This window comes from Paraplanobispora takensis (assembly GCF_016863195.1).
Taxonomy (GTDB): domain Bacteria; phylum Actinomycetota; class Actinomycetes; order Streptosporangiales; family Streptosporangiaceae; genus Planobispora; species Planobispora takensis.
This window is the reverse complement of sequence record NZ_BOOK01000048.1, coordinates 1-53636: the sequence shown is the minus strand read 5'-3', so window position 1 is coordinate 53636 and position 53636 is coordinate 1. Positions and strand designations below refer to the sequence as shown.

Below are 53636 nucleotides of genomic sequence, written 5' to 3'. Positions count from 1 at the left end.
GTCAAGATGCTCCGCGAGGCGGGGGCGCGAGAGGTCCACGTCCGGATCTCCTCGCCGCCGGTGGCCTGGCCGTGCTTCTACGGCATCGACTTCGCCACCCGGGCGGAGCTGATCGCCGGTTCGCTCAGCGTGGAGGAGATCCGCGACTCGCTGGGCGCCGACTCGCTCGGATACATCTCGCAGGAAGGCCTCATCGAGGCCACCACGATCCCCGCCGACCGGCTCTGCCGGGCCTGCTTCGACGGTCAGTACCCCATCGCCGTCGACCGCGACAACGTGGGCAAGTACGTGCTGGAGGCCCAGGCATGACCAGCTACGCCGCCGCCGGCGTGGACATCGACGCGGGTGAGCGCGCCGTCGAGCTGATGAAGTCGAAGGTCGCCCGGTCGCGGCGGCCCGAGGTGGTCGACGACGCCAGCGGGTTCGCCGGCCTCTTCGACGCCTCGGCGCTGCTGAGCTACCGGCGCCCGCTGCTGACCACCTCCACCGACGGCGTCGGCACCAAGGTGATGCTGGCCCAGCGCCTGGGCAGGCACGACACGATCGGCATCGACCTGGTCGGCATGGTCGTGGACGACCTGGTGGTCTGCGGCGCCGAGCCGCTGTTCATGACCGACTACGTCGCCTGCGGCAAGGTCGTCCCCGAGCGGATCGCCGAGATCGTGGGCGGCGTCGCCGAGGGCTGCCGCCTGGCCGGGGCCGCGCTGATCGGCGGGGAGACGGCCGAGCACCCGGGCGCCATGGGCGCCGACGAGTACGACCTGGCGGGCGCCGCCACCGGCGTGGTCGAGGCCGACGAGATGCTCGGCCGGCACCGGGTCCGCGAGGGCGACGTGGTGCTCGCGCTGGCCTCCTCCGGCGTGCACTCCAACGGCTACTCGCTGGTCCGGCACATCATCAAGCTCGCCGACCTCCCGCTGGAGCGGGAGGTCGCCGAGTTCGGCCGGACGCTGGGCGAGGAACTGCTGGAGCCGACCAGGATCTACTCCCTGGACTGCCTGGCGCTGGCCCGCTCGGTCGAGGTCCACGCCTACGCGCACATCACCGGCGGCGGCCTGGAGGGCAACCTGGCACGCTCGCTGCCGCCCACGGTGGACGCGGTGCTGGACCGGTCGTCCTGGACCCCGCCGGCCGTCTTCGGTTTCCTGGCCGGGCACGGCAAGGTCGCCCAGGCCGACATGGACCGCACCTTCAACCTCGGGGTGGGCATGGCGGCCGTCGTCCCCGCGGACGCGGTCGATCCGGCCCTGGCCCTGCTCAAGGAGCGCGGCCTGCCGGCGTGGGTCCTGGGCGAGATCGTCGCCGGCTCCGGCCGGGCCCGCTACCGCTAGTCACCGCCGGTCCCGGGCGTTCACCGGTGGCGGGGCGTCCCCGCCGCCGGTCCCGTCACGGGGCCGGATCGGCCAGGGCCCGCGGGAAGCGGCTGCCGGAAAACGGCCGCCCCGGAAAAGCGACCGGGGAAAATCGGCCCGCGGAGACCGGAAAGAGCGCGGAAACGCGAAAGAGCGCTCCGGATCGGCGAAGCGCTGGGCGGGAATCGGTGCATATGGAGAGGACACCCGGTGGACCTGCCCCGGGTGCCCTGCTCACGACCAAACGGAAAGCCGCCTACCGACGGCCGGGCGGGTTGTCGTCCCGGTCGTCCTCGGAGTCGAAGTCATCGGCGTAATCGGCATAGCGATCCGCCAGATCATCGTAGGAGTCGTTGGCGTCGTCATTGTGGTTGGAGTCATCCCTGACTCCGAGCTCGTCACGAAGACGCTCAAGATCAGTGCCACCGCTGTTGTACTTCAGCTGGCGAGCAACCTTGACCTGCTTGGCCTTTGCTCGGCCGCGCCCCATTGGCTCGACCCCCTCGTGTGGGGCCGATCTGGCCCCTCGTCGCTAACGCACCACGCACTGACGCCGCCTGACTTGAGACGTCAGCTCTCGTTCGACTACAACCGTACCTGTTTTGCGCCCGGCTCGGTACGCCGTATGAACGCGAGGGGCTAGTGGCCCAGCCAAATGCCCCTAATTCGCCCGACTTCCGACATTCTGCGCTCGGCTAGCCTATCCGCTGCGACCGCCGGAGGAACGCCGTCCTCCGCCGCCGTGGCGAAAATCTTGAGCGTGGTGTCGTAGATCTTGGCGGCCTTTGCCTTCGCCCGGTCCATGTCGAACCCCTGGATCTCGTCGGCGACCTGGATCACGCCGCCGGAGTTGACCACGTAGTCGGGCGCGTACAGGATGCCGCGGTCGGCGAGCTGCTTCTCCACCCCGGGATGGGCCAGCTGGTTGTTGGCCCCGCCGCAGACGATCGCGGCCCGCAGCCGGGCGACCGTGTCGTCGTCCAGGGCCCCGCCGAGGGCGCACGGCGCGTAGACGTCGATGCCGGCCGAGGTGAGCTCCAGCTTGTCCGCCACGACGTCCACCTCGGGGTGGCGCCGGCGCACCTGCTCGACGGCCCGCTCGCTGACGTCGCAGACGACGACCTCGGCGCCGTCCGCGATGAGGTGCTCCACCAGCCGGTGGCCCACCTTGCCCACGCCCTCCACGCCGACCCGCCTGCCGCGCAGCGACGGCGTGCCGAAGACGTGCTCGGCCGCGGCCCGCATGCCCTGGAACACGCCGAAGGCGGTCAGGATGGAGGAGTCGCCGGCGCCGCCGTTGGCCGTGGTGCGCCCGGTCACGTAGGAGGTCTCGCGGGCGATGACGTCCATGTCCTCGCTGTAGGTGCCCACGTCGCACGCGGTGAGGTAGCGCCCGCTGAGAGACTGGATGAAGCGGCCGTAGGCCCGCAGCATCGCCTCGTTCTTGTCCTTGTCCGGGTCGCCGATGATGACGGCCTTGCCCCCGCCGAGGTCGAGACCGGCCAGGGCGTTCTTGTAGGCCATCGCCCGCGAGAGGTTCAGCACGTCCGCCAGCGCGGCCTGCTCGCTCTCGTAGGGATAGAACCTGGTGCCGCCGAGGCCCGGGCCGAGGGCGGTGTTGTAGATCGCGATGATCGCGTGGAGGCCGCTGCGCTCGTCGGAGCAGAAGATGACCTGCTCGTGCCTGGCCTGGCCGCTTACTGGGCCGTTCTCCTTGTGGGAGAGCCCGAAGACGTCCGTCACTGTGGTGACTCCTGGTCGTCCGGTCCGCCGCACCGTCGCGGCGGAGATCACTCTCAGGGTAACCACAACTCCTCCCGGGAGAGGAGAGAAAGTCCCGCCGACCTGCCGGGACGCGACACGCCGGGGACCGTCCGGCCCGTTGCCCGGCCGGGCGGCGGCCGACGGCGACGGCGACGGTACCGGACAGCGACGGGCTCTTCGTGGCACGATGCGAGCGTGCTGCCCTATGCCGCGTACCTCCGCGTCTACGAACCTCTGAGTGCCTTCAGCCCCTCGGAACGCGTCTCATGGGAGACCTATGCCGGAGCGCGCGACCGGCCGCGCCGGGCGAGCGCACTCCACGCAGAACACGGGGAGGCGGTGGCACGCCTCATCGGGAGACCGCCGATCCCGGCGCCCCCGCACGAGAGTCCCAACGCCTATCTCAGGCGCGTGGAGGACGTCCTGTACGTCTGCCCCTGGCAGAGCAGGCTCCGGTCCTGGATGGCGTTCTCACGCTTCCGGGGCGCGACCCCCCTGCGGCTGATGGAGCGGTTCGTGCCGATCACCATCGCCGAGCAGACCGCCGACGACTTCGACCGGTTCAAGCGGCGCAGCGGCTCGGCCGCGCTGCGCACCCACATCAGGACCTCGACCTGGCACGTTCCGACATCCTGGTTCGTCCCCTTCGACGACAACGAGCGCTGGCTGGTCCTGGACGGCGAGCCGCCGGCCGGGAGCCGGGCCGCCTCCCGCAACCTCATCTACGTCACCTCCATGGCCCACGCCCGGCGCCGCACCGCCCGGGCGCTGCAGATCATCCGCCGTCAGGTGGGAGAGGCCGGCGTCACCAGCGAGGTCGAGGACGTCGCCCGCTGGCTGGAGGAGTTCCACCCCCACTCCCTGGTCGAGCTCGACTACGGCGGCATCGTCCACCTCATGGACGACGAGAAGCTCCAGGCCGACCACTCCGTGGCGGAGCTGGCCGCGGCGCTGACAGGTCTGGAGACGGGCCAGGAAGAGCTAGCGTTCGCCATGTATCAGCGGGTGACTCTCCGCTGGAGGTCAATACAACTTCTCGAATCAGCAAACTGAGTCGCATATCACCCCTCTGACCTGCATAAGTGGGGCTGTCAACGTCCGGGGACGCATCTGCGAACTGAGTAGTTTGCCGTTTTCACTGCGATACCACGAAACGTGTCGCTAGAATCACCGAGCGTGACTACAGCGCGTACACAAGAGAGATGAGTCCCCCAAAGACTCGCCAATCGCCCTACGTAGCTGTATGGTCACATCGGGTGATGCCACATATGGTCCGAATAGCCGCACGCAAGGGGCCATAGAGGACATCCGTGACAAGCGTCAAATCGCAGGATCGCTGTCGCCGGTCCACACGGAGGAGAGGCCGCACAAATGTCAGCTCGTACACCTGAGGCCGAGCCGCTGCTCACCCCGGCGGAGGTCGCAACCATGTTCCGCGTCGACCCCAAGACCGTCACCCGGTGGGCGAAGGCCGGCAAGTTGACGTCCATCCGCACGCTGGGTGGGCACCGTCGCTACAGGGAGACCGAGGTCCGCGCCCTGCTCGCGGGGATTCCGCAGCAGCGCTCCGAATAGGACGGGCTCGTCGGAGACACGATCCGGGGGCACCACGCGCGCGCTCACAGAGCGTGTGGGCGCGTAGGTCGGCTTATGTGGAGAGCGGCGTCGCCCGCCCGGCGCCGCCCCACGTGAATCGCCGCATCCGCCGGGGCGCCGCATCCGTCGCGGCGCCCGCAGTCGCCGGAGCGTCCGGCGACGTCTCCGGAGAAGACCCGAAGAACGCCCCAGGGCAACGCCCCAGGGCAACTCAGAGCAACTGGTCGCGGACGAGTTCCTCGACGAGCCTTTCGACCTGCGGGTCGTGGTTCGCGGCCACCCCGAGCAGCGCCACCATGTGATCGACCAGCATGCGCTCCAGCACCGCCCGCTCGATGTCCCGGTGCTCCAGCCAGTCGAGACCGGCCGTCTCGACGGAGGCGATCCACGAGCGCAGCGTCATGCGCAGAGCGGGACCGGGCTCCTCGACCCGCATCTGCTTGGTGATCAGATTGAACAGACGGTGCCGGACACTGTCGACGATCTCCCCGATCTCACCGCTGCGGTTGGCCGGGCCGCCCTTGAGCAGCGCGGCGAACCCCGCCGCGTGCTCCTCGACGAAATCGAAATAACGCTCCAGCCCGGAGGCCAGCTCGTCCAGCGGGCGGCCGTTGCCCTGGGGGCGCAGCCGGGTCTCCAGCTGGGTCGCGGCGCTCCTGAGCGCCGCGACGTAGAGCTCCTGCTTGCCGCCGAAGTAGTGATAGACCAGGGCCCGCGAGGCCCCCGCCGCCGAGGCGACGTCGTCGATGGAGACGTCTTCGGCGTCGTGCTTGCTGAACAGCTCCAGAGCCGCCGCCATGAGCTCCTCACGGCGCCGGTCCACGCTGAGCCTGCGCCGTGCCGGGCGTGCGCCGCCCGCCACCGGCTTGTCCTGCTTGGCCGCTCCGGATGTCGAACTCACATCCGCAGACTATCCGAGCCGGTGCCCGGCAGCCGCATGGTCAAGATCGAAGGTAGATCGCGCCAAAGCCGTACCCGATCCGGAACTCGATCGTTTTGAGTGAGAGGGCATCCAGACACCCGCACAGGTGCCCACCCACCATTCCGGGGGAGAGGCCATGTCAGGACCGCCGGTCAACACCGCCGTCACCAGAGCCCGCGCGCTCGCCGTCACCGTCCCGCCAGACGGTTCCGGACCGCGCCCGCGGCCCACCATCCGCAACGTCGCCGAACGGGCCGGCGTCTCCAAATCGCTGGTCTCGCTGGTACTGCGCGGATCACCGCACGTCAGCGAGCACCGCAGGCAGGCCGTGCTGCAGGCAGCCAGGGACCTCGGCTACCGGCCCAACGCGGTCGCGCGCAGCCTCGTCGAGGGCCGCACCCACCTGGTCGGCGCGCTCGTCGCCAACCTGCACAACCCCTTCTACGCCGAGTTCCTGGACGGCCTGCAGGAGAGCCTGCACGGCGAGGGGCTCCGGCTGCTCATCGGCAACAGCCAGTGGGACCCCGCATTCGAGGACGAGGCCGTCGAGGCCTTCCTGGAGCTGCGGGTGGACGGGCTCGTCCTGCTCGGCATCCCGCCCACCAGTGAGACGCTCATCGAGGCCACCGCGTACACCCCCACCGTCGTGGTCGGCGAGCGCGACATCGACCTGGGCGGCGTGGACATCGTCGTGGACGACGACGAGCTCGGCTCCCGCCTGGCCGTCGACCACCTCGTGGAGCTCGGCCACCGCAGGATCGCCCACATCGAGGGCTCCTGCTCCTCCTCCGGCCGGTTCCGCTGCGAGGGCTACCTGGTGGCGATGCGCAGGCACGCGCTGGCGCCGTACATCACGGTCGAGCAGGCCGAGGCCACCGAGGAGGGCGGCGCGCGGGCCGCGCGGAGCCTGCTGTCCCGCGACCCCCGGCCCACGGCCGTCTTCGCCGTCAACGACCGCGTGGCCACGGGCGTGCTGGCCGCCGCGGCCGAGCTCGGACTGCGGGTGCCCGAGGACCTGTCGGTGGTGGGCTACGACAACTCCCAGCTGTCGGGCGTCCCGCCGATCTCGCTGACCACGGTGGACCAGCCGCGCAGGGCGATGGGCCGCTCGGCCGCGGCGCTGCTCAGCGACCGGATCGGCGATCCCGGCAAGGCCTCGCGGATGCGCCAGGTCACCCCGCAGCTGATCGTACGGCGCAGCACCGGCCCCATCGGATCGTAAACGGCCCGCCTGGAGCGTTACAGCGCCTCCAGGCGGGCACCAAGGCTGGGCAAACCCCCGTGGGTGACACGCGCGTCTGGTGTTCACTCAGGTCCTGATAAGGGGGTAATCATGCGTGATCCAGAACTGGTGTCATGCGCTCAGCGCGCCGCCTCCGAGCTGGAGCGGGCGTGGGCGCAGTGGCGCGCCGCCCGGGGCAGGCACGGGGATGCCGGAGCCGACTCCGTGGCCAGCTACGTGGCCCATTCCATCGACCATCCATGGGGACGCCCGCGCGTGGTCCTCGGCGTGGACGCCGAGGACGCGCGGGAGCTGGCCGCGTTCCTGCAGAGACAGGAAATCGAGGAACACGTCTGGTGACACCGGGCCGCGGTCACGGCGTCGGGCCACGTACATTGGTGGGCTGACGGTTCCTACGGGGGGATGAACGTGACTGGCAGAGCGCTCACGGCGGCCCTTGCCCTCTGTGCTCTGGGCGTCACCGCCTGCGGCGGCGCCCAGGACGACACCGGCACGGGCTCCGTACAGGCCACCGGGCCCGCGGCGAGCCCGGCGCAGACCACGCCCTCCGGAGGATCTCCGGAGGAGACGGCCTCGCCGGGCTCTCCGGACGACACGCCGGTCCCGGAACCCACCGGCACGGCCGAGGACACCGCCGCCCCGCAACCCACTCCCTCCGCCCTGCCGACCAGGGAGCGGACCGCCTCACCTCAGCCGCTGGCCGGCAAGGTGGTGGTCATCGACCCGGGGCACAACGAGAACAACTTCCGGCACACCGCCGAGATCAACAGGCTGGTCGACGTCGAGACCCGGCGCAAGGCCTGCGACACCACGGGCACGGCCACCGCGAGCGGCTACTCCGAGGCCGCGTTCACCTGGGACGTGTCCAAGCGGATGACCGCGCTCCTGCGGGCCAGGGGGGCGAAGGTCGTGCTGACCCGCACCACCCGGACGCCGTACGGCCCGTGCATCACCGAGCGGTCGGCGATCGGCAACGACGCCGGGGCGGACGCGGCGATCTCGGTGCACGCCGACGGCTCGGCCACGGGCAACCGCGGCTTCCACGTGATCATGCCGAAGAGGATCAGGAGCCAGACGGCCCGGATGGTGGCCGAGTCCGAGAAGCTCGGCCTCGCCGTGCGCAAGGCCTTCCGCGAGGGCACCGGCCGGCCGTACTCCACCTACATCGGCCGCCAGGCCCTCGACTACCGCGACGACCTGGGCGGGCTCAACCTCTCCACGGTCCCGAAGGTCTTCATCGAGACCGGCAACATGAAGAACCCCGCCGAGGCGCGGCTCTTCCGGTCCGCCGAGTTCCGGCAGAAGGTCGCGCTCGCGCTGGTCGACGGCCTGCAGGACTATCTGCGCTAGACCCGCGGCGATCTCCGATCGGATATCCACAGCCTGTGGATATCCGGCCGTACCCATGCCGCTATGCACAACATGTGAGCTCCCCGCGTGGCGTTCCCCGGGCTCTTTGGGATGATCGGGCCATGACCGACCTGCTCCCCCGTCCCCTGTCCGCCGAGCCCGGTTCCGGATCCCTCGACCTCTCCCCCGGCACCCCGATCTCCGGTCCCGCCCAGCTGGTGGACGCGGTACGGCGGGCGCTGGCCGCGTTGGACCTGCGGCCCGCCGGGTCCGAGTCAGGACCCGAGTCAGGACCGGGGCCGGAAACGATCGTGGTCGGACACGACGCGTCCCTGGGCCCGGAGGCCTACCGGCTGGAGGTCTCCGCCGGGGGCGTGCGGATCGAGGCCGCCGGCCCGTCCGGCGCGTTCTACGCCGGGCAGACGCTGCGCCAGCTCCTGCCCGGCTCGGCTTTCCGCAACGTCCCGGCCGGCGGGAGCGTGCCGTTCGTCCGGGTGGAGGACGCGCCGCGGTTCCCCTGGCGGGGCGTGCACCTGGACGTCGCCCGGCACTTCCTGCCCAAGCGGGAGGTGCTGCGGATGATCGACCTCATGGCCGTGCACAAGCTCAACCGGCTCCACCTGCACCTGGTGGACGACCAGGGGTGGCGCTTCGAGAGCCGGACCCGCCCCCGGCTGCACGAGGTGGCCTCGCACCGGCCGCAGACGATCACCACCTACTATCACGAGGAACCGGCCTTCGACGGCGTCCCCCACGGCGGCTACTACACGCTCGACGACCTCACCGAGATCGCCGCCTACGCCCGGGCGCGCGCCGTGACGATCGTGCCGGAGATCGACGTGCCCGGGCACGCCTCGGCCATCCTCGCCGCCTACCCGGAGCTGGACGCGCGGGCGACCGGGGGGCGGCGGCCGGAGCCGTTCCCCGTCCTGGAGCGCTGGGGCATCTCCCCGGCGATCCTCTCCCCCCTCCCGCCGACGGTCGACTTCCTGGCCGAGGTGATCGGCGAGCTGCTGGAGGCCCTCGGTGAGACGCCTTACGTGCACATCGGCGGGGACGAATGCGTGCTCGACGACTGGGCCGCCTCGTCGGAGATCGTCGCCTTCCAGGAGGAGCTGGGGCTGTCGAGCCTGCCCGAGATGCACGCCTGGTTCCTGCGGCGCCTCGCCGACGTGCTGGCCGAGCGGGGCAGCCGGGCGGTCGTGTGGGACGAGGCGTTCGTCAGCGGCATGCTGCGCCCCGACACGATCGTGATGCCGTGGCGCGGGCTCGGCGTCGCCGAGCGCGCCGCCCGGGCGGGACACGACGTGGTGCAGACGCCGATCTTCCCCCTCTACTTCGACTACGCGGAGGCGTCCTCGCCCGACGAGCCCATCGGCATCGGCGACGCGATCACGGTGACCGACGTGGCGGAGTTCGAGCCGGTGCCCGGGACCTGGGGCGCGCAGGAGGCGCAGCACGTGCTGGGCGCCCAGTTCCAGCTGTGGAGCGAGCGCCTGCCCGACGGCCGGGCCGTCGACTACCGGGCCTGGCCCCGGGGCTGCGCGCTGGCGGAGGTCGCCTGGGCGGGATCGGCCGACGCCTCGTTCGGCGCCCGGCTGGAACGGCACCTGCGGCGGCTGGACGCGCTCGGCGTCGAGTACCGCCCGCTGTCCGGGCCGCACCCCTGGCAGCGCGGCGGGACCGGATGGCGCCGCCACCGCGCGGGGGTCGTCAAGGTCGTCGAGAGCATGAAGCACGTGGAGGAGCTGACCCACGCCGCCGACTCCACCCGTCCCAGCATCTGACGTCCCGGCCTCCCGCCTCCTCACCGCCACGTACGGCCCGCGCCCCGGCTCCGGGCGCGGCTCCGGGCGCGGCTCCGGGCGCGGCTCCGGGCGCGGAGTGCCGCGGGTGCGGGGTCTGCGGCGTGAGGTGCCGCGGAGTGCAGGATCCGCGGGTGCGGGGCGCGGTGGAAAACGGCTGGTCGAGCGGGTGAGGGGCTGAGTACGCTCCCGAGGCATGAACAGCGCTCACCCCTCCGAAGCCGTCCGGCCTCCGGCCGCCGCCCCGCTCCCGGACGGCGGCACGGGTTCACGGCCGAAGGCGCCCTCGGTCTCGTGCGTGTTCGTCTGCCACGACGGGCGGGGCAGGATCCTGCTGGCCCGGCGCGGCGCCGGGGCCAGGGACGAGCCGGGGGTCTGGGACTGCGGCGCCGGGGCGCTGGAGTACGGCGAGTCCTTCGAGACGGCCGTCGCCCGCGAAGTGCGGGAGGAGTACTGCGCCGAGGCGCTGGAGATCGAGACGATCGGCGTGCGCAACGTCCTGCGCGGCGACCCGGTCACCTCGCACTGGGTCGCCGTGATCTTCGCGGTCAGGGTCGATCCCGGCGAGGTCGCGATCGGCGAGCCGCACAAGTTCGACGAGCTCGGCTGGTTCGCCCCGGACGCCCCGCCCGCCCCGTTGCACTCGCAGTTCTCCGAGACCTTCGCCCTGTTCCGCGCCTCCCGCCCGGGATCCGCGTCCCTCCTCCCTGAGTGACGATCCGGGCCTCGGCACGGCCCGTCCGGGCGGGGGCCGAAGGCGCCGCCCACCGTACGACGCCGTCTACCCCGTGACGCCGTTCTCCGTACGGCGCCGCCCACCCCCTGGCGTGGCTCGCCGTACGGCGTGGCGGCGCGGGGCATCGCGCCCGAGGAGCGTGGGGCGACGGGGCGCGCCCCGGTCGGCGGGTGGCGACAACCGGAGCGCAGCCGTACCTCCGGCGAACCGCCCGGTCGCAGGCCCGGCCCTACGTCCGGCGGCCCATTCGGCAGCGGGCGCGCCCGGCGCGCGGGAGTCCCGGGTCAGCCGGCGACTTCGTAGCCCGCTTCGGCGATGGCGGCGCGGATGGCCGCGTCGTCGGGGGAGTCACCGCTCACCTCGACGCGGCCCGACTGCAGGTCGACCTCGACCCCGGTGACACCGGGGACCTCGCCGACCTCCTCCTTGACCGAGCTCACGCAGTGGCCGCAGGTCATGCCGGTCACGGTATACGTGGTCACACTCATGGCACCTCCAGTGTCCGCACCTTACCCACCCAGGGTATAACTCAACTCGCGGTGCGGCCGATGATCTCGCGCAGATCGGTGACGCCGTGGCGGCGCATGCGGCGGGCGAGCTGCCGGTGGATGCGGTTGGCCCACAGGGGGCCGTGATAGATCAGGCCGGTATAGCCCTGGACCAGGGTGGCCCCGGCCAGCAGGCGCTCCCAGACGTCGTCGACGTCCTCGACCCCGCCGACGGAGACGAGCACGAGCCGGTCGCCGACCCGCGACCGCAGCCTGCGCAGCACCTCCAGCGAGCGCGCCTTCACCGGGCGCCCGGACAGGCCGCCGGTCTCGGTGCTGGCCACGCCCTCGCGGCTGATCGTGGTGTTGGTCGCGATGATGCCGTCGAGACCGAGTTCGAGGGCCAGGTCGGCGACCGCGTCCACGTCCTCGTCGGCCAGGTCCGGAGCGATCTTGACCAGCAGCGGGGTGCGCTTGGGGGTGCCGTCGGCGACCTCCTTGACCGCCTTGAGCAGCGGGCGCAGCAGCTCCACCGCCTGGAGGTTCCGCAGGCCGGGGGTGTTGGGCGAGCTGACGTTGACGACCAGGTAGTCGGCCGACGGCGCCAGCTCCCTGGCGCTGGCCACGTAGTCGCTGACGGCCTCGGACTCGGGCACGACCTTGGTCTTGCCGATGTTCACCCCGACGATCGCCGGGACGCCCCTGACCCGGCTCAGGGCCCTGGCCGCGGCTCCGGCGCCGGCGTTGTTGAAGCCCATCCGGTTGATGATCGCCCGCTCGCCGGCCAGCCTGAACAGCCGGGGCCTGGCGTTGCCCGGCTGGGCGTGGGCGGTGATCGTGCCCACCTCGACGTGGCCGAAGCCGAGCGCGGACATGGCCTCCACGCATCCGGCGTCCTTGTCGAAGCCCGCCGCCAGCCCGAACGGGCCGGGGAAGTGCACGCCGAACGCCTGCACGCGCAGCGCCGGGTCGCGCGGGGCGAGGCGGCGGTGGACCAGCTTCTTCACCACCGGCGTCACCGACAGCAGACGGAGCCCGCGGACCGTCAGGTGGTGCACGTCCTCGGGGTCGAAGCGGCTGAGAACCTGGGTGAAAACGAATCGATACATCACCGGTCAGGTTAGTCCCCCGGGGCCGGGGATCCCGCGCCGACCACCTTTTCGATCGACAGATACCGGTCGAACTCCACCAGCCGCAGCATCCGCATCACCAACCGTGAGGGACGCACGACGGTGAGCGTGCCGTTCATCGCCCGCAGGTGCCCGTCGGCCCACAACAGCGTCCTGGCGCCCGCGCAGTCCAGGAACTCCACCTGGGACAGGTCGAGCTCGACCGCGGCCGGACCGGCTCCGAGCAGGACGCGCCGCAGTTCACCCGCGGCGACGGAGTCGAGGTCACCCCGGACCGCGATCTCCGTGGTGCCGCGGCCGGTCTCCCGCGAGGTGATGACGATCACCTCAACTCGCCCGCTCCCTCACCGAGCACCTCCGCCGCCAGGTCGGCGACCTTCCGGCGGCTGTCCCTGGCCTGCTTGCGCAGACCGGTGAACGCCTGGGCGGCGGTCAGGTCGTGCTTGCCCATCAGATAGCCGATGGCCCGTTCGATGACCACGCGGTAGTCGAGGGCGTACTGGAGCTGGTCGGCCAGGGCGCTCTTCTCCTCGGCCGCTATCGCGGCGGTGAGGATCTGCTCGATGACGTTGGCATAGGCGTAGAGAGCCTGGATGTCTGACTCGTCCCACTCGTACGGGGCCGACTGGTAGACGTTGAGCGTGCCCACCGGCTCGCCGCCGAGCCGTACGGGCACGCCGGCGACCGCCCGGACGTCGGGGTGGAGCCGGTCGGCCAGCTCCGGCCAGCGGGGGTCGTTGCGCACGTCGCACGTCGTCACGGCGGCGTCGCTTTCGAAGGTGGATATGCACGGTCCTCGGCCCACACGGAGCTGGGCGCCCTCAAGGCTGCGCCCCGCGTCGTCGGTGGCCACCAGATAACGCAACTCCTTGTGGTCCCCCGCGAACATCAATCCCGCTCCGGAGTACCCGAACAAGGTGTCCACCACTTCGACGGCCCGCTCAAGCTGGTGGACGATGCCCGTCGCCGGGACGGTCATCTGAAGCCCTCTGAGGCTCGCGACCAGTGCTTCCTGGTCAATGTGCGTCATACGTGGGTGCCTTTCACAGCGTCGGCCCGATTACTGACTCAGATCTACGACTGCCCTGAGAAGGTTGACTTATGGGCGAGCGCTTCGAGGACCATCACCATGAGCTCCGCGAGCCGCCTCCCGGCACGCACCTTCGCGGGCTGCCATTCGTGACTGACGCGGTCGTAGAAGTCGAGGGAACCGATCACCCTGTCGTCCGCGTGCAGCGGTACGGACAGAACGGCGCGCACGCCGGTCGCCTTCTCGGCCACGCCGGGGAAACCCGAGGGCCGGGCGGCACGCAGATCGTCGATCACGATGTCCGTGTCGCGGCTGAGGCTCTCGAACGCGGGCCCCGCACCGGCCTGCTCCTGGGCCAGCTCCAGCCACCGGCCGTCGGCGTCGGACCCGCCGACCGCTCGCGGCCGATCGTGGTCGTCGATGAGCATGAGCGCGGCGCCGTCGGCGCCGAGGGCGTCGGCGAGAGCGTTCAACGTGCGGTCCACCACATGGGTGAATTCGACACCGTGGGTCATACGGGCTTCCTCCATGGCGAGGCAGCTCCGCGGACACAGGGCGGAATGGCTGGAGTAGAGCGTAGTGCGGCCCGGTGACTCCGCCAAGCGATTCTCCGGCAGGGAGGCCGGCGCATGGTGATTCTCTCGAGAGAGATACCCGACTAATGCCGCGTACGGCCGTCAACACCACGTTAAGCAAACGGCAAACGAAGATCGGCAAGCTGCCCGCATGAACATCCCTTCACGTTCCGCCGTCGTCCGCCGCCGCCGCGCGCTGGCGCGCACCGTGCTCCACGACCTCGCCGAGACCGGGCACACCACCGTCCCGCCGTGGTGGGAGGCCGAGATCGAGCGGGAGTTCGGGGGGCTGGGCGGCTTCCTGGCGGAGTTGAGCCGCCAGTGGTGGACCGCCTACGCCGCCCATCTGGACGCGTTGATCGAGCTCGGCGCGGGCGACCCCTGCCAGGCGTGGGCCGACGTGACCGAGCGGCTGCCGCAGCTGCGGGCCGTACTGGACGCCCACGCCGGCGAGCCCGCGCTCGCCGAGGCGGAGCGGCGCCACGGCGACGTGCTGCGCTGGATCCTCCGCCGCGAACCGCGCCAGGCCGCCTGACCCGCCGCACCGGACCACCCGGCCCGCCGCACCCGGCCGTCCGCCGGACGGGACCCCTGCCTGGGTGATTTGTCACCTGCAGGGCGCATGAAACCGTGGTGTCGGGTAGCCATCAGTGATGGTCAGGTTGCTCGAACGTCAGGATCCAGATCACCGCCTGGGAGTACGGCTCACGCTGGCCACGCTGGCCGTCACGCTGTTCTCCGTGCCGTTCATGCTGCTGGCGGTTCTCGTGCTCGCGGCCTTCCCGCCGCTGTACACCTTCGATGAGGACATGGCCCAGCTGTTCCACAGGCACGCCGTCTCCATCGACGGCTATCCGGACTTCCTCAACGTGGCGACCGAGGTGTTCGGGCCGTGGACGTGGCGCGTCCTGGCGGTGCTGGCGGCCGTCTGGCTGTGGAGGCGGGGATGGCGGCGCCTGGCCGTCTGGTCGGTCGTCACGATCACCGTCAGCGGCCTGCTGAACCTGGCGGTCAAGGAGCTCGTCGACCGCGCGCGTCCCGCCCTGCCGGAACCGCTGCTGTCGGCGCCGGGCGCGTCGTTCCCCTCGGGCCACGCCATGGCGGCCGCGACGGGGACGAGCATGCTGGTGCTCCTGCTGCTGCCCCTCCTGAAGGGCCGGACCCCTCGCATGATCGCCTGGATCACCGCCGCGGTCATCACGGTGTTCGTCGCCTACAGCCGGGTGGCGCTCGGCGTGCACTGGGTCAGCGACGTGGTCGCGGGGGTGGCCCTCGGGCTGGCCACCGTGGCCGCCACGGCCACCGGGTACGAGACCTGGCGCCGCGACGAGGGCCGCAGGCCGGCGGTGCCGTACGAGGAGGGCGTGGAGCCCGAGGTCTCGTAGGGCGCGCCGCAATACTTCGCGATGGATGTTCCTTGGGGCACTTTTAGGGTAGCTCGCGCTCCATGTCGAGAATGTCGGTCGATTTCAAAGGCGCCGCTCGTCTGATCCTGTTGCCGTTGACCATCATGGCCTTTCTGACGATCGGTGTCGGACTCCTGATCACCAAGGTGCTGGAGACGACCACCATCGGCGCGAGCGACCAAGGCGTCAACGAGGAACTGGCCGGCAGCCGCACGACCTTCTGGACCGACATCACCGACGTGATGTCGGGCCTGTCGGACACGCCGGTCATCGTCATCGCCACGGCCGTGCTCGTGGTCGTCTTCCGGCTGGTGTTCAAGCGCTGGAACGAGTCGATCTTCCTTGTGGTCGCCGTCTGGTCCCAGTCGATCATCTTCCTGCTCTCGACCGTCCTGGCCGAGCGCAAGCGGCCGTCCGTGCCGCATCTGGACCCCGCGCCCCCCACCTCCAGCTTCCCCTCCGGGCACACCAGTGCGGCGGTGGCCTTCTACTGCGGCGTCGCCCTGGTGCTGACCGTCCACACCCACCGCTACAAGATCCTGAACGTGCTGTGGTGGGTGCTCGGACTGGGGATCCCCCTGAGCATCGCCTACTCCCGGATGTATCGCGGCATGCACCATCTGAGCGACGTGGGCTGGGGCTTCCTGCTCGGCGTGGTGTGCGTCGCGGTGGCCGCCAACGCCCTGCTGCGGCACCCCGTGATCCGGGAGCGGAGGCTCAGAACGGTTCCGACGGCTCAGCCATCCTGACCCCCGCCGCGGCCAGCTCCTCCTCAACCTTCCGGGAGATGTCCGCGGCGGGCTCGCCGTCGTCGTAGGTCGCGTGGCCGCCGCGTACGAGCGTGACGGCGTGGCCGTGCTCCAGCGCTGCCAGGCAGGTCGACCGCACGCACCACTCGCTCTGCATCCCGGCCACCACGACGGAGGCCGTCGGCGGGAGCAACCAGGCCAGATCGGTGTCGTGGAAGGCGTCCGGAGTGCTCTTGTCGATCACACGCTCCCCGGGCAGCGCCTCGTGGACCAGCTCCCAGCCCGGCGTCCCGGGAACGTCGGGATCGCCCTCCCCGCCGTTGTTGCGCACGAAGATCACCGGAGCCCCGGCCGCGCGGGCGCGCTCCAGCAACGTCGTGATCGTGGCCGAGACGGCCTGCGCCGCGGGCACCGGCGCGGGCGGCCGGAGCATGTTGCGCTGGACGTCGATGAGAAGCAGCACCTGGTTCATATGGGAACTCTAGTTCTAAACGGAGTGCCGATCACCCCGTTGCCCGAATCAACATGATTTTTCCGCTTCCCTGCATCCGTTCCGGCCCTCCCCCGCGTCCGCGCCGGTCTCCCGGTTCACGAGACCGGCAGCAGATCGTGCGCGAGGTGCCCGGCGGCCCATTCCTCCCAGCCGGCCGTACTCCACCCGCATTCGCGGGTCACCACGAGGAAGAGCTCCGGCGAGAGCAGCGCGACCGCGGCGTCGACGGCGCGCTCGACGGTCAGGCCCGGCCGCAGGGCGCGCAGGCCCGCCAGGACGGAGACGAACGCCCCGTGCGCGGTACGGCGCCGCTCGCCGCTCCGGGCCCACTGGGCGGCCATGCCGGAGTCGGCGGCCGCCGCGTCGCGCACCACCGCGAGGATGGGCGCCACACGGACCAGGACGATCCCGGCCTCGTGGACCCAGCGCCGCACGACCGCGACCGGATCCCCGCCCTTCTCCAGCTCCGCGAACCAGGGCCGGTCGGCGAGCGGGACGGGCTCCTCGTCGCCGGCCGAGGCGACGTCGACGACGTGCCTGAGGAGCCGGCTCTTGCTCCCGTAGTGGAAGTAGACCGTCTGGACGGACACGCCCGCGGCGGAGGCGATCTCCTGGAAGGTCGTCCCCGCGTAGCCGCAGGCGACGAACAGCTCGTGTGCGGCCCGGACGATGCGGAGCCGGGTCTCCGCCGAGCGCCGGGGGCCGCTGACCTCTCCCACATTTTTAGAGTAACACTCTAGAGCGTCCCTCCAATCTGCTCGCGGCAGCCGGCAAGCAGATCACAAGGGTTCGCAAGCCGATCACAAATCCGCCTCCGTAGCTTCCTCTCGAAGATCATCCTTCACGGACGAGAGGAAGCGTCATGGAACTTCGGAAAGCCGGGAAGATCGCGTTGTTCTCGACGGTGGTGCTGCTGGCGGGCGGGACGGGAGCCGTCGCCCAGGCCGAGGCCCCCCGCACGTGGAGCACCCAGGCCGAGCCGGGCCCGGCGCTCGGCGGGCCGGTGCAGTTCTATACCGGCAATCGCCGCGTCGTCCTCGACGGCCTCATGGGCACGACGGTGTTCACCGCCCGGGTGCCCGCGGGGTCGTATCTGGTCGACGCCCAGGTCCAGGTGCTGCCCTCCGGCGGAGCCAGGGGTGAGTTCGTCGCCGACTGCACCTTGTCCGCGATCCACGGTTACGGCGTGAACACCTCCTCGACCAGCCACCGCATGGTCATGGAGCTCCACAACGCGTTCACCGCCACGGGCGACCTGGACGTCATGATCAGGTGCAACGGAGGCGCCGCCGACAAGTCCTTCGCCGTGGAGACCGGTCTGATCACGGTCACCGTCCAGAAGGTCTCCCAGGTCACCATCACGCGCTTCTGAGCATCGCCGAGATCATCAAGCCTTAGGACTTCATCTGTCCTAAGCGCTTCGTAGCGTCGTGGGCATGACGACCCCGACGCACGACATCCGTCCTTTCCGCATCGACATCCCGCAGGCCCGGCTCGACGACCTGGCGGCCCGGCTGGCCGGCACCCGCTGGCCCGACGAGCTGCCGGGCGTCGGCTGGAGCCGGGGAGTGCCGGTGGACTATCTGAAGGAGCTCGCCGAGTACTGGCGCACCGGCTACGACTGGCGGGTGCACGAGGCCGCGATCAACGAGCACCCGCAGTACGTCACGGCCGTCGACGGGCAGAACATCCACTTCCTGCACGTACGCTCCCCCGAGCCGGACGCCGTGCCGCTGTTGCTGCTGCACGGCTGGCCGGGCGGGGTGGTGGACTTCCTCGACGTCATCGGCCCGCTGTCCGATCCCCGCGCGCACGGCGGCGACCCGTCCGACGCCTTCCACCTGGTGATCCCGTCGCTTCCCGGGTTCGGCTTCTCCACCCCGCTGGCCGGGCCGGGCATGACCGCGGCGAGGATGGCGGGGCTGTTCGTGCGGCTGATGGACCTGCTCGGATACGGGCGGTACGGCGTGCAGGGCTACGACACCGGTTCGTGGGTCGCCCCCGAGGTCGGCAGGCAGGCCCCGGACCGGGTCGTCGGCGTCCACCTCAACGCCATGATCACCTTCCCCGTCGGCGCCGAGGGCGAGATGGACGGCCTGTCGGAGGCCGAGCAGCGGCGCTGGCAGAGGATGCAGGACTTCAACGACGGCTACCTGCAGTGCAACTCCAAGCGGCCGCAGACGGTGACGTACGGGCTGCACGACTCGCCCGTCGGCCAGCTCGCCTGGATCGTGGAGAAGTTCAAGGAGCTCACCGACCCGGAGGAGGGACTGCCCGAGGACAGCGTCGACCGCGACCGCATCCTGACCGACGTCTCGATCTACTGGCTGACCGGAACGGCCGGATCGGCGGCGCAGATCTACTACGAGGAGATCTCCGCCGGCGCGTGGAGCGAGAACGCGGACGCGTGGAGCGAGGGCGCAGAAGCGGGCGCGGGCGCTTGGACTGAGAGCGCGGACCCAGGCGAGGAGACGGGCGGGGAGACGGGCGGGGAGACGGGCGGGGACGCGGGCGGCTGGGCGCCCCCGCGGGGGACGGTGCCGACCGGCGTGCTGGTCTCCGCCCACGACGTCACCATCCGCCCCTGGGCCGAGCGCGACCACAACGTCGTGCACTGGACCGAGCTGGGCGAGGGCGGTCACTTCCTGGCGATGGAGGCCCCGGACCTGCTGGTCGGCGACGTCCGCGCGTTCTTCGCGAAGATGCGCTGAGACCGGGCGCGGGCCGTACGGCCTGCGCGTCCGGAAGACCCGGCACGCAACCGTACGGCCCGCGCGCCCGAAAGCAGGGTCAGGGGGAACCCGGCGCGGCTCGCAACGCGTCCAGTTCCTCGTTCATCGCATCGAGAAAGGCGGCCACGATGCGCAACTCCTCCGGGCTGAAACGCCGCAGGGCGTTGCCGGTGCCGCGGCCGAGCGGCTGGAAGAAGGCGGCGGCGAGGTCCTTCGCCGCGTCGAGGTAGTGCAGATGGACCACCCGGCGGTCGTGCGCGTCGCGGACCCGGCGGATGTGCCCGGCCCGCTCCAGCCTGTCGAGGCACGCGGTGACGGCGCCCGAGGTGAGGTTCAGCTCCTCCCGCAGCCGGCTCGGGGTGATCGGCGACGGCGCGTCGAAGATCTTGACGAGGGCCTGGATGTCGGTGGTGTGCAGTCCGTGCGCGCCGGCGAAGTCGTGGGCGACGCGGTTGAACTCGGCGTTCATCCGGCGCAGCCGTACGGCGAAGGACTGCAGGTCGATGTCCCCCCCGCTGTCGCCGTCCATGTGGCCATGCTACATTAACTCAATAATTAAGAATCTCAATCATTGAGTTATATGTGATGACACAGAGGTGATCTCATGGACGGCCCCGAGACGCGGCGACCGATCCGCTGGCTCGTCCCTTCGGTGCTGGTGCTGGTCTGGCTGGCCGTCGGCGGAGGGCTGGGCCCCTTCGCCGGCAAGCTCACGGAGGTGTCCACCAACGACCAGGCCGCGTTCCTGCCCGCCAGCGCGGAGTCGACACGCGTGCTGGAGGTGCAGGAACGCTTCCGGCAGGGCGAGGCGCAGCCGCTCATCGTGGTGTGGACCGCGGACGCCGGGGGCACCGGGAACGTCACACCCGAACAGACCGCCGCGGCGACCGGGGTGCTCGCCTCACTGCGCGGTACGGCGGGCGTCGTCGGGACGCCCACGCCCGCCATCCCGTCGGACGACGGCCGGGCGCTGCAGGGCGTGGTCCAGCTCGACCCCGATCTCGGCGACTCGCTCGCCGAGGTCCTGGAGCGGATCGGCTCGGCGGTGGCGGTCGACGGCCTGCGGGCCCAGCTCGCGGGACCCGCGGCCACCCGGGCCGACCTGTCCGACGCCTTCGCCGGGATCGACGGCCTGCTGCTCGGAGTGGCGCTGGTCACCGTGCTGCTCATCCTGCTGGCGGTGTACCGGAGCGTGCTGCTGCCGCTCGTCATCATCATCGGCGCGGTCTTCGCCCTGGGCCTGGCGTGCGCCGTGGTGTACTTCCTGGCCGAGCGCGACATCGTCCGGGTCGACGGCCAGGTGCAGGGCATCCTGTTCATCCTGGTCATCGGCGCGGCCACGGACTACGCGCTGCTGCTGACCGCCCGCTTCCGCGAGGAGCTGGCCACGACCGGCGACCGCTTCGCCGCGGGCCGCGTCGCGCTGCGGCGCTCGTTCGAGCCGATCGTCGCCAGCGCCGCGACGGTGGCCCTGGGCCTGCTCGCGCTGCTGCTCAGCAGCCTGACCAACAACCGCGCCCTGGGCCCGGTGGGCGCCATCGGCATCGCGTGCGCCGCTCTGAGCGCGCTCACCTTCCTGCCCGCCGCCCTGGTCCTGCTGGGCCGCGCCGCGCTGTGGCCGGCGAAGCCGCACCCGGCCGCCGGCCGCGGGATCTGGGGTCGCGTGGCCGCCCTGATCGACCGCCACCCGCGCCGGATCTGGATCGCGACCGCCCTGCCGCTCGCCGCCCTCGCCTTCTTCGCGCCGCAGCTGAACCCCGCCGGCGTGCCGCTGGACGAGACCTTCGTCAACGACGCGCCGTCGGTGGCCGCGCAGACGACGCTGAGCGAGCACTTCCCCGGAGGCTCCGGGCAGCCCGCGGTCATCGTCGCCCCCGCCGGGCGCGCCGCGGCCGTGGAGGAGGCGGCACGCGGCGTCGAGGGCGTGTCCGAGGCCGCGGTGGTGACCCGGAGCGGACGGCCGGGAGACGAGCCCAGGGTCGCCGACGGCCTCGTGCTGGTGGAGGCCACGCTGAGGGACGCCCCGGACGGCGACGCCGCCCAGGACACGGTCAAGCGCCTGCGCGCCGTACTCGACGCCGAGGACGGCGTCATGGTCGGCGGGTACAGCGCCCAGCGCTACGACACGACGGAGACCGCCAAGAGCGACACCCTGCTCATCGTCCCGGTCGTCCTGGCGATCATCCTGCTCGTCCTGATCGCCCTGCTGCGCTCCCTGACGACGCCCCTGCTCCTGGTGGTCACCGTGGCGCTGAACTTCCTGGCGACCATCGGCGTCTCGGCGCTGGTCTTCACGCACGTGTTCGGCTTCACCGGCAGCGACGCGTCCGTGCCGCTGTACGGCTTCGTCTTCCTGGTCGCGCTGGGAGTGGACTACAACATCTTCCTCATGTCCCGGGTGCGCGAGGAGACCGTGCACCACGGGGCCCGGCAGGGCGTGCTGCGCGGGCTGGTCACCACCGGCGGAGTGATCACTTCGGCGGGCGTCGTGCTCGCCGCGACCTTCGCCGCGCTGGTGGTGATCCCCCTGGCCTTCCTGGTCCAGATCGCCTTCATCGTCGCCTTCGGCGTCCTGCTCGACACCCTGGTGGTGCGGTCGTTGCTGGTGCCGGCGCTGGTGCGCGAACTGGGCCCGCGGGCCTGGTGGCCCAGCCGCCTGGGCCGGTCCGGGGCGCGGGAGGAGTCCCGCGAACTGACCGCGACCCCGAGGTGAGGTCCGGGCGGTGACCCCCGGCCGGCCTGCCGGTAAGGTCACGACATGGAGATCATCAAGGGTGCGGGGCAGTGGGCGCAGCCGGCCGCCGGGGCCGCCGGCGACTGGGTCGAGCACCTCAAGGTGGCGGACCTCTCCGTCGGGACGTACTGCATCCCGGCGGGCGGGACCGACGGCCAGAGCCCGCACACCGAGGACGAGATCTATGTGGTGACCACCGGCCGGGCCCGGATCGTGACGCCGAGCGGCGAGGCCGAGGTCGGCCCCGGCGCGGTGATCTTCGTTCCGGCGGGCGAGGAGCACCGCTTCGCGGACGTCACCGAGGACCTGGCCCTGCTGGTCGTGTTCGGCCCGGCCTACGGCTCCCGCGGGGCCTCCCCGGCCTGACGGCCGGCCGGTCGCCGGGCCGGTCCTCGGGCCGGTCCTCAGAGATGTCCTCAGGCCGGTCCTCAGAGGTAGAGCACGGACTCCACCAGGGCGCGGACGTCCGGGTTCCGGGACATGTCGAGCTCCCCGGCCGGCCGCCGCCCCCACAGCGCGAGCAGCCGGTCCGCGGCCGAGCACAGCACGACGGGCAGCTCGTCACCGGGAGGCGCCATCTGGAGTGACGGCGTGGGCGCGACGCGCACGACGACGTCGCCGCGCCCCGGACTGCGCATCCGGAACGCGAAGCCGGCGGGGGCGCCGGCCGCCCTCGCCGCGCGGGTGGCGATCGACTCCTGCAGGGTGCTCATCACCGTCAGCACCTTGACCGCGTGAGCGGTCAGCTCGGGCTGCGCGAGCAGGCACCGGCCGACCTCGTCGTCGCCCACGAGGTCCCGGCGATGCAGGGCCAGTTCCGAACGGCCGTGCATGCGGAAATCGGCTCCCGTCATGAGCGCGCCGGTGAACTCCACCGTCCCGCCCGCGGCCGCCAGCGCCTGGACGGCGGCGTTCAGCCGTACACCCTCCAGCGCCAGCGCCGACAGCAGCTCGGGGTACGGCATCGCCGCATACGCCGCCTCCCGCTCCGGGAACGGCCGGGTGGGCCGCCCCGGGACCCCGCGCAGCGCGTCCTCGATGAGCTCCGCCTCCTCCTTCGCCCCGGCGACGATGTGCGCCACGAGATCGCGTACCCGCCAGCCGTCACAGGCCGTCGGATCATCCGGTTCCCGGGTGGTCAGCGCGTGCAGAAACGCGTTCGTCTCGTCCATGGCAGAAGCATCGGGTCGCGGACGTGCTCCATACTTGCGGCCATCGGACTTCGTGATCCGCTGAGACGTCCCGGCAACCCTTCACGCCGGCCGGGCGTATGGACGGGTATGAGACCGGAGACGACAGCGTGAACAGCGATCAGGAGTTCACCGAATTCGTCGCGTCACGGGGAACCAGCCTGTTCAGGATCGCCCACCTCACCTGCGGGTCCCGCGACGAGGCCGAGGAAGTGCTGCAGATCGCGCTGGAGAAGGCCTACCGCCACTGGGGCCGCCTGCACTCCGGCAGCGACCCCGAGCCCTACGTCCGCCGCATCATCGTCAACACCGCGATCAGCCGGGCCCGCCGCCACACGATCCTGCAGATCCTCTCCACCCACGCGCCGCCCGAGCGTCCGGCCCCGGACGCCATGTCCGGTGTCGAACTCCGCCAGACCCTGATGATCGGCCTTCGCTCCCTGGCGCCCCGCCAGCGGGCGGTCCTGGTCCTGCGCTTCTTCGAGGACCTGACCGAGGCCCAGACCGCCGAGATCCTGGGCTGCTCGGTCGGAACAGTCAAAAGCCAGACGTCCAAGGCCCTGGCCCGGTTGCGCGCCCTGATCGGCGCCGGTTTCCGCGAGGAGGCGTTGCCCCGTGTCGAACCTTGAGCAGGAACTCCGCCAGGCGATGATCGAGGAGACCTCCTCTCTCGGCGCCCCGCCGGACCTCGCCCGGCAGGCCATGCGGCGCGCGCGCCGGCGGAGGAGGTCCCGGCCGGCGATGGTCGCCGCGGCCGCGGTGATCGTGACCGGGGCGGCGGCCGTACCGGTCTATCTGGAGACACAGATGAGCGGTGTGGCCTCCCCCACCGTGTCGACCGTCGTCGACGGGGTCCGGGTCGGATACCTTCCCGCCGATCTCGGCGCGCCGGAACAGGATCAGGTCCACCCCGCGGACCTGTCCGGGACCAGTGCGATCTGGGGCTCGGGAGACAACCTGGTCCGCGTCACGGTCTACCGCCCTGTGATTCCCGGGAGCGGAGACCGTGGGCGCATGCTGGACAAGCTCCAGGAGGCGGACGACACGCTGCGCGGAGGCGTCGCGACGTCCCTGCGCGGGCGCCCTGGGCTCCTCAGCCCTGCGGGTGACGACCTCGCCTGGGCGGAGCAGTCGAACCTGGCCCTGCGCGTCACCGTGGGCGCGCGGCACCGGAACGACCTGCGGGCCATCGCCGACGGCCTCGAGCCCGGCGATCCCACCGGCGGGATCTTCGAGAACCTGCGTCTGACCCACCTTCCCTCCGGGGTGCACCCCCACGAGCCCGTCACCGTCGTGCGCCACCCCGGCGCCTGGACCCAGATGCAGTGGAACGGGGACCACGGCGCCTCGGTGCGGCTTCTGGCGGTACGCGGGACAGGTGCCGCGGACGCGGAGAAGCTGCTCGCCTGGGCCAGGGCCCACCAGCGCCTGTCCACCGGTACTCCGCAGGAGGTCGGCGGCAAACCGGGATACCGGGCCGTCCTGGCCGCCGACTCCGACCGGCCGCAGGCACACGCGCGTCTGTGGCTGGAGAGGCCGGGGCTGGGATACATCCTGGCCGTCAGCCAGGATCTCGAACCCGAACTGGACCGGATCGTAAGCGGGGTCGTCCCCGCCGAGCCACCCCCGGTGTCCGGCGAACCGGTCGACTACGTCGGCGTCACCTACCTGCCCCCCGGCCTCCGGCGGGCGCCCGGGGACCGCACGCGGCTCGGCACCGACTGGAGCGCGACGACCGGTCGCTGGTCGGACGGCCGCCGCGAGGTCGAGATCACCGTGGCCCGCGGCGCGGTGCTGCACAGCAGCCAGTGGGTCGACGAGTTCCTGCGCGGGGAGCAGCGACAGCCCGGCCGCGTGGGAAGTCGCTCGGTGGCGATACGGACCACCGACTCAGCCGGTCGGCGCGGAGCCTTCTGGGAGAACCCCTACGTCGCCGTCCACGTCAAGGTCAGTCCCGATCTGGCCGGCGAACTGGACAAGATCGTGGAGGGCGTCCGCGACCCGGTCCGATGACCCGCCGCGACGCCCGCCGGCGGGGGCCGGGCGTTGTGACCGGACAGTGGTGAACGCCGGTCGAGATCGGCCCGAGTGCGGGGACGTCGCCGTCCCCGCACTCATCCGGCGTCATGACCGGCGGACTCGGACAGACCCGTCTCCACGGCAGGCGGATGCGAGGCGGTCCGTTCATCGCGGCGCCTGCGCAGTGTCAGCAGCCCGGCGACCGTCACGGGCACGAGTGCGACGTGGCACGACGCTAACGTGATCTTGCTGGTGATATCGAGGTCGGCGGGAATCGTCATGATCAGGATGGTGCCGAGCGCCAGCGCCGGGGCGACGGCCAGTGCCGCGTTCACCACCCACGGCCAGATCCGTACGAGCGCCGCCACCAGGGTCATCCCCGCCAGCAGCGGCAGCACGGTGAAGCCGGCGACGGTGATCGCGTCGACCTCGGCCGGCACCCCCGAGGCGGTGAACCGGAAGTCGCCGCCGGCGGCGCGCCCGAGCCCGTAGACGACGAGATTGAGGACCACCGCGGCCGCCACGGTCGCCACGACGGTGAGAAATCTGCCGGGGCCGTGCCTCTTCGAGCTCCCGGGTGCGTGATCGCGCGTGTCCTTCGACGGGTTCATGGTGACCGTCCGTTCCCTCCGTCAGGACCGGCCCTGCTCCCGCCGCAGGTACGCCTCGATCCGGTCGAGCGCTCCGACCCAGACCTCCTGCACGAAGAAGTCGCGCGTCTCCGACGTCGGGAACCCGCTCTGCACCACCGTGAGGAGCGTTCCGCCCTCGTGTGCCTCGAACGTGACCTCGACCGTGGTCGTCATGGTCATGCCGTCCGGGCTGCTGCCGACGGATTCGGTGACCAGGCGATGCGGACGGTCGATGACCAGGAAGGTCTGCGTCTCCCTGAACAGGGTGTCGGGATCCGGCCCCCACACCGCGGTCTGCCGTCCTCCGACGCGCAGGTCGACGTCGATCTCGACGATGCCGGGCTTCTCGTCGAGGATGCTGAACCAGATCTTCTGCTTCTCGGCGTCGGTGTAGGCGTCGAAGACCGCTTCCGGGCCGACGGGCAGGACGCGGGTCATGCGCAGTTGCGAGGTTTCGGTGTTCTGGGTCATCGGTCGTCTTCCTTGGTGAGGGTGAAGTAGGCGTCGAGGCCGTCGAGCCGGCGTTCCCAGAGCCGTTGGTAGAACCGGATCCAGGACATGGCGTCCTCCAGGCGTTCGGTCCCCAGGCGGCATTGCCGCGACCGGCCGACTTTCTCCGTGGTGACCAGGCCGGCGTTCTCCAGGACGTGTACGTGCTTCTTCATGCCGGTGAGCGACATGCCGAACGGTTCGGCCAGCTCACCGATGGAGGCGGGCCCCCGGCCGAGCCGGATGAGGATCTGTCGTCGCGTGGCGTCCGCCAGGGCCGCGAACGTCCGATCAAGGACCTCTTGCTGAACCATGTGGTTCACTATAAAACACTGAACCAGATGGTGCAATGACTGCCGCGCCGGAGACCGGAAAGCCCCGCACGGTGATCCGTGCGGGGCTTTCCGCCCCCGCCTCACCGGCCGGCGGTCGCGTACCGCCGGAGGAACAACGCCTCGGCCAGCGCCATGTTCGCGATCTCGCCGGGATCGACGCTCTCGTTCGGGGCGTGCATGAGGGTCAGGGGTTCCTCGACGCCCATCAAGATGATCTCCGCCTCCGGGTAGACGCCGGCGAACACGTTGCACAGCGGGATCGACCCGCCCTGCCCCAGGGTGACCATCGACGTGCCGTAGGCCTCCAGCATGGCGCCGGCCATCGCCCGGTAGGCGGGACCGTCGACGGACGCCAGGAACGGCGCGCCCTCCGCCTCCACCTCGACCGAGACCCGGACGCCCCAGGGCGCCGCCGCCCGCAGATGTTCGAGGAGGGCGGCGCGGGCCTGATCGGGGGACATCCCGGGAGGGACGCGCAGATTGAGGCGGGCGGCCGTCCGCGGGACGATGGCCGCCGCCGACCCCACGACGGGCGGGCAGTCGATGCCCAGGACGGTCACGGCGGGACGCGCCCAGATCATGTCGGAGACGCTCCCGCTCCCCAGCAGCGAGACGCCTCCCAGTGCGCCGACGTCCTGACGGAACTGCTCGGGCGGGTAGGGATCACCGGTCCAGGTCTGGCTGTTGTCCAGGCCTTTGACCGTGGTGTTGCCCCGGTCGTCGCGGAGGGTCGCCAGCATCGCGACGAGGGCGGCCAGGGCGTCCGGCGCCGCGCCTCCGAACATGCCGGAGTGCACCTCGGAGCCGAGCGCCTCGACCGTCACCACCACGTTGATCATTCCGCGCAGGCTCACCGTGACGGCCGGCCGGCCCACCGCGGCGTTGCCGGTGTCGCAGATCAGGATCGCGTCCGCGCGCAGAAGGTCGGCGTGGTCCGGGACGAAGGCCTCCAGGCCGCCGGTGCCCTGTTCCTCGGACCCTTCGACGACCAGCTTCAGATTGACCGGCACGCTCCCGCCGAGGGCGCGGAGCGCGGTGAGGTGCATGAGGATGTTGCCCTTGCAGTCGGCGGCGCCGCGGCCGTACCAGCGCCCGCCGACCTCGGTGAGTTCGAAGGGCGGGGTGCGCCAGGCTGCCTCGTTCAGCGGCGGCTGCACGTCGTAGTGGGCGTACAGCAGCACGGTGGGCGCATCGGCGCCGGGACCCGGCCGGTATCCCACGACGGCCCTGCTCCCGTCGGCGGTCTCCTCCAGCCGTGCGTCGGAGAAGCCCGCTTCGGCGAACTTGTCGCGGACCCACACGGCCGCCGCCTCGCACTCCTCGGGCGGGAACTGACGGGAGTCGGCCACCGACCTGATCGCGACGAGTTCCGCGAGCTCCTCACGCGCCCGCGGCATCAACGCGGCGATCGCGTTCCGCATCTCCATCTCGTTCACGGCTTCACGACATCCTCGAACTTGAGATCCTCGACCGTCTGCTCGAACTCCGCGAGCTCGTCGGGGCAGTAGATCTGGAGGATGAGCAACTGACCCTGGACGACCTTGCTGTCGGCGATGACCGGCCGCGTCCCCGGTCCCCCGGCGCCGTTGGCCAGCTGACTGTGGAGCGCACCGCCGGCGAGCGCGCTGCCCGGGTCGGAGCAGGCGGCTCCGCCGTCGTCCCCGAGGACTCCGACGATCTGCTCCTGCGAGGGGACGTGCACGGCACCGGCCTGCTGGAGCGCGGCTATGAGCTGGTCGGCCTTCGCCTGCGCCGTCTCCGTCGACTCGTTCGACCGGTGGAGGAGCAGGGCCGTGAGCATCATGCCCGCGACCACGGAGGCGCCCAGGATGTAGACGACCATGCGCTGGAACCGCGTCGAATCCCGTGTGGTGGTCATGACACGCTCGCCTCCGGCTGTTCCGGCTGCTTCCACGACGGCTTGCGGAACCTGTGGAACAGGTACGGCACGAGCAGCCCGAGCCCCAGGGCGCCGCCGGCCACGATCAGGAAGTACACGCCGGGACTGCCCGAGCCGAACTGCGACGGCGGGATGAACCCGACGAGCAGCGCGGCCAGCGACGCGGCGAACCCGATGCCGCACATGCTGATCAGCATCGGCGCCCGGTACCCGCGCGGGTGGTCGGGCTGCTTGCGGCGCAGCTGGATCGCCGCCACGAACATCAGCAGGTACATGATCAGATAGACCTGCGTCGTGATCACGGAGAAGATCCAGTAGGCGCTCGAGACATCCGGGATGAACGCGTAGCAGAGCGCGATCGCCGTGGTGATGAGACCCTGCGTGACCAGGATGTTCTGCTGGATGCCGTGCTTGTTCAGCCGCTGCAGGAACGGCGGCAGGTAGCCCTCCTGGCGGGAGATCAGCAACAGGCCCTTCGACGGACCGGCCAGCCAGGTGAGCATGCCGCCGAGTGACGCCGTGACCAGCATGATCCCCACGATCGGCGTCAGCCACTGCGAGCCGAACTGGGCGAACACCGCGTCGAACGCCTGCATCACGCCGGCGGTCAGCGAGAGCTCCTCGGCCGGCACCACCCAGCTGATCGCCAGCGCGGGGAGGATGAAGATCAGCAGAACCAGCCCGGTGGCCAGGAAGATGGAACGGGGGAACTCCTTGCGGGGATCACGCAGCGACGACACGTGCACGGCGTTCATCTCCATGCCCGAGTAGGACAGGAAGTTGTTCACGATCAGCACGAGACTCGCGATGCCCGCCCACTCGGGCAGGAAGTGGGCGGCGTCCATCGGCGCGGCCGACGGGTTGCCCTGCCCCAGGAAGACGAGGCCGAGGGTGACCAGCACCGCGCCCGGTATGAGAGTCCCGATGATCAGGCCGCCGCTGGCGAGACCGGCCACGCCCTTCGTGCCGCGCGAGGAGACCCAGACCCCGGCCCAGTACGTCACCATGATCACGATCGCGGTCCACACGCCGCTGGTCGCGAGGTCCGGGTTGAAGACGTACGCCAGAGTGCCGGCCACGAAGCCGAGCAGGCTCGGATAGTAGAAGATCGTCATCGCGAACTGGCACCACACGGCCAGGAACCCCATGGGCTTGGAGATCCCCTCCGACACCCACTTGTAGACGCCGCCCTCCCATCCCGAGGCAAGCTCCGCGGAGACGAGCGAGGTGGGCAGGAGGAACGCGATCGCCGGTACCAGGTACAGGAACACACACGCCAGCCCGTACACGGCCATCGTCGGAGACGGCCGCAGGCTGGCGACCGAGCTCGTCGTCATCAGCGCCAAGGCGACCCAGGAGATCCAGACCACCGTCGGTGCCCGGCTTCCGGCCTCCGCCTTGGCCGCCGACTGCGCGGCCGGCCTGTCCGCCGGCATGTCTGCGGTACTCATGTCAGCCTCACTTCGCCCCGCCGATGCGGCCTCCCACGCGTCATGGCGGGACACCTTCCGGCGGCGGACGCCCTATCGAATTCCCGCACCCTCATCGCCCCCTCGATCACGGCGGAAAGGTGGATGCGATCACGTTAGAACGCCCTGTGATCACCGGCTCTCACCCGGGAGGGGTGACCTTTACGGGGGTAGGGTTCCGCACGCCGGGTACGGCCGCGCGGGGCAGGGCGGCCACGGCGCGCTCCTACTCGCTCACTCGACGATCTGGAGGGCGTGGTCGGTGTTGTTGAACCGCCGGCCCCCCTCGTCCGTGACGGTCACGATGTCCTCGATCCTGACGCCGAACCTGCCGGTGAGGTAGACGCCCGGTTCGATCGAGAAACACATGCCGGGGACGAGCGGCTGCTCTTCGCCTTCGACCATGTAGGGCGGCTCATGCGTGGTCACGCCGATCCCGTGACCGGTGCGGTGGATGAACCGCTCGCCGTACCCGGCCTCCGCGATGAAGGCCCTGGCGACACGGTCGATCTCCTGGCACGCGACCCCGGGGCGCACGGCCTCGAAGGCGGCCTGCTGGGCGCCGCGGACGATGTCGTGCACCCGCTGCACCTGCGGGGTGGGCACGCCGACGCACACCGTGCGCGTGGTGTCGGAGCCGTAGCCGTACATGAGTCCCCCGAAGTCCAGCACGACCGCGTCACCGGGCCGGATCACCCGCTCCCCGGCCTCGTGATGAGGATTGGCGCCGTTCGGGCCGGAGCCGACGACGGTGAAGTCGACCTGCTCGTGCCCGAACTCGCGCAGCAACGCCGCGAGGTCCGCCGCGACCTCGGTCTCGCGACGACCGGCGAAGCGCAGCCGGATGACCTCGGTGTAGGTCCGGTCGGCTGCCGCACCCGCCGCGGCCAGCCGGCCGAGTTCGTTGGCGTCCTTGACCGCGCGGAGCATGGGCAGGCTCCGCGTCAGCGCGCGGTAGCGCGACTTCGGCGCCTGATCCTGCAGGCCGAGCAGGTGGAGGGCCCACGCCGAGTCCGAGACGCCGAACTCCCCCTCCGACGGCAGGAGCGTGCCTGCGACGCGGTACGGGTCGGCCCCGTCCGGCCAGTCGAGGATGTCCAGGGAGGAGGTCCCCTCGGCCGCCTCGGCGTCCGGCCTCTCAAGAGTGGGCACCAGCAGGGCCGGTTCCCGGTCGGAGGTGAGAACCAGCAGCGTCAGCCGCTCGGTGATCGCGGTCGGCCGGTACCCGGTCAGCCATACGAGATCCGGCCCCGGCGCGACGAGGACCCCACCGAGCCCGGCCTCCGCCGCCGCGGCGACCACCCGCGCCCTCCGCGCCTCGAAGTCACGGGCGGTGAACGGGACGGGGGCGGGAGTCGTACTCGTCGTCATGGCACGTTCCCTCCGGACACCGTTGCTGCTGCGGTTTCCACGCTCATGACAGGGTGCGGCGGCGGAGGGCGCCGGGAACCACCCATAACGGGTGGGGCAACACATCAAAAGCCCCGCACGGCGAGCCGTACGGAGCGTTCTTGCTGTGCGGGTGTGATGGTCAGGGGCAGGGCCGAACTGCCGGCCTTCCACTTTTCAGGCGGAGCGAAAGCACTCCGAGAACCGGCGGCGTCAACACCAGCCTCCACCGTCCGCAGAAGAGCTCACGTCCACGTCATAGTCGGCGTCGTACGTCTCCTCGCCCATCGACACCGAGAGGTGGAGATCACTGACACCGACCGGCTTGACGAAGCAGCCCGTCTCTTCGCCGTCCTCCCCCATCAAGGGCTTCCAGCCATCCATGAACGCGGCGTCCCGGTAGAAGGACAGCACATCGGCGCTCGGCCCCGAGGACCGATAAGACTGCCAGACGGTCACTATCCGGTCGTCATCGTCACAGCTGGAGTCGCGTTCCCCTTGGGGCGTCGCAGTCACCGGGTGGACATCGAGGATGCTGAGCCCGGCCAGAGCGGTGGCGAACCGGTCATCCTCGGCGGTACACCCATAGGTCAACACCAGGAAGGCGGCAGGAGCGACCAGAACGGCACCGGCCCCCAAGCAGACGGCCGCAAGCACCGCGATCGCCGAACGCGTCATGATCATCAGCCTAGGTCTCCACGCATCGACGCGCTACTTCGTCTGGACACCCGGCGGCCTGCCCGCTCCCGAGGACTACATGTACGGCCTCAGGCACCTGACCGGCTCCTCTTCCAACTTCTGATCCGTAGCCGGAAGACGATCTCCCGGGACCGTCCAGACCTGTTGTCGGCATCCGTTTCGGCGAGATCACCTGATCGGGTGCTCGTGCGGAAACGGATCGCGCACCTTGTTGACGTCCTGCCGGCGGCTCGCGCCGAACTCGGCGAAGTTCCGCCGTCCCCTGGTGAGACTCAGCTCGTAGTCGGGGCCACCACGGACCTCGTCTGCATCGTGGTCGTCCTGCCCGTCGTCCTCCCAGAAGCACACCGGGCAGATCTCGTGCATGCCCCGCTGTTCAAGGGTGAGGAACCCGCAGCACGGACACGGATACGGCTCCTCGCCCTTCGGCCGGACGATGTTCACGAACGTCACGCGCACACGGTAACGCCCCGGTCCACGGACCCGTCGATCCTGTTCGGCGCGCAAAAGAGACCTCGGGACAGGAAGATCAGCAGTGCCTTCCCGGCGCGGAGAGGATCGAGGAGGACCACTCGGATGAAGCGATGGATCGCCCCACTGGCCGTCGCGATGGCCGCATCCATCGCGGTCACCGGACTCGGTACCGCTGCGGACGCTCGGACAGGCCCGATCAGCCCGGTCGACGCGCTCAAGCGTCAGCTCGTCGGCGGTGGATCGTCAACGGCTCCAATCTCCGGATTTTCCATGTCCTCGACGCCCGCCTGACCGGCTGGGGCGCCGAGACCGACATCCCCGTCCCTTCCGCCGATGAGACAGCGGGGCGGGACGAGTGGAGGGATTCCCGGGGAAAGGATTCCATCTCCTGAACCTCGTCGCCGAGCGGTGAGCCTGATCCGCGGGGAAGGGCGGGCACCTCGTCAGCGGGGTCCCGCCCCGGTGAGGATGCGCCGGGCTGCGGTCACCTCAGCACGACATCCACATCACGCTCCGCGAAGATCTTCTGGATGACCTCGAAATAGGAGGGAGCGTCATCCGCCTCTCCCAAGGTCCTCGTCAGGGACTCCCGCGCAACCTGGGAGTCGCTCCAGATCAGAGTGAACGGCGTCCTGGCTCCGAAGCGACCCGCCAAACAGTCGTCCAGCGCATCGAGATTCCAGCCGAAGTAGCCGCCGGGCCCGTTTATCGCCTCTCCGATCGCGAGGTAGAAGGCCGCCTCACCGGTGACGTGGGTTCCATCGAGGTGGTACACGCATCCAGGCGGGCGATCGAGCCCCTCGACCCTTCGGGGGATGCTGCGGCCGACGATGGTCAGCCATTCCCGCCTGCCCTCCGGCCCGTACGGCGCCCACTGGTTGAGCCGATCAGGCCGAGCCGAACGCCAGCGCTCCCAGACATCACGCCCGCCGGCCGACGGACTGTCGAATCCCCACAGAGCGATGATGTCCACCCGCTCAGGATCGAGTCGCGAGGATCGCCACTCGATGATCTCGCCCATCCGGAAGTCCACGAAGGGCCCTCCCGCCACATCGAGCATCCGGAGCCGTAGCGAGTCCAGCGGATTCCTCCGGCGATAGCGCTTGGATCCCTCAAGATGATCACGTAAGCGCCGAGCAGGAAGGCATCCCAGGATCTCTACTGTGAGATCCTCATCGCTCTCCGCCGACTCGACGAAGACGCCCTCTGCATCGAGACCGGCCCCAAGAACCTGATCATCCTCATCGAGCAGAAGGAACTTCGGCTGGACGGAACCCATGCGCCCATCTTCACCCAGGATCAAGGACGTTGCTGTCAGCGTCGCTGTCATTGGAGATCAAAAAGCCCCGCACGGCGAGCCGTACGGGGCGTTCTTGCTCTTCAGGTGTGGTGGTCAGGGGCAGGGTCGAACTGCCGACCTTCCGCTTTTCAGGCGGACGCTCGTACCAACTGAGCTACCTGACCTGGGCGGTGAATGAACACCCACCAGAGCGGTCCTGACGGGACTTGAACCCGCGACCTCCACCTTGACAGGGTGGCGAGCACTCCAAACTGCTCTACAGGACCTTGCTTGGCCGGAAGTTTTTCGCTCCCGTCCTTCTTGCCTTGCTTAGCTTACCAGCTCTTCGGAGGCCTTCGACCTGCCGTTTCCCTGGCGAGCTTTCGCTCGGCCGTGCCCCCAACGGGATTCGAACCCGTGTCGCCGCCTTGAAAGGGCGGTGTCCTAGGCCACTAGACGATGGGGGCTCAGGACATGCGTCCCGCTGCCGTTGCCGTCTTCCGCTGGAGACCTCTGAAGCATAGGGGACATTCGCCCCCGATGCCAAAGTGGTTTCCCCCGACTCACGGCGTAGCGGTGCCGGCGGTCGAACCCGTCGGAGAAGGGCTGATCGTCGGCTCCGGTGAAATTGTACGCCCAGGGTCGTTCTCGAGGTGACGCTGGATCTGCACCGACTGCTCTCCGAGCCCTCCGAGAGTGATGTCGTCCCAGGCCCGGAGCCTGCGCGTCTCCCTGTCGAAGTACAGGACCGAGGCCGTGACCGGGGTCGGCTCGTCGTGTTCGAGGGCGCGCAGGCCGGCACCGCCGGTGGAGCCCTGGACGAGCACGCGGGTGCCGGAGGGCAGCATCTCGGTGGAGCGTGCATGGGAGTGGCCCGTCAGGACCATGGGGACCGAGCCCGAGAAACCCTTGGCGATCGTCGGGTCGTGCACCGCCACGAGGTCGATCGGCTCGGCGGCCTGCGTGAGCCGTGCGCCGTGCTCCCGGCCGAGGGCGGCCAGGGACTCGAGGTCGGAGTCGACCGCCACGGACTTGTCGGGGGTGAAGCGGGGGTCCCCGAGACCGTAGATGCGCAGCCCGGCGACGGTCTTGGACGTGCCGTCGAGGACGATCGCGCCCTTCTGCCTGGCCACGGCCCGCTGGGTGGCCTTGGAGTCGTGGTTTCCGCGCACGAAGACGTACGGGACGCCGAAGTTGCCGATCTCCTTGACGAAGTTGTCCTCGGGGCCGGTGCCGTGGTCGGTGATGTCCCCGGTGTCGACGATCACGTCGATCTTGAACTGGGCGGTGATCGAGCGGATGAGGTTCCAGGCGATCAGGTTCAGGTGGATGTCCGAGACGTGCAGGACCCGGATCGCGGTGGGGTCGGCGTCGTAGACGGGCAGGGCCGAGACCGTGTCGTAGAGCTGGGAGACGTTGTTGACCAGTTTGGCCAGCTGCCCCCGGTAGGTCTCGAACTTCGTCACGATCGACTCGGCGTCGCCGACCAGGGACGGCGCTCCGGCGAGCAGGCCGGTGTACTCCGGCTCCACCACGGCGTCCGGCCGGTACGTCACGATCGTCGCCGTGCCGATGCCCGCGATCATGACGACGGCGCTCAGCAGGCCGGCCAGGGCGGCGCGGGGACGCCGGAAGACGATCAGGCAGCCGATCAGGCCCCCGGCCAGGCCGCAGAGGATGACCCGCAGGATCAGCCGGCCGACGCCGTCGCTCAGCTCCTGTTCCAGCACCTCGGGGAGCCGGTCGGCGAGCCGGGGATCGTCGAGCAGGGCCTTGATCCGCTCGGTGTTGATGTTCTGCAGGGTCGCGCGCAGCCGGATGGGCGCGTCATGGGTGTCGAACTTGAGCGTCCCGAGCGGGTGGGCGTCCACGACGGTCTCCCCCGTCAGGGACAGCTCCGCGGACATGCCGGCCTCGACCGGCCCCACCACGGCGCGCACGGGGCCGGCGAGGCTGATTCCCAGCCACGCTCCCGCCAGGGCGACGGCGACGACCGTCGCAGCCCTGGCGACCCGCCCCGACACCAGCCCGCGGGCCTTCTGGGTCCAACGCGTGAGATTCATGCACCTCCACCCCTACCCATTTCCAGAGATCCGGTTACCCGGAAAAGAGGGGCAGAATGGCAGATGTGATCGAGGTCTCGAGAGAGAAGTTCGAGGAGCTCGTGGCCGAGGCGCTGGACACGATCCCCCCGGAACTGACGAAAGTCATGGACAACGTGGTCGTGGTGGTCGTGGACGACCCGCCGGAGCCGGACCTTCTGGGCCTCTACACCGGCATCCCGCTCACCGAACGGGGCGACTGGTACGCCGGAGTGCTGCCCGACCGGATCGAGATCTACCGCAACTCGATCTGCGCGATCTGCGACACCGAAGACCATGTAGTGGAAGAAGTGCAGATAACCGTCGTTCACGAGATAGCGCATCATTTCGGCATTAGCGATGAGAGGCTGCACGAACTCGGCTGGTAATCGCCGGTTATCAAGGCCGCATCCCCTATCACCGCACCTCATGACCGATATTTCCCGATCTGGAATTACAGCTTGCATGAGGTTGGTCACTTCGGGTTGCGAACCGGCGCCTCAACGGGCACCGTAGGTTACACAGTGGATACACGGGGTCAGGTTCGCCTGCCAGCTCAGCGGAGTCATATGGCTGCCACCAGGTCCGGGCGGTCGACCGGGCGGCACCGCCGTCCGGCCGAAAGGCGGGCGACCTACGGCGAAGTCCTCGCCGTCGGGGAGTTCCGCGCGCTGTGGGCCGGTCAGGCGCTCTCGCTGCTCGGCGACCAGCTCTCCCGGGTGGCCCTGTCCGTTCTGGTCTTCCAGCGGACCGAGTCCCCGCTGGCCACCGCCTCGGTCTACGCGCTGACCTACCTGCCGCCGATCATCGGCGGGCCGCTGCTGGCGGGTCTGGCCGACCGCTACGCCCGCCGCCGCGTCATGGTCGTCTGCGACGTGCTGCGCGCCCTCATGGTCGCGCTCATGGCGGTCCCCGGCACCTCGTTCGCCGCCCTGTGCGCCCTGGTCTTCTGCGTGGTGCTGCTCAGCGCGCCCTTCTCCGCCGCGCGGGCGGCGCTCCTGCCCGAGCTCCTCGAGGGCGATCGCTACGTCGCGGGCTCGGCCCTGCAGAACATGACCAACCAGGCGGCGCAGATGCTCGGCTTCGCCGTCGGCGGCGCCCTGATCATGGGGATGGGACCGTACCGCGCCCTGGCCCTGGACGCGGCCACCTTCATGGCCTCCGCGTTGATCCTGATGTCCGGGGTACGGCGGCGCCCGGCTCCCCTGCGCGGCGACACCGACCGTCCCTCGATGTGGACGATGACCCAGGCCGGGGCCAGGCTGGTCTTCGGTGATCCGCGGCTGAGGATCCTGGTGCTCTTCGCCTGGCTCTGCGGCTTCTACGTGCTTCCCGAGGGAATCGCGGCCCCCTACGCCGCGACGCTGACCGACGACCCCCAGCAGATCTCGTTCGTCGCCGGCCTGCTCATGGGCGCCATGCCCGCCGGGACGGTGGTGGGCGCCTTCCTGTTCAGCCGCTACGTCAGCCCCTCCAGGCGCCTGCGCGCGATGGGCTGGATGGCGATGCTGACCTGCGCCCCGCTGATCGCCTGTGCGATGCGGCCGCCGCTGGCCGTGGTGCTGGTCCTGTGGTTCGTCTCGGGCATCGGCGGCGCCTACCAGCTCGCCGCGAACGCCGCGTTCGTGCAGTGCGTGCCCGCCGAACGGCGCGGCCAGGCCTTCGGGCTCGTCCAGTCCGGCCTGCTGGCCGCTCAGGGGATCGGCATCTTCGTCGGCGGCGCCGCGGCCGACGAGCTCGGTCCCGAACCGGTGGTGGCGCTGGCCGGCGCGGCGGGTCTCTTCGTCGCCGCCACGCTGGCCATGCTGTGGACAGAATCTCGCAAGGACGTCATCAGGAGGGTCCGCACGACGGCGACCGCCTGACTCAGACCTGCGGCTTGGGCTCGTCGTCGCCCCGGGGGGCCTGCGGGGTGGCGTACCGCGGGGGCTCGGAGCCGGCGTACGGCGAGACCGGGTCACGATAGTCGGGGTAGGACGCCGGCGGGTCCTGGTGCGTGGGGTGGGACACGCCCTGGTGGCCCTGGTACGGCGCGCCGGTCCGGTCGTTGTGGGTGGCCCGGGCCCAGCCCTGCTCGGCCTTCGCCAGCCCCTCGCGCCAGCCGCGCTCGGCCTTGGCCCTGGCGTCCAGCCAGGCGGGGTTGTCCTTGTTGTTCTCGATCAGGTCCTGGACGATCGACCTGTCCTTGCCCTCCTCGGGCAGCAGGAGCCAGCCGACCGCGTACAGGGCCACCCCGAGACCACCGAAGATGGTGGCGACGGCGAGGATCGCGCGGATGATGTTCGGGTCGATCCCGACGTAGCGGCCGAGGCCCGCGGCCACACCCGCGACGATGCGTCCGTCCCTGGTCCGGCGGAGCTGCTTGACGCCTGAGAAGTCGTTTTCGCTCATGTCCTCAGACTGCCCTGCGGCGGGGTCGCGTCACATCGGGATTCCCCCTGGCCGAACCCTGACACCCCCGCAATACCCTGACAGGGCCACCACCGACCCCGGCCCGGGATCCGGCCGGCCGTACGACCTCGGCAGGGCCGTTCCGCACGGCCTGGGCGGAGTCCCGTACGGCCTCGGCGGGGTCACCCGTACGGCCCCGGCAGGGTCACCACGGACGAGAGGAACCCTCATGGACGATCTCCTGCGCATCGACGACGTGCTCTCCGAGGAACAGCGCCTCATCCGCGACACCGTCAAGGGGTTCGTCTCCGACCGGATCCTCCCGCACGTCGGCGACTGGTTCGAGGACGCCGCCTTCCCCGCCCGCGAATTCGCTCCCGTACTCGGCGAACTCGGGCTCCTCGGCATGCACCTGGAGGGGTACGGCTGCGCGGGGCTGGACGCGGTCTCCTACGGCGTCGCCTGCCGTGAGCTGGAGGCCGGCGACTCCGGCCTGCGCTCGTTCGTGTCGGTCCAGGGCTCGCTGGCCATGTTCCCCATCTGGAAGTACGGCTCCGCCGAGCAGAAGGAGGAGTGGCTGCCCCGGATGGCCTCCGGCGAGGCGATCGGCTGCTTCGGGCTGACCGAGCCCGACCACGGCTCCGACCCGGCCGGCATGCGCACCCACGCCAAGCAGGACCCCTCCGGCGACTGGATCCTCAACGGCTCGAAGATGTGGATCACCAACGGCTCCGTCGCCGACGTCGCCGTGGTGTGGGCCCAGACCGAGGAGGGCATCCGCGGCTTCGTGGTCCCCACCGACACGCCCGGCTTCTCCGCTCCCGAGATCCACAAGAAGATGTCCCTGCGCGCCTCGGTGACCTCCTCTCTCTACTTCGACGACGTCCGCCTGCCTGCGTCGGCCGTACTGCCCGAGGTCCTCGGGCTGAAGGGTCCCCTGTCGTGCCTGTCGGAGGCCCGCTTCGGCATCCTGTGGGGCGTCGTCGGCGCGGCCCGCGCCTGCCTGGAGTCGGCAGTCGACTACGCCAAGACCCGCGTCCAGTTCGACAGGCCCATCGGCGGCTTCCAGCTGACCCAGGAGAAGCTCGCCTGGATGTACGTCGGCCTCGGCCAGGCCCAGCTCACCGCGCTCCACCTGGGCCGTCTGAAGGAGCTCGGAGAGATCACCCCGCGTCAGATCAGCTTCGGCAAACTGGCCAACGTCCGGGCCGCCCTGGACATCGCCCGCCAGGCCCGCACGATCCTCGGCGGCAACGGCATCACCCTGGAGTATCCGGTGATCCGCCACATGAACAACCTGGAGTCCGTACTGACCTACGAGGGCACCCAGGAGATCCACACGCTGGTGCTGGGCGAGGCGCTGACGGGCATCCCCGCCTACCGCTGAGGCCGGCGGGACCCGTGGGCTACGTGAGCGGGACCCGTGGGCTACGTGAGCGGGACCCGTGGGCTACGTGATCGGCCGCCGGCGGGCCTCCCGCTGCGGCAGCCCGCAGGGGCGCCATTCGGGAGCCTGCGCCGCCCTGTACAGCCGATCCTGCCAGGAGCCGCCCTTCCGCAGGAAGGAGCGGAACAGCTCGGCGGTGGCGCGGGCGTCGACCAGCGCGGCGTGGGCGTTCACCAGGGGAACCTCAGCACGCTCGCAGCAGGCGGCCAGGGTCCACTTGCCGTAGGGCAGGAACTCCGGGGCGAGCCGCTGGGTGCACAGCGTCTCCGTCACCCAGTGGCTCCCCGGGAGATCCTTGAGGAAGCGCAGATCGAACGGGGCGTTGTGCGCCACCAGGACACGCCCGGCGACGCGGCTCCAGATCTCGTCCAGCACCTCGTGGATGACCGGCGCCCCCTCGACCATCGCCCGGGTGATGCCGTGGATGTGCACGGCCCCGGTGTCCCGGCGCGGGTCGACCAGGGAGTGCCACTCGTCGACGGTCTCGCCCTCGCCGTCCAGCGAGATCAGGGCGATCTCACATATCCGGTCCCCCCTGGCCGGCGAGAAACCCGTCGTCTCCACGTCCACCACGACATAACCGCCCCGCGCGGACTCACGAAGGGAGCCGTCCAGCTCCGGTCCAGATCTCGTCACACCCTCTACTGTAGGAAGTATCCCGCCCTCCCACCCGCCGCTCGAGTGAACAGACGCCCTCTCCCGCACCTGGCAACGGGCGTCGGCGGACACTATCCTCGGTACGCTGTCTCAAGCGGGGCGTTAGCTCAATGGTTAGAGCTGCGGACTTTTAATCCGTAGGTTCTGGGTTCGAGTCCCAGGCGCCCTACCACTCCCGACCAGGAATTTGGGCTCTGACCAGGGCTTTCATTCCTGTCGATCTTCACCGGCCCATGCAGTCGGACGCAGTCGGATGCAGCCGTCTGCCAGTGGTCCCGGAATATACGCGGAATGCGATCTTGAGCGTTTCCCCAGGCGGGCACTGGCGTTCCGGAGGCGTCCGGAGCGATTCCGGGGCCGTCGAGGCCGACATGACGAAGGACCCCGAGAGCTTCCCGGGGTCCTCCGCTGCGCCGTGCCGTGGTGGATCTCATGTGCCGAGCGCCGCCAAGATCCGCTTGTTGGCCGTCTCGTGTTGCCCGTCGATGCACTTGGCGTAGACCCGGAGCAGCACATCCACCCCGTGCCCCGCTCGCTGGGCGACCTCGGGGGCATGCACTCCGGCGTTCAGCCACAGTGAGACGGCCGCATGCCGCAGGTCGTACGGCCGGCGCGCCAGGGGCGAGGTGACCACCTCGGGTGGGAAGGCGAAAGCACGAGCCTGCTTCCAGACCATCGAGACCGTCGAGCCGGGGAAGCTCTTGCCGTTCCTGGTCCGAAACAGCCGGCCATCTTCGGCGACGCCGTACTCCTCGATGTGCGCCCGCAGGATGGCCACCAGTTCGGGAGGGATGGGAACGTGCCGGGTCTCCTTCTCGTGGCGGTGCTTGAGCCCGCGTTCGTCGTTGGCCTCGCCGGAGTCGGTATAGCGCTTGTTGCTCTCCGGCCGGCTCTTCTCCAAGGTCAGCATCCCCCACCCGGTCTCCGGGAGATGACAGTTCGCCTCGCGCAGCCCGGCCGCCTCCGCCGGGCGCAAAGCGCCGAAGTACATGCAGGCGAACATGGCCGCCATCATCACCCCACGGGTACGGCCCGCGTAGGTGACGGCAGTCAGCAACCGCCGCGCTTGAGCGGGGTTGACCACCGAGCGCCGATCAACCTCGTCACTGGTCTTGGTCTTGCGGAACTTCACCTTGTGGATCGGATTTGCCGAAAGCTCGCCGAGCTCCACGGCGTACTCCAGCACCCGGTGGAAGACCGCCCGCTTGCGCCGGTAGGTCGAGGCCGCCGCAGCCTTGCCGTCGAGCCGCAGCGAGAGGGCCTCCAGCGCCGCCCGGGTGTGCTTGGGCTCCTCCATCGCAGTGAGGGGCAGGGAAGCCGCTTCGAGCCAGCGCACCACCCGGAGCACCTTCTCAGAGGGGACCGGACGGCGCTCCTCGGGCACGAAGGAGTACTCAAGCAGCACCCGCCTGATGTCCTCGTCATCCGGACGGCCGGGATGGTCGTTGACCAGGATGGGCGTGACGTAAGCGAGGGAGTCGGTGATGCCCTCACGACTCTTGGCCGCCGCATGAGGCCACCAGGCTTGGACATAGGCCACGGCGAGGGAGTACCAGGTTCGCCCCTCCTTGGCCTCGATCATGGAGAGGGGAAGCCCGCTCCCCAGGTCGAACGCCTCCCCGTTCTTGGCCGCCTGCCGCAGGGAGGACAGGAAATTCTCGGCGAGACCCTTCGTCTTGAAGGTCGAGGACTTCTCCCGGTTGCCCACCGTCCAGCGCACGGTGTGGGAGACGATACGGGGCTTCTTGCCCGGCCCCTCGGATCGCGTGTTGCTCCGGATCTCCCAGAACCTCACCCTGTAGGAGGTGTTCATGCCGCCCTCCGGAGGGATTCGAGCCAGGCTTCGAACTCGCTCCGGTAGAGCCGGATGTCGCCGTTGGGCAGGCGGAACCCGGCCGGGAACTTCCCGATCTCACGCCAGCGGTAGAAGGTGCGTTCCGAGACCCCGCGCAGCTCTTCGAGGATCTCGGGGACGGTCATCAGCTCGTCTTTCTTCTTCATGCCGCCACCTCCATCCCCGGAGTTGCCGAAAGTTCGTCGAGGGGTCTGCCGTCTGCTCTGGCCTGGAGTTCGGCCAGCCGTGCCCGGGTGCGTTGCCGGTCGGCGATGCTGCGCAGCAGCCGTTTGGCCAGCGGGCTCCGGGTCGGGTCTTTGGAGGAGACCGGGTGCCAGACGTAGCGGTGCGGGTCGCTCTCGGCGGGATCATCGGCCAGGCCGAGCGCATCCAGCACCCAGGCCCGGCGGTCGGCCTTGTGCTCGCGCAGGGTCTTGTTGGACCACTTGCGCGAGACCAGCACGCGACGTCCGGCGTAGCCGAGGTGTTCGGGCTTGTGCGCCTTGCCCCGGCACCGGCCGGGAAGCATCCCCCGCTTCGCACCCTTGGGCTGAATGCCGTACCGCAGCCAGTTCGCACACGTCGGCGAGCACGGTTCATAGCGCAGGGCGTCGACCATCCGGGCGGCGTGGTCCCGGCGTGCCTGATAGTGCGGCTCGTCCGGGGCGAGGGACTCCCCCAAGGACTTGGTCAGGTATTTGCTCAGGTACCAGATGCACTGGTCGGCATCGGGGGTGCCGGCCAGCACGCCTTGGACGTCGACCTGGTCGCCGAAGCGGACCACGTGCAAGGGTTCGGCGTCCTGGTCGGCGTCGAGCTGGTCGAGGGCCTCCTCCCAGGTCGGCAGCACTTCCCCGGTGACCGGGTCGAAGTAGTCGCCGCTTTGCCCGTCCGGGTAGGTGCCGCCATCGGGCAAGTCGGCTCGCGGGTTCCACACCGGCAGGTGCTCGCCCTCGAAGCGCACCTCATCAACGGCCGGCCACCACACCTGGTGGTAGGTGGCCGCCGCAATCGCCTTGATCTCCGCACGTGGCAGCGTGCCCCGGATGGCCATGTGCAGATGCGGCGCGAGGCGCTTCTGCGGCTCGATGGTGGCGAAGTACTGCACGTCGTAGCCGGCCACGCGCCGCAGGTTCTGCACGAACCGATCCACCAGCTTGGAGAAGTGCAGCGCATCGCGAGCGGCCCGCGCGTAGTCGTAGGTCGAGGGGTCGACCGGTACGCCCTGCCCGGCCCGGATGCGGCCGTAGGAGGGCAGGGTCAGGGTGACGAACAGCGAAGGTCGCAGCACCTTGCCGTCGGTGCCGGTGAAGGTACGCCCGAGGGTGGTGTCCTGGCGTGCCCGCTTGGGCAGATCCGGAGCGTCCTGCCGTCTGCGGGTGGAGCGGGAGCGCTTGGCGGCCGTACGGCCTGCCAGACTGCCCCGCATCCCAGCGGCATTGATCTCCTCATCGATTTCGACGATCGCGGCATCCCAGTCGGCGGCCTCTGCGGTGTTGCCGTCGCGTTCGGCCGCGTCCCGCTTGGCTTGAACATCGGCGCGGAACTCGACCAGCCAACGCTGCTCCTCCGTCGAAGGATCCGGCTCGGTGATCGGTTCGCTCTCCAGGTGCCAGCCCTCCCGACACTGGGCTTTGCGCAGTTGCTTGTTGCGCTGCGCGCACGGCGGGCACTTGGCTTCCTTGGTGTTGCCGCACGGGACGTCGAAGGGCTGTTGCCGGCCGGTACGGGTGTCGAGTCGCCGCATCTCGATCGGCCGGATGCACACGCCGTTGAGCTTGGCCACCTCGATCATCACGTCCAGGGCCATGGGCAGCCGGTCACGTACAGCGCGGGGCAGCCGGGGACGGGAGGCGTCCACCGACGTGACGGCGTCAGGGGTTGAGGGGGTGGGGGCATCGGTCATGAGTCCTCCTTCCTGTCGATCAGGTCGGCGCAGAGCCGGTAGGCATCGCTGTAGGGGTCTTTGCGCAGGCGAGCGGAGTCCAGATCGATGGTCAGGACCACTTCGCCCAGCTCGGAGCCGTCGAAGGTCCGCAGCCGACGGAAGGGCAGGGCGTCGATCTCGGCTTCGGTGCCGTAAATGGTGATCTTCATCAGACTGTCTCCTCCGTCTCGAACAGCGCGGCCATCTCGCGGATGTCGGCATCGGAGACGTAGGCCGCGCGGACCCGGATCGGGTCGGGCGAGGTTTCCAGCCGGACGTAACCGACGCCCGCGCCCTCGCTGGGGATGAAGGAGATGTGATCGGCCAGCGCGCCCCGATCACGGGCACCGTCGCCGAGCACCATGTCCACCTGTTCGGACTCGTCCAGCCGGAGCGCGATCTTGTCGGGGAACAGGTTGCGGATGGTCAGCACGTCCTTGCGCGGATCCTGAAGCGCGGCCAGGACCCCGAAGCCGACCGCTCGACCCTGGGTGGTGAGAGTCGCCAGCGCGGCCATGGTGCGTTGCTTCAAGGCCCGGTCGCTCTGGTAGGCGGTCAGGAAGGCGACCTCGTCGACCACGACGAGAATGAACGGATCTTCGACGGTGGGGATGTGTTCGCGCTGGACTCCGGCGAACTTCGCGGCGCGCTTCTGCATCAGGGACACGGCCTCATCCAGCAGGTCGGCGCATTCTTCGGGCGTCGCGGCATAGTGACCTTCGAAGATGGCCCGTCCGAAGGACAGTTCCATGAGCTTGGGGTCCAGTCCCCAGATCTGGGTGATGCCGGACCAGACCGCCGGGAGCAGGGCGCGGATGACCGACCACAGGATGGAGCCCTTGCCGGCCCCGGTCGCACCGGCCACGAGCACATGTGTGCCGTGGACCTTCAGTCGCCAGGGACGGCCGTCCTCACAGATGCCGATCTCGACCGGCTCGACCGAGACCGTCTCGGGTAACGCGAGGGCCGGTAAGGGTACGGCCAGCGGATCGCGGCGCGGGAAGGTCAGCAGCAGGCGGCCTGCGCGAGCGACCGAGACCCGGCACGAGGTGGCGCCGAAGCCGTGGGCCAGGTGCTCGATGCGGTCGGCCCAGTCGGTGACCGCCTGACCGGTCAGCATCTTGACGCTGACCAGGTCCGCCCAGGAAGTGCAGCGCACGCGGACCAGGCGGGGAACGTAGTCACGGCCCCGGAGGTGACGGGCCAGTCCGGAGATGACCATGACCGCGTGCCAGTGCCGCCGATACACCCAGATCAGTCGCCAGAAGGCCAGCAGCCGCCGGCCGAACCAGGCGTTGAAGGAGTCCCGGTTGAACAGCGCCCACGGCAGGAGCACCGAGAAGGGGATCCAGACGACCACCAGGGCGAGGCGCCAGCCGTACAGCCAGGCCACCACGGAGGGGACGGCGAGCACGGCCACGGCGACGGGATGGCGCCAGACGATGCGGACGAGGCCGATCAGCAGGCGACCGATGAAGATCGCGATGGTGACGGCGGCCGGGGTACGGATGACCGCCGGGCGGAAGACCACGGCGGTATCAGGGGTGGTGGAAACGAGAGCACGTGTCTCGTCTCCGGGCAGTTTTTTGAACATCGGACATCAGTCCTCTCTGTGATTCGCATCTGGGGAGGTGAGGAGCCGCCGGAAGGACCAGTTCCAGCGGCTCCCTGCCTGTCAGGCCGCCGCGACGTCCTTGCCGGTCGGGGCCTGCTTCACCGGAGCGCCGACGCGCGGAGTGCGCATCACCGTTGCCCGGATGGAGTAGGCCAGCCGACCGGCCTGGGAGACGTACGGCGTGACGCTCATGCCGTCGAACTCGACCGGCGTGAACGGCGAGCCCGGTACCGGCGGTGGAGGCACCGGCTGCACCGGAGACAGGATCTTGACCGCCACGGTCTTCTGACTGGCCTTGAGCGCCGGGTCGGCGTCCATGACCGGGACCTGCCAGACGAGTTGGCCGGTGATCCTGTCCTTGGCGTAGACGGTGCGGCCGTTGGACGAGGCGTCGAAGTCCTTGACCTGCTCGACCTCGCCGACGACGTAGCAGCCGTGCGGGAAGACCTGCTCGAAGGTGACGGGGATGGGTCCTTGGAGTGCCATGATGTGCTCCTGTCGTCTACTCGTTAACTCGTATTGTCGAGTTGAAAGTAACTCTTCCAACGCAAACTCGACAATACGAGTTTCCGAGAAGGTATGTGACTTAGGTCACATCACAGGCTGTAGGCGTCTTCCAGCTCGTGCAGAGTGCCGGGAAGCGCGACCTCGATGATCAGCACCGGACGACCGGACCCGTCGAAGATGCGGGACAGCACCGCCAGGACCGCAGCCGTCTTGGTCAGCCCCAGCGTTTTGATCTCTTCGGGCAGCGGGTGCCGAGCGGCCAGGCGCTCGATGACGTGGTCGAGCTTCACGCCCTTGATCCGCTGCATGTGCTGCCGTACGCCCACGGTCAACGGCTCCACGCCGCCGAGATCGGTGCCTTCGGCCAGCTCGATCGGGCACCAGAAGGTAACCAGTTCGCAGGGCTTCCCCGCATCGGCGAGCAGCACTCGGCGCATCACGACCGGAGCGCCCTCCGGCAGCGACAGCAACGCCGCCACATTGGCCGGGGCCGGCCGGGAACCCGCTTCCACGATCGTCGCCCCCTCGCGCACCTCCACGCGATCCAGCACGGCGCGTCCGGGGCGGGAGGAGTCTTCTTCGGCCGGCGGGGAGGGCTTCACGAACGAGCCCTTGCCGTGCTCGCGGTCGATCACGCCACGGAGCTGCAAGACCTGGAGCGCCCGTACGACGGTCGGACGGGAGACGGCGAACTCGCGGACCAGTTGGGTCTCCGAGGGCAGTTGGGAGCCGGGCGGGTAGGTGCCGTCAGCGATCTTCCGCCGGATCGCCTGCACGATCTGGGCGTACTTCGGCGGTGCATACTCTTCATCAGAGATCGACATGACGATAACCCAACTACTCGACTTGTCGTCAGCATAGAGATCTACAAGGAGGTTGCCTAGACATCCGCGCCTTCCCTGATGGTGAGTACGGCGATGCGGGACACATGGCCCCCTCCACTTCTCGGCCAGGTCAGCCGCACCGCCGTACCCGTCTATCGAACGCGTCCGGCCAACAGATCAGCCCAGACCGCCCACGCTTCCCGCTGCAACCATGACCGGCTCTCCAACACCTGATGTCCGCCGTCGAGCTGGACCGTCCGCCGGATGAAGCCTTGCCCGGCCCCCACCCGCAGCTCGTAGATCACCGATCGGCACACGCAGGTCCAGGCCACCGGCCGCGCCCGCTCCAGTGCCGGGTACGGCGTCCGCCACTCCAACCGCACATGATCACGCTGAGCCGTGGAGACATGAGGGCTCACGCCCGTGCAGTCATCGAGGGGAGACACCGCACGGCTCCATCGGCGCCGCGATGCCCAGCCCGTCCGGCTCACCTCGCAGAGACTCCGCAGCGTCCACACCGGAGAACGCCTCATCCGTCACCGGGTGCGATGCCTGTGCCAGCCCGCTCATGCCCGGCTCCACACTCACGCCGCCGCAGGGAAGCCGAGTCCCTGACACGTCGAGCAGATGTCCCGTACTCGCGGCAGGGGCGGCACGGGACCGTCAGGGCTGGCGATCAGCGCACGGCGGAAGCTGACGTACTTCCAGCCGCGTCCCTCGCAGGCGAAGCACGACCGCTCGACCTGTCCACTCATCCGATCGCTTCTCATGCGCTCCAGAGTCGCCGTCCACGGCGCCCATGCCCATTCCCAGGCGGTATCCCTTGACGGGATGGGTCGTCGGCGGGTCAGGATGGGATCACCGCGCGACCTCGGATCCCCCGCGAAGGGACACGGCCCCGATGCCCGAGATTCCCGGCTCCATCTGGCAACGGCCCGACATGCTGGCCGCACTGCGAGCACGCGACATCGGGCGGGTCCTCCATCTCGTGCGCCAGTACGCCGGAGTGTCACAGACCTCCATCGGCAGCATGATCGGCATGAGCCAGGGCAAGGTCAGCGGCATCATGAGCGGCAGCCAGCAGGTGACCGCGCTGGAGGTCTTCGAGCGCATCGCCGACGGCATGGACATGCCGGACGCCGCCCGGCTCGCTCTGGGACTTGCTCCCCGTACGGCCCCTGCTCCGGTCATTCCCTCCCGGGATGACTACCACCGGCATGCGCCGAGCTTCTCGGCTCCGTCTCGTAGCGTGGAGTCCGTCCAGCGAGGGGAGGACGAGACCACCGTGCGACGTCGCGAATTCGTCGGTCTGGCCGGGGCCGCTCTGTTCGGAGCCGTCGTGGCCGACAGCACTCCGGCCGCCGAGCCCGCATCCGGCGTCGAGGACCTGGCCGCCGCCCTGACCGAATACCCGCCTCCGGCATCCGGCGTCCCGGAGCTCGCACCCCTGGCCGCCGCCGTCGCCCAGGCCAAGCAGGATTACCAGGCATGCCGCTATGGCGAGGTGCTGACCGCCCTTCCCGCGCTGTTGCGCTCTTTGCGTGCCGCCTGCACAGCGTTGGACGGTGACGACCAGTTGAAGGCGCACGCGCTGTCAGCCGAGGCGTATCACGTGGCCGCCTCCATCATGCTCAAGCAGGAGGACAAGGGATTGGCCTGGCTTGCGGCCGATCGCAGCGTCCAAGCCGCCCAGCTGTCCGAAAGCCCCCTGATGATCGGCTCCAGCGCCCGCATCATCACCCACGCCCTCATGGACGGAGGCCACCACCGAGCCGCCGCCGGCAACGCGGGCACCGCCGCTCAACGCATGGACGCCGACCTCACCCGGCCCTCCGAAGACGAGCTGTCGGTGTACGGCGCGCTGTTGCTGCGCGGAGCCATCGCCGCCGCCCAGCACGGCAACCGCCACACCGCCGCCGAGCTGCTGGACGAGGCCGAGCAGGCCGGCCGCCGCCTGGGCCACGAGGGCAACCACATGTGGACCGCCTTCGGCTCCAACAACGTGCTGTGCCACCGGGTCAACACCGCTTTGGTCATGGGCGACGCCGGAACCGCGATCGAGTACGCCCGCCGGGTGAACATCGACGCCCTGCCGATCAACGAACGCAAGGCCACGCTCCTGCTCGACACCGCCCGCGCCTTCCTGATGTGGAGCAAGCACGACCGGGTCCTGCACATCCTGCGTGCCGCCGAGCAGATCGCCCCCGAGGAGATCACCGGCCGTCCCGCCACGCTGCGATTGGTGCGTGACCTGCTGGCCACCGCACCGATCACCGTCCGCCGCGAGGCCCACGAGTTCGCCGACGCCCTGGGAGTCAGCACGTGAGCCAGGCAGGCAAGGTCCTGTACGTCATCGTGTGCGCCGCCGGCCCCGCCGCCGACGTCGGCCGCCTGGTCGCCCTGGCCCAGGACGAAGGCTGGACCGTCCAGGTCGTCGCCACCCCGTCCGCGCTGGACTTCATCGACGCCGACGCGCTGGAGAAGCAGACCGGCCGCTCGGTGCGCAGCCGCTACCGCAAGCCGGGTGAGCCGAGGTCGCCGAAGGCCGATGCCATCATCATGGCGCCGGCCACCTACAACACCATCAACAAGTTCGCCCAGGGCATCGCCGACACCTACGCCCTGGGCATCCTGGCCGAGGCTCCCGGTTTGGGCATCCCCGTGGTCGTGCTGCCCTTCGTCAACACCGCCTTCGCCTCCCGCGCCCCGTTCCGCCGCAGCGTCGAATCATTGCGAGCCGAAGGCATACACGTCCTCCTCGGCCCCGGCCAGTTCGAGCCCCACGCCCCCAGCTCCGGAGCCGGCCGGACCGACGCCTACCCTTGGCACCTCGCCTTGGACAGCCTCCGTCGAGAAGATCTCTGAGACGACTTCGCCATAGTCGACAACCACCCAGCCACGACAAGTGACCCGCTCGATCCGCCACCTCAGGAGCCCGGGATATCCCGCGTACATGGAGACAGCCGGACCAGGTAGACCGGGGAAGAACCTCAGCATCCTCACCACCTGCATAAAGTGCACACATGGTCGCTTCCCAGGTCGCCGGTCCCGCCAGCGAGACGCCGCAGCGCGGCCGGTGGCGGTGGGCTCTCGCCGCTTCGGTGATCATCGCTTCGATGCTGACGGTGCTGGCTGCGGCGACCCCTGGCGGCAACACCCTGCTGATCATCGCCGCTGTTCCCGCATGGCTGTTGGCCTTCTGCCTGTGGGTCATGTTTCTTGCGGTTCGCCGCTACCGGCGTAGCCGATGGGTCTACCTGCTGCCTCTAGCCGGTGGGCTGGTCTTCGCCCTGGTCAGTTCAGGAACCCCGCTGCGCATCGCTTTTGCGATGTCCGAGCCGGCTCTGACGACGTACGCGGCGGCTCTGCCGGAACAAGAACGCTGGATCTTCCACGAAGAACAGGCCGGAGTGTTCGCAATCGATCAGGCACGCCGCTGGAACGGGATCACGGAGCTCCGCGCGAAGAACTCTGGAGGGATGCTGGAGCAGTGCGGATTCGCTCACGTCTCCGCCGGACGCGTGCAGGAGCTCGGGACGCCTCAGATCACTCACCTGACCGGTGACTGGTACGCCGTGTGCATTGACTTCGATTGATCGCCCTACGTCCTGCTGACCGCCGAGCATTCTTTAGATGCAGGCACGACAGGCCGCGAGCAGACAGCGAGCCCGGAGTGTTGCCGAATTGTTCTTGTAGGGATCAAGCGGCGGCGCGCCGCGCCGCCGTACCCGGCCCTCTGCCGCACGCCGCCCGGGCGTGCGGCGTGGGCGCCGGTCCCGGCCGGCGGCGACCCGGGCCGTCCACCGACCCGCGCACCCGCCGTACCCAACCAACGCACCGACCACCGGCACGCCGCCGCCGCATGAGCCCTAAACCGGTGAACGGACGACACCGCCCAGCAATGGCCCGCGCAAGACCTCCGGAGTCAGGACAACGCGAGTCAGCCGTACTGCCAGTAGCAAGGCCCTGCCCACTGCCGGATGATCGGCGTTCTCGCCTTCGTCCTCGCCTCCCGGCGTACGTGCGGGATCGAAGCCCACGGCCCTCATGGCGTCCACAAGACGATCAGGGTCCCTCCCGTAGCGCCATGCGGGAATCGTGGGGTTGAAGGAGGTCACTGTCTCTCCGTCGCGGGCGTACACGAAGTTGCCGGTCGCGTGGTCGTGACGCAGGACCGACACAACCTCTGTCGCGGCCGACAGGGCCCGTACGGCATCGCGTTCTGTTGCCTGCCATCCGCCTCTCTCGATGAGCACGGTCCAGCCGCCCAGCCTCCCGGCTAAAACCGTGTCGGGGAACAGCCCTTCATCATCCAGCTCTTCATATGTGAGCGGCCGAATGCTCCCCTCTGCGGCGCCCACGCGTCGAAGCGCCTCCGCCTCGTCGAGCCCCCACACGAAGGTCAGGCACCACACGTCGCCCAACTCATAGTCTTCGGCCAGCCAAGCGACGTCGGCGTATGTGATCTCCATCCGCACCACTCCAAGCCGTCTTCCTCAGGTATGCCGCCAAAGTAACGATCACCTCCGACATTCGTGCGCCTCCTGATCTGCCGCTCTTAAAAACCATGTGCCTCCGGCAGGGGCACTCCGGCTCCGGGATGATCGCCAGGAGCAAGAGCCGAGTTCGTGGATGGCGGGGGCCGGATCTTCCCGTCGCCGCCGCCCCAGGACAAGCCGAGCAGGCCGGGGCCAGGGGTCAAGGTCGTTCGTCCGGTGGGGCGCTCCACCTTGACCCCTGGCCCCGGCCCGCTCCCCGGAGGGTGGGACGACGGCGACGGGAAGATCCGGCGGTCGGGGTGTGTGCGTCCGCACGGGGGTTCTCAGGACGTGCCCGTCGCGTGCCCGTCAGCAGAGGGAACAAGGGGAACTCACGGGGAATCACGGGCAGCCGAAGCACTTCCCCGCAGGTCAGCGTTTCGCCAGCTCAGCGACCAGGTGGGTTAGAGACTTCCCAAGCTGACAGCTTGGCCCCACGGGGTCTCCACATCGTTCGGTACGGCGACTACGGTGAGGGAGTGGACGAGGCCGAGGCGAGTGCGGAGAGGTGGCGTGAACAGATTCGGGCGCGAGGTTCCATCGAGCAGGAGCGTGAGGCGCTGGCCCGGCTGATCGAGTACGACCACGATCCGTTCGAGACCGAGCTGTATGAAAGCTCCTCCGACCCGCAGAACCGGTTGGTCAACAAGGCCGAGAGGTCATACACCGGTCAGTACGACCGCCGCCTACGCCGGCTGCGAGAGCGGGCCAGGCACGCCGAGGTCGATGAATAGCCGTTACGGGATATACGCGGGATGATCTACCGCAGTCAGGGTCCAGACCGGTGCCTCTACCCTGGTGGGAAGCCATGTCATCGCCAGGAACGCAGTCCTCTTGAAAACCGCTGGCAGTAGGCTGGCCACGTGGAAGAGATCATGCTTCGACTGAATCGGGAGGCCGCTACGGTCCTGCGTGACCACCTCTACATGGTCGGCGAGCACTTCGCGGCCGGCACGCCCGTGGTGCAGTTCCCACGGGAAGACGAGGAACGGCTTGCCAAGGTCATGTGTGACCTGGACAAGGCGCTCGGCGGCCGTGGCTGTATCGCATGCGCCATGGGCGGACGTTCCCACCGCTAACCCGCCCGCGGTCATCAGCAAGATCCGGAACATACGCGGAACACCCTTCCTCTCCCCCTGGTGATCACCCGAAGCAACGCCAGGTCAGAGCGCCGAGCGCCCCATAAGAAGCCTTCCTCTTTTAATCCGTAGGTTCTGGGTTCGAGTCCCAGGCGCCCTACCACTATTTACGCAGGTCAGCGGCCTGATCCTGATGGCGTCAGCGGGGTCGGCCGAGCCGTTTCCTAGATCATGTTCCCCCGGTGTTCCCGTGTTCCGCCACACCACGGTCGATTCCCGATCATCTCCATGAGCCGTGCGGACGCTCTGTGCCACCCTGCGGCCACCGAGACGAGGGGATCACAGGTGGCGCGGATCATCGAGCGCACGGCCAAGAGCGGCGCGAAGTCGTGGCTGGTGAAGTGGCGGATCGGCGGCGGGCGGGACGGCAAGGAGGACGTCGAGACCTGCTACGACAGGACGATCGCCGAGTCCTTCGCCGAACTCGTCGAGCATCATGGTCAGCGGCGGCCACCGGGCTGCCCGAAGGGCTGCCACGGCCTTCAGGACCCTCATTTCCGCGATGACGGCGACCTGGGCATGCCGACGTTCGAGGCGTACGCGCGCACCGAGTACGCCGTCCGGCCGGGTGCTTCCCCGACGCAGCGGTTCACCTACCTGGCCGACGCCGAGCGGCACGTCTTCCCGTTCTTCGGTCACCTCCGACTGGACGAGGTCACCGCCGGGTGTTGCGGGAGTGGGCGCAGTGGATGCTAA

At 69.7% G+C, this 53636-nt stretch carries 63 protein-coding genes and 4 tRNA genes (1 of these 67 running past the window's edge); 30 read left to right on the top strand and 37 right to left on the bottom strand.

Going from position 1 to position 53636, the window contains the following annotated elements; genetic code table 11:
• Positions 1-309: the final stretch of an amidophosphoribosyltransferase gene (purF, locus tag Pta02_RS31090; protein ID WP_203878540.1), read on the top strand. 1128 nt of this gene lie to the left of the window's left edge; only the last 309 of its 1437 coding nucleotides appear in the window; its start codon lies beyond the left edge, outside the window; the stop codon is at positions 307-309.
• Positions 306-1331, top strand: coding sequence for a phosphoribosylformylglycinamidine cyclo-ligase (purM, locus tag Pta02_RS31085; RefSeq protein ID WP_203878539.1), 1026 nt, complete (start codon positions 306-308; stop codon positions 1329-1331). Before purF ends, purM begins: the two co-directional genes overlap by 4 nt.
• A 277-nt stretch (positions 1332-1608) precedes the next feature.
• Here purM and Pta02_RS31080 read toward each other — a convergent pair whose 3' ends face one another.
• The gene (locus Pta02_RS31080; protein ID WP_203878538.1) at positions 1609-1842 is read right to left on the bottom strand and encodes a DUF3073 domain-containing protein; all 234 of its coding nucleotides are present in this window, start codon (positions 1840-1842) and stop codon (positions 1609-1611) included.
• A 149-nt stretch (positions 1843-1991) separates the two neighbouring features.
• A complete protein-coding gene (locus Pta02_RS31075) occupies positions 1992-3095 on the bottom strand; it encodes a Leu/Phe/Val dehydrogenase (protein WP_203878537.1) in 1104 nt (367 codons plus the stop codon).
• A gap of 216 nt (positions 3096-3311) precedes the next feature.
• On the opposite strand from Pta02_RS31075, the gene Pta02_RS31070 reads away from it, so the two are divergent.
• Both Pta02_RS31070 and bldC read left to right on the top strand, forming a co-directional pair.
• A complete protein-coding gene (locus Pta02_RS31070) occupies positions 3312-4169 on the top strand; it encodes a DUF8083 family protein (RefSeq protein WP_203878536.1) in 858 nt (285 codons plus the stop codon).
• Positions 4170-4487: 318 nt separating this feature from the next.
• On the top strand, positions 4488-4691 hold the full coding sequence (gene bldC / locus Pta02_RS31065; RefSeq protein ID WP_013133571.1) for a developmental transcriptional regulator BldC: 204 nt from the start codon (positions 4488-4490) through the stop codon (positions 4689-4691).
• 232 nt (positions 4692-4923) lie between these two features.
• Here bldC and Pta02_RS31060 read toward each other — a convergent pair whose 3' ends face one another.
• Positions 4924-5613, bottom strand: a complete 690-nt coding sequence (locus Pta02_RS31060; protein WP_239131356.1) for a TetR/AcrR family transcriptional regulator — start codon at positions 5611-5613, stop codon at positions 4924-4926.
• A gap of 157 nt (positions 5614-5770) precedes the next feature.
• Between Pta02_RS31060 and Pta02_RS31055 the strand changes: the two genes are divergently transcribed.
• The 5 genes from Pta02_RS31055 to Pta02_RS31035 all read left to right on the top strand — a co-directional run bounded on the left by Pta02_RS31055 (position 5771) and on the right by Pta02_RS31035 (position 10747).
• Positions 5771-6856, top strand: a complete 1086-nt coding sequence (locus Pta02_RS31055) for a LacI family DNA-binding transcriptional regulator (protein WP_203878535.1) — start codon at positions 5771-5773, stop codon at positions 6854-6856.
• A gap of 111 nt (positions 6857-6967) precedes the next feature.
• Positions 6968-7216: a hypothetical protein gene (locus Pta02_RS31050; protein ID WP_203878534.1), complete on the top strand. Its 249-nt coding sequence runs from the start codon at positions 6968-6970 to the stop codon at positions 7214-7216.
• A 63-nt stretch (positions 7217-7279) separates the two neighbouring features.
• The gene (locus tag Pta02_RS31045; protein WP_203878533.1) at positions 7280-8227 is read left to right on the top strand and encodes an N-acetylmuramoyl-L-alanine amidase; all 948 of its coding nucleotides are present in this window, start codon (positions 7280-7282) and stop codon (positions 8225-8227) included.
• Between the two features lie 122 nt (positions 8228-8349).
• Positions 8350-10014, top strand: coding sequence for a beta-N-acetylhexosaminidase (locus Pta02_RS31040; RefSeq protein ID WP_203878532.1), 1665 nt, complete (start codon positions 8350-8352; stop codon positions 10012-10014).
• Positions 10015-10228: 214 nt separating this feature from the next.
• Positions 10229-10747, top strand: coding sequence for an NUDIX hydrolase (locus Pta02_RS31035; protein WP_203878531.1), 519 nt, complete (start codon positions 10229-10231; stop codon positions 10745-10747).
• A gap of 305 nt (positions 10748-11052) precedes the next feature.
• Here Pta02_RS31035 and Pta02_RS31030 read toward each other — a convergent pair whose 3' ends face one another.
• Genes Pta02_RS31030 through Pta02_RS31010 form a run of 5 tightly spaced genes read right to left on the bottom strand, consistent with a single transcriptional unit; the run spans position 11053 to position 13931 of the window.
• On the bottom strand, positions 11053-11256 hold the full coding sequence (locus tag Pta02_RS31030) for a heavy-metal-associated domain-containing protein (RefSeq protein WP_203878530.1): 204 nt from the start codon (positions 11254-11256) through the stop codon (positions 11053-11055).
• Positions 11257-11297: 41 nt separating this feature from the next.
• On the bottom strand, positions 11298-12365 hold the full coding sequence (locus Pta02_RS31025) for a quinone-dependent dihydroorotate dehydrogenase (protein ID WP_203878529.1): 1068 nt from the start codon (positions 12363-12365) through the stop codon (positions 11298-11300).
• A gap of 11 nt (positions 12366-12376) precedes the next feature.
• Positions 12377-12712, bottom strand: a complete 336-nt coding sequence (locus Pta02_RS31020; RefSeq protein WP_203878528.1) for an STAS domain-containing protein — start codon at positions 12710-12712, stop codon at positions 12377-12379.
• Positions 12709-13416: a GAF and ANTAR domain-containing protein gene (locus tag Pta02_RS31015; RefSeq protein ID WP_203878527.1), complete on the bottom strand. Its 708-nt coding sequence runs from the start codon at positions 13414-13416 to the stop codon at positions 12709-12711. The genes Pta02_RS31020 and Pta02_RS31015 overlap by 4 nt, the downstream gene beginning before the upstream one ends.
• A gap of 44 nt (positions 13417-13460) precedes the next feature.
• Positions 13461-13931: a GAF domain-containing protein gene (locus Pta02_RS31010; RefSeq protein WP_203878526.1), complete on the bottom strand. Its 471-nt coding sequence runs from the start codon at positions 13929-13931 to the stop codon at positions 13461-13463.
• Between the two features lie 211 nt (positions 13932-14142).
• Here Pta02_RS31010 and Pta02_RS31005 point away from each other — a divergent pair, with 211 nt between their 5' ends.
• The 3 genes from Pta02_RS31005 (at position 14143) to Pta02_RS30995 (ending at position 16146) form a co-directional block, all read left to right on the top strand.
• Positions 14143-14526, top strand: a complete 384-nt coding sequence (locus Pta02_RS31005) for a hypothetical protein (RefSeq protein ID WP_203878525.1) — start codon at positions 14143-14145, stop codon at positions 14524-14526.
• A gap of 118 nt (positions 14527-14644) precedes the next feature.
• On the top strand, positions 14645-15376 hold the full coding sequence (locus Pta02_RS31000) for a phosphatase PAP2 family protein (protein ID WP_203878524.1): 732 nt from the start codon (positions 14645-14647) through the stop codon (positions 15374-15376).
• A 125-nt stretch (positions 15377-15501) separates the two neighbouring features.
• Positions 15502-16146, top strand: a complete 645-nt coding sequence (locus tag Pta02_RS30995; RefSeq protein ID WP_239131363.1) for a phosphatase PAP2 family protein — start codon at positions 15502-15504, stop codon at positions 16144-16146.
• Here Pta02_RS30995 and Pta02_RS30990 read toward each other — a convergent pair.
• Positions 16115-16618 carry an isochorismatase family protein gene (locus Pta02_RS30990; RefSeq protein ID WP_203878522.1) on the bottom strand — a complete coding sequence of 168 codons (504 nt, stop codon included), beginning with the start codon at positions 16616-16618 and terminating at the stop codon, positions 16115-16117. The genes Pta02_RS30995 and Pta02_RS30990 overlap by 32 nt on opposite strands.
• Positions 16619-16734: 116 nt before the next feature.
• A complete protein-coding gene (locus Pta02_RS30985; RefSeq protein WP_203878521.1) occupies positions 16735-17358 on the bottom strand; it encodes a TetR/AcrR family transcriptional regulator in 624 nt (207 codons plus the stop codon).
• Positions 17359-17501: 143 nt separating this feature from the next.
• Between Pta02_RS30985 and Pta02_RS30980 the strand changes: the two genes are divergently transcribed.
• The gene (locus tag Pta02_RS30980) at positions 17502-18011 is read left to right on the top strand and encodes a hypothetical protein (protein WP_203878520.1); all 510 of its coding nucleotides are present in this window, start codon (positions 17502-17504) and stop codon (positions 18009-18011) included.
• A gap of 64 nt (positions 18012-18075) precedes the next feature.
• Positions 18076-19350, top strand: coding sequence for an epoxide hydrolase family protein (locus Pta02_RS30975; RefSeq protein WP_203878519.1), 1275 nt, complete (start codon positions 18076-18078; stop codon positions 19348-19350).
• A 79-nt stretch (positions 19351-19429) separates the two neighbouring features.
• Here the strand turns inward: Pta02_RS30975 and Pta02_RS30970 are convergent, their stop codons facing one another.
• The gene (locus Pta02_RS30970) at positions 19430-19900 is read right to left on the bottom strand and encodes a MarR family winged helix-turn-helix transcriptional regulator (protein ID WP_203878518.1); all 471 of its coding nucleotides are present in this window, start codon (positions 19898-19900) and stop codon (positions 19430-19432) included.
• Positions 19901-19975: 75 nt separating this feature from the next.
• Here Pta02_RS30970 and Pta02_RS30965 point away from each other — a divergent pair, with 75 nt between their 5' ends.
• A complete protein-coding gene (locus Pta02_RS30965; protein WP_203878517.1) occupies positions 19976-22084 on the top strand; it encodes an MMPL family transporter in 2109 nt (702 codons plus the stop codon).
• A 45-nt stretch (positions 22085-22129) separates the two neighbouring features.
• Positions 22130-22471, top strand: coding sequence for a cupin domain-containing protein (locus Pta02_RS30960; RefSeq protein ID WP_203878516.1), 342 nt, complete (start codon positions 22130-22132; stop codon positions 22469-22471).
• A 62-nt stretch (positions 22472-22533) separates the two neighbouring features.
• On the opposite strand, the gene Pta02_RS30955 is transcribed toward Pta02_RS30960, so the two are convergent.
• Positions 22534-23277, bottom strand: coding sequence for a maleylpyruvate isomerase N-terminal domain-containing protein (locus tag Pta02_RS30955; RefSeq protein WP_203878515.1), 744 nt, complete (start codon positions 23275-23277; stop codon positions 22534-22536).
• Between the two features lie 128 nt (positions 23278-23405).
• On the opposite strand from Pta02_RS30955, the gene Pta02_RS30950 reads away from it, so the two are divergent.
• A complete protein-coding gene (locus Pta02_RS30950) occupies positions 23406-23924 on the top strand; it encodes a SigE family RNA polymerase sigma factor (RefSeq protein WP_239131354.1) in 519 nt (172 codons plus the stop codon).
• Complete coding sequence (locus tag Pta02_RS30945; RefSeq protein WP_203878513.1) at positions 23911-25308, top strand: hypothetical protein; 1398 nt, start codon at positions 23911-23913, stop codon at positions 25306-25308. Before Pta02_RS30950 ends, Pta02_RS30945 begins: the two co-directional genes overlap by 14 nt.
• Positions 25309-25409: 101 nt before the next feature.
• Here Pta02_RS30945 and Pta02_RS30940 read toward each other — a convergent pair whose 3' ends face one another.
• The 8 genes from Pta02_RS30940 to Pta02_RS30905 all read right to left on the bottom strand — a co-directional run bounded on the left by Pta02_RS30940 (position 25410) and on the right by Pta02_RS30905 (position 32206).
• Entirely contained in the window at positions 25410-25925 is a 516-nt protein-coding gene (locus Pta02_RS30940; RefSeq protein ID WP_275423631.1) for a DUF6069 family protein, read from the bottom strand.
• 21 nt (positions 25926-25946) lie between these two features.
• Positions 25947-26417, bottom strand: coding sequence for an SRPBCC family protein (locus Pta02_RS30935; protein WP_203878511.1), 471 nt, complete (start codon positions 26415-26417; stop codon positions 25947-25949).
• On the bottom strand, positions 26414-26749 hold the full coding sequence (locus Pta02_RS30930) for an ArsR/SmtB family transcription factor (protein ID WP_203878510.1): 336 nt from the start codon (positions 26747-26749) through the stop codon (positions 26414-26416). Before Pta02_RS30930 ends, Pta02_RS30935 begins: the two co-directional genes overlap by 4 nt.
• A gap of 101 nt (positions 26750-26850) precedes the next feature.
• Positions 26851-28197: a dipeptidase gene (locus Pta02_RS30925; RefSeq protein WP_239131362.1), complete on the bottom strand. Its 1347-nt coding sequence runs from the start codon at positions 28195-28197 to the stop codon at positions 26851-26853.
• Between the two features lie 5 nt (positions 28198-28202).
• Positions 28203-28649, bottom strand: coding sequence for a hypothetical protein (locus tag Pta02_RS30920; RefSeq protein WP_203878508.1), 447 nt, complete (start codon positions 28647-28649; stop codon positions 28203-28205).
• The gene (gene gadC / locus Pta02_RS30915; protein ID WP_203878507.1) at positions 28646-30121 is read right to left on the bottom strand and encodes a glutamate/gamma-aminobutyrate antiporter GadC; all 1476 of its coding nucleotides are present in this window, start codon (positions 30119-30121) and stop codon (positions 28646-28648) included. Before gadC ends, Pta02_RS30920 begins: the two co-directional genes overlap by 4 nt.
• Before the next feature lie 252 nt (positions 30122-30373).
• A complete protein-coding gene (locus Pta02_RS30910; protein WP_203878506.1) occupies positions 30374-31510 on the bottom strand; it encodes an aminopeptidase P family protein in 1137 nt (378 codons plus the stop codon).
• A gap of 231 nt (positions 31511-31741) precedes the next feature.
• Positions 31742-32206 carry a hypothetical protein gene (locus tag Pta02_RS30905; RefSeq protein ID WP_203878505.1) on the bottom strand — a complete coding sequence of 155 codons (465 nt, stop codon included), beginning with the start codon at positions 32204-32206 and terminating at the stop codon, positions 31742-31744.
• Here Pta02_RS30905 and Pta02_RS42065 point away from each other — a divergent pair.
• Complete coding sequence (locus Pta02_RS42065; RefSeq protein ID WP_275423630.1) at positions 32205-32330, top strand: hypothetical protein; 126 nt, start codon at positions 32205-32207, stop codon at positions 32328-32330. The genes Pta02_RS30905 and Pta02_RS42065 overlap by 2 nt on opposite strands.
• A gap of 65 nt (positions 32331-32395) precedes the next feature.
• Here the strand turns inward: Pta02_RS42065 and Pta02_RS30900 are convergent, their stop codons facing one another.
• The gene (locus tag Pta02_RS30900) at positions 32396-32680 is read right to left on the bottom strand and encodes a CPCC family cysteine-rich protein (RefSeq protein ID WP_203878504.1); all 285 of its coding nucleotides are present in this window, start codon (positions 32678-32680) and stop codon (positions 32396-32398) included.
• Positions 32681-32803: 123 nt separating this feature from the next.
• On the opposite strand from Pta02_RS30900, the gene Pta02_RS30895 reads away from it, so the two are divergent.
• On the top strand, positions 32804-32992 hold the full coding sequence (locus Pta02_RS30895) for a hypothetical protein (protein ID WP_203878503.1): 189 nt from the start codon (positions 32804-32806) through the stop codon (positions 32990-32992).
• A 193-nt stretch (positions 32993-33185) separates the two neighbouring features.
• Here the strand turns inward: Pta02_RS30895 and Pta02_RS30890 are convergent, their stop codons facing one another.
• The 5 genes from Pta02_RS30890 to Pta02_RS30870 form a co-directional block, all read right to left on the bottom strand.
• Positions 33186-33980, bottom strand: coding sequence for a barstar family protein (locus Pta02_RS30890; protein WP_203878502.1), 795 nt, complete (start codon positions 33978-33980; stop codon positions 33186-33188).
• Positions 33981-34088: 108 nt separating this feature from the next.
• Positions 34089-34165: transfer RNA gene (locus Pta02_RS30885), tRNA-Phe, on the bottom strand.
• 27 nt (positions 34166-34192) lie between these two features.
• Positions 34193-34267: transfer RNA gene (locus tag Pta02_RS30880), tRNA-Asp, on the bottom strand.
• Positions 34268-34374: 107 nt separating this feature from the next.
• Positions 34375-34447, bottom strand: a tRNA-Glu gene (locus Pta02_RS30875).
• A 96-nt stretch (positions 34448-34543) separates the two neighbouring features.
• Positions 34544-36043, bottom strand: coding sequence for a metallophosphoesterase family protein (locus tag Pta02_RS30870; RefSeq protein ID WP_203878501.1), 1500 nt, complete (start codon positions 36041-36043; stop codon positions 34544-34546).
• 56 nt (positions 36044-36099) lie between these two features.
• Between Pta02_RS30870 and Pta02_RS30865 the strand changes: the two genes are divergently transcribed.
• Positions 36100-36450 (top strand): metallopeptidase family protein, encoded by a 351-nt coding sequence (locus Pta02_RS30865; RefSeq protein WP_203878500.1) that lies wholly within the window; start codon positions 36100-36102, stop codon positions 36448-36450.
• A 180-nt stretch (positions 36451-36630) separates the two neighbouring features.
• Entirely contained in the window at positions 36631-37926 is a 1296-nt protein-coding gene (locus Pta02_RS30860) for an MFS transporter (protein WP_203878499.1), read from the top strand.
• A 1-nt stretch (position 37927) separates the two neighbouring features.
• Here Pta02_RS30860 and Pta02_RS30855 read toward each other — a convergent pair whose 3' ends face one another.
• Entirely contained in the window at positions 37928-38452 is a 525-nt protein-coding gene (locus Pta02_RS30855; RefSeq protein ID WP_203878498.1) for a PspC domain-containing protein, read from the bottom strand.
• A 229-nt stretch (positions 38453-38681) separates the two neighbouring features.
• On the opposite strand from Pta02_RS30855, the gene Pta02_RS30850 reads away from it, so the two are divergent.
• On the top strand, positions 38682-39839 hold the full coding sequence (locus tag Pta02_RS30850) for an acyl-CoA dehydrogenase family protein (protein ID WP_203878497.1): 1158 nt from the start codon (positions 38682-38684) through the stop codon (positions 39837-39839).
• A 63-nt stretch (positions 39840-39902) separates the two neighbouring features.
• Here Pta02_RS30850 and Pta02_RS30845 read toward each other — a convergent pair whose 3' ends face one another.
• A complete protein-coding gene (locus Pta02_RS30845) occupies positions 39903-40535 on the bottom strand; it encodes a 3'-5' exonuclease (RefSeq protein WP_203878496.1) in 633 nt (210 codons plus the stop codon).
• Positions 40536-40652: 117 nt separating this feature from the next.
• Between Pta02_RS30845 and Pta02_RS30840 the strand changes: the two genes are divergently transcribed.
• Positions 40653-40728 (top strand) — tRNA-Lys (locus Pta02_RS30840).
• Positions 40729-40986: 258 nt separating this feature from the next.
• Here Pta02_RS30840 and Pta02_RS30835 read toward each other — a convergent pair.
• The 8 genes from Pta02_RS30835 to Pta02_RS30800 all read right to left on the bottom strand — a co-directional run bounded on the left by Pta02_RS30835 (position 40987) and on the right by Pta02_RS30800 (position 48018).
• Positions 40987-42369, bottom strand: a complete 1383-nt coding sequence (locus Pta02_RS30835; protein WP_203878495.1) for a tyrosine-type recombinase/integrase — start codon at positions 42367-42369, stop codon at positions 40987-40989.
• The gene (locus Pta02_RS30830) at positions 42366-42557 is read right to left on the bottom strand and encodes a helix-turn-helix transcriptional regulator (protein WP_203878494.1); all 192 of its coding nucleotides are present in this window, start codon (positions 42555-42557) and stop codon (positions 42366-42368) included. The genes Pta02_RS30835 and Pta02_RS30830 overlap by 4 nt, the downstream gene beginning before the upstream one ends.
• Positions 42554-44296 carry a replication initiator gene (locus Pta02_RS30825; protein ID WP_239131353.1) on the bottom strand — a complete coding sequence of 581 codons (1743 nt, stop codon included), beginning with the start codon at positions 44294-44296 and terminating at the stop codon, positions 42554-42556. Before Pta02_RS30825 ends, Pta02_RS30830 begins: the two co-directional genes overlap by 4 nt.
• Positions 44293-44487: a hypothetical protein gene (locus Pta02_RS30820; protein ID WP_203878493.1), complete on the bottom strand. Its 195-nt coding sequence runs from the start codon at positions 44485-44487 to the stop codon at positions 44293-44295. The genes Pta02_RS30825 and Pta02_RS30820 overlap by 4 nt, the downstream gene beginning before the upstream one ends.
• Positions 44487-45911, bottom strand: a complete 1425-nt coding sequence (locus tag Pta02_RS30815; protein ID WP_203878492.1) for an FtsK/SpoIIIE domain-containing protein — start codon at positions 45909-45911, stop codon at positions 44487-44489. Before Pta02_RS30815 ends, Pta02_RS30820 begins: the two co-directional genes overlap by 1 nt.
• An 81-nt stretch (positions 45912-45992) precedes the next feature.
• Positions 45993-46418, bottom strand: coding sequence for a plasmid replication, integration and excision activator (locus tag Pta02_RS30810; protein WP_203878491.1), 426 nt, complete (start codon positions 46416-46418; stop codon positions 45993-45995).
• Positions 46419-46528: 110 nt separating this feature from the next.
• Positions 46529-47263: a GntR family transcriptional regulator gene (locus Pta02_RS30805; RefSeq protein WP_203878490.1), complete on the bottom strand. Its 735-nt coding sequence runs from the start codon at positions 47261-47263 to the stop codon at positions 46529-46531.
• 584 nt (positions 47264-47847) lie between these two features.
• Positions 47848-48018 (bottom strand): hypothetical protein, encoded by a 171-nt coding sequence (locus tag Pta02_RS30800; protein WP_203878489.1) that lies wholly within the window; start codon positions 48016-48018, stop codon positions 47848-47850.
• Between the two features lie 146 nt (positions 48019-48164).
• Here Pta02_RS30800 and Pta02_RS30795 point away from each other — a divergent pair, with 146 nt between their 5' ends.
• From Pta02_RS30795 to Pta02_RS30785, 3 genes are all read left to right on the top strand, one after another.
• Positions 48165-49589 (top strand): helix-turn-helix domain-containing protein, encoded by a 1425-nt coding sequence (locus Pta02_RS30795; protein ID WP_239131352.1) that lies wholly within the window; start codon positions 48165-48167, stop codon positions 49587-49589.
• On the top strand, positions 49586-50128 hold the full coding sequence (locus Pta02_RS30790; RefSeq protein WP_203878488.1) for a flavoprotein: 543 nt from the start codon (positions 49586-49588) through the stop codon (positions 50126-50128). Before Pta02_RS30795 ends, Pta02_RS30790 begins: the two co-directional genes overlap by 4 nt.
• Positions 50129-50286: 158 nt before the next feature.
• Positions 50287-50859, top strand: a complete 573-nt coding sequence (locus Pta02_RS30785; protein WP_203878487.1) for a hypothetical protein — start codon at positions 50287-50289, stop codon at positions 50857-50859.
• 273 nt (positions 50860-51132) lie between these two features.
• Here Pta02_RS30785 and Pta02_RS30780 read toward each other — a convergent pair whose 3' ends face one another.
• Entirely contained in the window at positions 51133-51735 is a 603-nt protein-coding gene (locus Pta02_RS30780; protein ID WP_203878486.1) for a DUF6461 domain-containing protein, read from the bottom strand.
• 494 nt (positions 51736-52229) lie between these two features.
• Between Pta02_RS30780 and Pta02_RS30775 the strand changes: the two genes are divergently transcribed.
• From Pta02_RS30775 to Pta02_RS30765, 3 genes are all read left to right on the top strand, one after another.
• The gene (locus Pta02_RS30775; protein WP_239131351.1) at positions 52230-52535 is read left to right on the top strand and encodes a hypothetical protein; all 306 of its coding nucleotides are present in this window, start codon (positions 52230-52232) and stop codon (positions 52533-52535) included.
• Positions 52536-52664: 129 nt separating this feature from the next.
• Complete coding sequence (locus Pta02_RS30770; RefSeq protein WP_203878485.1) at positions 52665-52880, top strand: hypothetical protein; 216 nt, start codon at positions 52665-52667, stop codon at positions 52878-52880.
• Between the two features lie 345 nt (positions 52881-53225).
• A complete protein-coding gene (locus Pta02_RS30765) occupies positions 53226-53636 on the top strand; it encodes a hypothetical protein (protein WP_203878484.1) in 411 nt (136 codons plus the stop codon).

Excerpts from the sequence above, each read along its gene's own strand:
- purM (WP_203878539.1), top strand. The coding sequence starts at position 306 with ATGACCAGCTACGCCGCCGCCGGCGTGGACATCGACGCGGGTGAGCGC.
- Pta02_RS31080 (WP_203878538.1), bottom strand. The coding sequence starts at position 1,842 with ATGGGGCGCGGCCGAGCAAAGGCCAAGCAGGTCAAGGTTGCTCGCCAG.
- bldC (WP_013133571.1), top strand. The coding sequence starts at position 4,488 with ATGTCAGCTCGTACACCTGAGGCCGAGCCGCTGCTCACCCCGGCGGAG.
- Pta02_RS31055 (WP_203878535.1), top strand. The coding sequence starts at position 5,771 with ATGTCAGGACCGCCGGTCAACACCGCCGTCACCAGAGCCCGCGCGCTC.
- Pta02_RS31050 (WP_203878534.1), top strand. The coding sequence starts at position 6,968 with ATGCGTGATCCAGAACTGGTGTCATGCGCTCAGCGCGCCGCCTCCGAG.
- Pta02_RS31045 (WP_203878533.1), top strand. The coding sequence starts at position 7,280 with ATGAACGTGACTGGCAGAGCGCTCACGGCGGCCCTTGCCCTCTGTGCT.
- Pta02_RS31040 (WP_203878532.1), top strand. The coding sequence starts at position 8,350 with ATGACCGACCTGCTCCCCCGTCCCCTGTCCGCCGAGCCCGGTTCCGGA.
- Pta02_RS31035 (WP_203878531.1), top strand. The coding sequence starts at position 10,229 with ATGAACAGCGCTCACCCCTCCGAAGCCGTCCGGCCTCCGGCCGCCGCC.
- Pta02_RS31030 (WP_203878530.1), bottom strand. The coding sequence starts at position 11,256 with ATGAGTGTGACCACGTATACCGTGACCGGCATGACCTGCGGCCACTGC.
- Pta02_RS31025 (WP_203878529.1), bottom strand. The coding sequence starts at position 12,365 with ATGTATCGATTCGTTTTCACCCAGGTTCTCAGCCGCTTCGACCCCGAG.
- Pta02_RS31015 (WP_203878527.1), bottom strand. The coding sequence starts at position 13,416 with ATGACGCACATTGACCAGGAAGCACTGGTCGCGAGCCTCAGAGGGCTT.
- Pta02_RS31010 (WP_203878526.1), bottom strand. The coding sequence starts at position 13,931 with ATGACCCACGGTGTCGAATTCACCCATGTGGTGGACCGCACGTTGAAC.
- Pta02_RS31005 (WP_203878525.1), top strand. The coding sequence starts at position 14,143 with ATGAACATCCCTTCACGTTCCGCCGTCGTCCGCCGCCGCCGCGCGCTG.
- Pta02_RS31000 (WP_203878524.1), top strand. The coding sequence starts at position 14,645 with ATGGTCAGGTTGCTCGAACGTCAGGATCCAGATCACCGCCTGGGAGTA.
- Pta02_RS30995 (WP_239131363.1), top strand. The coding sequence starts at position 15,502 with ATGGCCTTTCTGACGATCGGTGTCGGACTCCTGATCACCAAGGTGCTG.
- Pta02_RS30990 (WP_203878522.1), bottom strand. The coding sequence starts at position 16,618 with ATGAACCAGGTGCTGCTTCTCATCGACGTCCAGCGCAACATGCTCCGG.
- Pta02_RS30980 (WP_203878520.1), top strand. The coding sequence starts at position 17,502 with ATGGAACTTCGGAAAGCCGGGAAGATCGCGTTGTTCTCGACGGTGGTG.
- Pta02_RS30975 (WP_203878519.1), top strand. The coding sequence starts at position 18,076 with ATGACGACCCCGACGCACGACATCCGTCCTTTCCGCATCGACATCCCG.
- Pta02_RS30970 (WP_203878518.1), bottom strand. The coding sequence starts at position 19,900 with ATGGACGGCGACAGCGGGGGGGACATCGACCTGCAGTCCTTCGCCGTA.
- Pta02_RS30965 (WP_203878517.1), top strand. The coding sequence starts at position 19,976 with ATGGACGGCCCCGAGACGCGGCGACCGATCCGCTGGCTCGTCCCTTCG.
- Pta02_RS30960 (WP_203878516.1), top strand. The coding sequence starts at position 22,130 with ATGGAGATCATCAAGGGTGCGGGGCAGTGGGCGCAGCCGGCCGCCGGG.
- Pta02_RS30955 (WP_203878515.1), bottom strand. The coding sequence starts at position 23,277 with ATGGACGAGACGAACGCGTTTCTGCACGCGCTGACCACCCGGGAACCG.
- Pta02_RS30940 (WP_275423631.1), bottom strand. The coding sequence starts at position 25,925 with ATGAACCCGTCGAAGGACACGCGCGATCACGCACCCGGGAGCTCGAAG.
- Pta02_RS30935 (WP_203878511.1), bottom strand. The coding sequence starts at position 26,417 with ATGACCCAGAACACCGAAACCTCGCAACTGCGCATGACCCGCGTCCTG.
- Pta02_RS30930 (WP_203878510.1), bottom strand. The coding sequence starts at position 26,749 with ATGGTTCAGCAAGAGGTCCTTGATCGGACGTTCGCGGCCCTGGCGGAC.
- Pta02_RS30925 (WP_239131362.1), bottom strand. The coding sequence starts at position 28,197 with ATGGAGATGCGGAACGCGATCGCCGCGTTGATGCCGCGGGCGCGTGAG.
- Pta02_RS30920 (WP_203878508.1), bottom strand. The coding sequence starts at position 28,649 with ATGACCACCACACGGGATTCGACGCGGTTCCAGCGCATGGTCGTCTAC.
- gadC (WP_203878507.1), bottom strand. The coding sequence starts at position 30,121 with ATGAGTACCGCAGACATGCCGGCGGACAGGCCGGCCGCGCAGTCGGCG.
- Pta02_RS30910 (WP_203878506.1), bottom strand. The coding sequence starts at position 31,510 with ATGACGACGAGTACGACTCCCGCCCCCGTCCCGTTCACCGCCCGTGAC.
- Pta02_RS42065 (WP_275423630.1), top strand. The coding sequence starts at position 32,205 with ATGATCATCAGCCTAGGTCTCCACGCATCGACGCGCTACTTCGTCTGG.
- Pta02_RS30905 (WP_203878505.1), bottom strand. The coding sequence starts at position 32,206 with ATGACGCGTTCGGCGATCGCGGTGCTTGCGGCCGTCTGCTTGGGGGCC.
- Pta02_RS30895 (WP_203878503.1), top strand. The coding sequence starts at position 32,804 with ATGAAGCGATGGATCGCCCCACTGGCCGTCGCGATGGCCGCATCCATC.
- Pta02_RS30890 (WP_203878502.1), bottom strand. The coding sequence starts at position 33,980 with ATGGGTTCCGTCCAGCCGAAGTTCCTTCTGCTCGATGAGGATGATCAG.
- Pta02_RS30870 (WP_203878501.1), bottom strand. The coding sequence starts at position 36,043 with ATGAATCTCACGCGTTGGACCCAGAAGGCCCGCGGGCTGGTGTCGGGG.
- Pta02_RS30865 (WP_203878500.1), top strand. The coding sequence starts at position 36,100 with ATGGCAGATGTGATCGAGGTCTCGAGAGAGAAGTTCGAGGAGCTCGTG.
- Pta02_RS30860 (WP_203878499.1), top strand. The coding sequence starts at position 36,631 with ATGGCTGCCACCAGGTCCGGGCGGTCGACCGGGCGGCACCGCCGTCCG.
- Pta02_RS30855 (WP_203878498.1), bottom strand. The coding sequence starts at position 38,452 with ATGAGCGAAAACGACTTCTCAGGCGTCAAGCAGCTCCGCCGGACCAGG.
- Pta02_RS30850 (WP_203878497.1), top strand. The coding sequence starts at position 38,682 with ATGGACGATCTCCTGCGCATCGACGACGTGCTCTCCGAGGAACAGCGC.
- Pta02_RS30835 (WP_203878495.1), bottom strand. The coding sequence starts at position 42,369 with ATGAACACCTCCTACAGGGTGAGGTTCTGGGAGATCCGGAGCAACACG.
- Pta02_RS30830 (WP_203878494.1), bottom strand. The coding sequence starts at position 42,557 with ATGAAGAAGAAAGACGAGCTGATGACCGTCCCCGAGATCCTCGAAGAG.
- Pta02_RS30825 (WP_239131353.1), bottom strand. The coding sequence starts at position 44,296 with ATGACCGATGCCCCCACCCCCTCAACCCCTGACGCCGTCACGTCGGTG.
- Pta02_RS30820 (WP_203878493.1), bottom strand. The coding sequence starts at position 44,487 with ATGAAGATCACCATTTACGGCACCGAAGCCGAGATCGACGCCCTGCCC.
- Pta02_RS30815 (WP_203878492.1), bottom strand. The coding sequence starts at position 45,911 with ATGTTCAAAAAACTGCCCGGAGACGAGACACGTGCTCTCGTTTCCACC.
- Pta02_RS30810 (WP_203878491.1), bottom strand. The coding sequence starts at position 46,418 with ATGGCACTCCAAGGACCCATCCCCGTCACCTTCGAGCAGGTCTTCCCG.
- Pta02_RS30805 (WP_203878490.1), bottom strand. The coding sequence starts at position 47,263 with ATGTCGATCTCTGATGAAGAGTATGCACCGCCGAAGTACGCCCAGATC.
- Pta02_RS30800 (WP_203878489.1), bottom strand. The coding sequence starts at position 48,018 with ATGAGTGGACAGGTCGAGCGGTCGTGCTTCGCCTGCGAGGGACGCGGC.
- Pta02_RS30795 (WP_239131352.1), top strand. The coding sequence starts at position 48,165 with ATGCCCGAGATTCCCGGCTCCATCTGGCAACGGCCCGACATGCTGGCC.
- Pta02_RS30785 (WP_203878487.1), top strand. The coding sequence starts at position 50,287 with ATGGTCGCTTCCCAGGTCGCCGGTCCCGCCAGCGAGACGCCGCAGCGC.
- Pta02_RS30780 (WP_203878486.1), bottom strand. The coding sequence starts at position 51,735 with ATGGAGATCACATACGCCGACGTCGCTTGGCTGGCCGAAGACTATGAG.